Origin of the sequence: Larsenimonas rhizosphaerae (assembly GCF_026240105.1) — a bacterium.
Taxonomy (GTDB): domain Bacteria; phylum Pseudomonadota; class Gammaproteobacteria; order Pseudomonadales; family Halomonadaceae; genus Larsenimonas; species Larsenimonas rhizosphaerae.
Window position 1 is genome coordinate 860,863 of record NZ_JAPIVE010000001.1, and the last position, 57,671, is coordinate 918,533.

Below are 57,671 nucleotides of genomic sequence, written 5' to 3' on the forward strand. Positions count from 1 at the left end.
TTGTGGTACTGCATGACGCAAAGGCTGCGCCGGCATTAGCCAGCAGTCCGACACATACCGTCACTTTCAGAAAATGACGCATCGTGAAAATCCCCCTAAAAACGAATCAGGCCGACCTTACCATGGCCTGATTTCAAGCACACAAGACAGAGGGCCAGACCAACAAAGCTGTAACAAAAAGATCGGAAAGGCGCATTTCGGCACAAAATCACAAGAACGCACCAGACATATTCATGACATTATTTTGGTTCGCATAATATATATTATGTTAAATACGCAATGGATTGGTAATCGAGTCTGATAATCACTGCTTACGAATTACGAAAACCAAAGCAACTTGATCGACACACTGAATGTCACGATTACCATGACGATGCGAATCAACTTCTGCCCTTTGGTAATTGCCAGGCGCGCACCAATACTGCCACCGATAACCTGACCAGCCAGCATTGCAATGCCTACGCTCCAGTACAGATCGCCAAAAACAATGAAAAATATCAGTGATGCCAGATTACTGACGAAATTGAGTACCTTGGCGTGCGCAGTGGCCTTGACCAGGTTATAGCCCATCAGGCTAACGAAGGCGATGGCCAGGAATGCGCCCGTGCCCGGGCCGAAGAATCCGTCATAAAATCCAATCAATGGCGCCGCTGTCAGACCAAACACGAACGGCGTGATGCGCTGATGCTGATCCACTTCACCCAGCCGTGGTGCCATCAGGAAGTAGATACCAAAACCGATCAAGAGCACCGGAATTACCTGCTCCAGCACGTCGGAATGCATGGTGAGCAGTAAACCACTACCCAGCGCTGCGCCCACGAAAGCCGTCAGAATCTGAAACCTGATCAGTCGAAGATCGACTTGTTTCTTTTTGACAAAATGCACCGTTGCGGCCAGAGACCCCGCCGTGGAGCCCAGCTTGTTGGTAGCGATGGCCGTAGCCGGCGGCATGCCTGTAGCCATTAGAAATGGCAGTAGAATCAATCCGCCCCCCCCGGCTATGGCATCAATGCAGCCGGCAGCCATGGCCAGCATGAAGAAAAGGAGAAGCAGCTCCGGGCCAAATGTCATCAACATGATTCCTGCTGTGATGCTTGTGTGTGGTTGTGGCATCTCGTGCGCTGACGGCGCAAGGGATGTTATCTTATCACTCGTCGATTTCCTTTCCGATTTACCTATGGCTTTATTTGATGGCTCATACTCATTCATTGAAGAATATGCTGGCCGCTGCGGAGCATCGGTGTGCTGACCGTGGGGTTCGTTTCACCGCGATCAGGCAGCGCGTCTTCGAGTTGATTGCCGGCTCCGATTCAGGACTCAAGGCGTATGACGTTCTCGATCGCCTGACCAGCGAGCACGCATCGGCTCGACCACCGACCGTCTATCGCGCGCTTGATTTTCTGCTGGAACTGGGCTTGATTCATCGCATTGAATCACTCAATGCCTACGTCGCCTGTCCCTGCCCTGATCATCATCGCGGGTTTCAGCTCATGATCTGCAAGCAATGCGGCTTTGTACAGGAGCTTCATGATACGGCCATTGCCGCGGATCTGGACGCGGCAGGAAAGCGTGAAGGCTTCCATATCGAGCGACAGACCATTGAGTTGCTCGGGATATGTGAGACGTGTCGTAGTGAATGATATTGGCGTCGGGATAAAAATGTTATAACGTAACAAAATCCCGCTCATGTGCTGTCGTGCATGCGCTCGCTACCCCGTTATCCGTTGGAGAGTTTTTCACATGCGCTTCCCCGCACTGGTTGCTACTGCCCTTTTGACCCTATCACCATTGACTGCAATGGCCGCTCCGCTATCGGTGTCTGTCAGCATCATTCCCCAGCAATGGCTGATCAAGCAGCTGGGTCAGGACAGCGTCGACGTGCAGACCATGGTACTGCCCGGGCAGGAACCGGAAGATTTTTCACCCAGCCCAAGGCAATTATCCAGTCTCTCCCATTCCCGCCTTTATTTTTCAATCGGCGTCCCCTTTGAGGCTGCCTGGCTTGACCGGTTTGCCGAGCGCGCCCCTGACATGAACATTGTCAGCATGGACAAGAACGTCGCGCACCGAAGCATAGAATCTCATGATGAGCCCTCTCACCATGACGGCGAAGCACACAATGATCATCATGCGCACGATGACCATCATCATGGACATGAAGCAGCATCCGGCCATCATCATGAAGCCGGCGCACCGGATCCACATATCTGGCTTGACCCGAATAACATGATCATCATGGCGCATAATGCTGCCGATGCCCTCGTCAACGCCCTGCCCGACCAGGCTGGCGCCATTCGCCAGCGTGAGTCCGCACTGGTCGACGAGATCAAGCAGACAGATCAGCAGATTACCCGGCAGCTCATGCCTTACAAGGGGCGTAGTTTCATGGTGTACCACCCTGCATGGGGATACTTTGCCGATCATTATCACCTGAATCAGCACCCGATCGAGCTTAACGGTCGCGAGCCTACGCCGCGTGCCCTGCATGACCTGATGACCACTGCGAGGAAAAACGGGATTCACACGATTTTTGTGCAGAAACAGTTTTCTCAGGCCACAGCACGCCGCCTGGCGGAGTCACTTGATGGCAATGTAGTGTCCATTGATCCGCTGGCGGAAGACTATCCTGCCAATCTTCACCGTATTGCCGATGCGCTGGTCGCCGGCTTTGAAAAGGCAACAGACAGTTCGTCATGACCGATGCCATACAGCTTGACAATATATCCTTTTCCTATGGCAGTCAGCGGGTACTTGATGATGTCTCATTAAGTGTCCGCCACCGGGAATTCATGGGGCTGATAGGCCCCAACGGTGGTGGGAAAAGCACGCTATTGCGCTTGATTCTGGGACTATTGCCCCCCCAGGAAGGCCGGATATCCGTGCTGGATACAACACCTCGCCGCGCAGCGCGCAGACTGGGCTATGTACCCCAGTTTGCCCGTTTTGCGCGGTCTTTCCCGATTTCGGTGGAAGATGTCGTGCTGATGGGCCGTTTGGGCCAGGGTAATATGTGGGGTTTCTGGAAGCGCAGCGATCGCCATGCCATTACCGACATTCTTGACCTGCTTGAAATTACCCATCTGCGTTCTCGTCATATCGAGGCGCTGTCCGGCGGCCAGATGCAACGCGTACTGATTGCGCGCGCACTGGTTGCCAATCCTGAAATCCTGCTGCTGGACGAGCCCACTGCCAGTGTGGACCGACACGGCGAAACCTCATTGTTTGAATTATTCAGCACGCTGAAAAAAAACATGACCGTCATGGTGATTTCCCATGATCTTGGATTTATCAGTGACTACGTGGACAGAGTAGCCTGCCTGAACCAGTCACTGGTCATGCATCCCACCGCGGCTGTCACCGCTGATACCATTAACCAGCTTTACGGCGAACAGGTGCAAATGGTGCACCATCACCATGCTCACTGACGCAGGATATACCCTTGGCCTTTCAAGATTTCTTCCACGCAGCCCTTACTGAACCCTTCTTGCGTCAGGCGTTGCTGGTCGGGCTGCTGGCGGCTCTGGCTGGCGGATTGATCGGTCCATACGTGGTGGTGAAGCGCATCGGCTATCTGGGAGGCGGTATTGCCCATACGGTGCTGGCCGGCATGGGCATCGCCTATTTTCTGGGCGGGTCACCCATTGTCGGCGCCTTCATCTGTGCGCTGGTTGCCGCAGTGATTATCGGGGTGATCAGTCTTTACAGCCCCAGGGAAGAAGATACGGTCATCAATGCCCTGTGGGCTGTCGGAATGTCCGTCGGTGTGCTGTTCATCAGCCAGACGCCCGGTTACAGCACCAACCTGACCAGCTATCTGTTCGGCAATCTACTGCTGACACCTCCTGGCCTGGCCTCCGTGCTTTCCGCGATTGTGGCAGGACTGGTACTGGTATTGCTTCTGGTGCATCGCTCCCTGACGGCCGTGATTTTCGATGAAGAGTTTGCCAGCCTGCGTGGTGTGCCCGCTCGCACACTGTATATTCTTCTACTGTGTCTGGTCGCTGTATCGGTCGTTGTATTGCTTCAGGCCATCGGCTTGATCATGGTCATCGCCCTGCTTACGCTGCCTGCTGCTCTGGCGGGGCACCATGTGCGCTCGATCAGCGCCATGATGCTGATCGCTTCACTGGCCGGCATGCTGTTTATTGTGGTGGGAATGGCCATATCATGGGTGGCCGATTTACCTTCAGGTGCCACTATTGTACTGGTCGCCGGGCTTGGTTATTTTGTCTCGATCAGTGTGCAGCATCTTTTGAAGCCCTACCGCCAAGGATAAGTCATGCCCTCTTCGTTAACGCTGTTCAAGCGTCTTGAAAAAGCAGCCCCTCGAACACGTACGGCGCTGGAGGATCTGCTGGACGCCATTCCATGGAATGAAGATGGTCTGATCCCCGCCATTGCCCAGCAGCATGATACGAAGGACGTGCTCATGATGGCCTGGATGAACCGGACCGCCCTGCAGGAAACCCTGGAAAAAATGCGCGTATGCTACTGGTCCCGCTCACGGCAGCGTTTCTGGCGCAAGGGAGAATCATCAGGTCAGGTGCAGTGGTTGAAGGAAGCCTATCTTGATTGCGACGGTGACACCCTGTTGCTGATCGTCGACCAGCAGGGCCCAGCCTGTCACACAGGGCGAAAAAGCTGTTTCTATCATCAACTGGACAGCGAAGGGGCAACAATTGCCTCGGCACCCGATATGGACCCGGAGATGTTGTATGGCGCCCCTTCCTCCTGAAGGCAGCGTAATTACCCGGTGGGCGGCTTCCTTTCTCAAGGCAGGGATACGGGCCTATCAATATGTCATCAGTCCGCTTCTGGGCCCGCGGTGTCGCTTCTGGCCAACCTGCTCAAGCTATGCACTGGAAGCCATCAGCCGTCATGGGCCCTGGCGAGGCGGCTGGCTCGCAATCAAACGCCTCGGTAAATGCCACCCCTTTCATCAGGGTGGCGTTGATCCCGTGCCGCCCTGCCGCCACTGCCCACCTGACGAGCACAACACGTCACATTGATTTCGTTCAGCCGGCGTTTTTTGCCGTGTGATAAATGTGATTCAACATGGCATGCAGGCCGTTGCTGCGAGTTGGCGATAAATGCTTGTCGAGCCCCAGCTCCTCCATGAATGCCGGTGATGTTGCAGAAATCTCCTGAGGGGTGCGCCCATTGTAGATGCGCATCAATACTGCGATCAGTCCCGAAACAATGGCGGCGTCCGAAGCCGCATCAAAATACAGCACGCCGTCTTCAAGCCGATCATGAATCCACACGTTGGACTGGCAGCCCTCGATGCGTGTCTCACTGGTTTTGAGGTGCTCTGGAAATTCCGGGAGAAGCTTTCCCATATCAATCAGATACTGGTAACGGTCCATCCAGTTATCAAACATGCTGAATTCATCAACGAGTTCCTGCTGGGCATGCTCGGTGTTCATGATTTCTCCTTGGTTGCTGGACATTGGTATCGTGGCCTTGTGCGATCAAAGGATCGTTCTTGTTATTCAATACGGCTTAATCGATGGCGAGCCTGCTGGCGCTGCCATTCATCATTTTCGGCATGCAGGTAGCGTGCCGTGGTTTCAAGTCGGGCATGACGGGCATTCATGGCCAGATAGCGTAGCTCAATCCCGGACTGCGCCTGATGCGTCAGCGACGTATGGCGAAGCCAGTGCGGCGTAGCCCGGCGCAACTGTTCAATCAAGGGATGATCCTGTGACCAGTTTCGGGCTATCAGCGCATCAGAGAGCATTGAAAACCCATCCTTGAACACCCGGTACAGCTGATTGTCGGTGACACCTCGTCGCCTGTCGAGGGCGCGAAGTACCGGTGAGTCGTCATGGGGTGGCGGCATGTCGGAAAGCCCCAGCTCGGCACGCCACTCCCTCAGCAGGGTCATCATGTCGTCCGGTACCGGCAAGCGAGCTACCTTGTTGCCCTTGCCAACGACATGCCACCACCACTGCCCTTCCTCGAGGCGAAAATCATTCATCCTGGCTCGACTGATTTCGGCTATTCGCGGCGCCATCAGATAGGCAAACCCGAACAGGAAACGGCGGCGAGCGATGAGAAAGCGTGAGCGCTGCGGTGCATCCTCTACAGGGGGATCGAGCAGCTTCCACATGGCGCACCACCATTCACGCTCAAAATACCGTTCAATCACGGGTGGTGCGGCATTATCCAGCCGGCGGCGCCGGTCGCGCATCAAGGCAAAGGGGTTGTGAGTCACCCACCCTGCTTCCTTCAACCATCCGCACAACCCCTGCAGAATCACCAGACTCTGGCGGCGGCTGGCCGGTGCCAGCCCACTTCTGAACGGACGCCACCGAGGGTGATGGCGTGGTCGTGTAGGCCCTGTCCAGTGAGAAGACGGCAATGGGTTCGTCAGAAACTGTTCGAACTCATCCAGATGGTGTCGGCGCAGGGCGTCAAGAGACAGACCGCGAAACTCAAGCCATAGCACAAAGCGTTCAGCCTCCTTGCGGTAATGCCTGAACGTGGCCGGACTGTGTCGATACTCAATCAGCCAGCGAGTAATGGCCTCTCGATCACTACGAGCTTCTATAAGCGCACCTCCCTGCCCGACCGCCGTTGACGGGGCGCACGTTATATCTGTCGCGAGGGGGGCAAGCACAATATCCATCGGATGCCTCTGACACCTGTAATGAAAGGACAGTATAACAATTCAAGATAAGACGCGTAATCTTGAATTTACGATCATGTGTGTAGTGTATTTTACGTAATACGTAATACGTAAAAAGCTTTTTACTCACTCGTTTCCAGGCTATGCTGGGGATAGAAACGCGCCGGAAAGGCGCGGCAGGGAACAGGAGCAGCATCATGGCACGCACAGGCATACGCTATGAGGATGTACAGCGGGCAATAGAGAGCCTTCTTCAGCGCGGGGAATCCCCAGGGGTACAGCGCATTCGCGAAGAGCTTGGTACAGGCAGTTTTACGACCATCAGCGATCATTTGAGGGAATGGCGGGCACGCCGCGAGGAAAATCGCGACCAGCCTCTGCCACAGTCCATCCCGGAACGATTGCAGGAATCGCTGGCCGGACTGTGGCAACAGGCACAGGAAGAAGCCAACGACACATTATCGCTTTATCGCCAGCAGGCCGATGAGAGAGTCGAGGAAGCCAACAATGTGTCGCAGCAGGCGCGCCGCGCCACGGAAGACGCCGAACAGCGTTTGGCAGCTCTAGGGGAACGATTCGACCACATGCAGGCCCGGCTGGAAGAAAAGACAGCCTCTCTGGCGCATCGTGACAGCGAATTCACGATGCTTAAAAAACACAGTGATGAGCTTGAGACCCGCTTATCGATGCGAGATGAGCAGATTGAAGCGCTCAGCGACGAGCGTCAGCGCCTCGAAAGCGAGCATCAAACCGTCATCGAAACACTTGAAGACCAGCGTCGAAAGCAGCTGGCGCAGGAGGAGAGCCGACATGAGGCTGCCGAGCACCGGCTGATGCAACTGCTGGACAGTGCACGTCAGGAAAAGAGCGACAGTGACAAGCAGGCACGCCGCAAGATCGAGCAGCTCGAAGAGCGGATCGATCGCCTGAACCAGCAGTTTGAAGGCCAGCGTCAGATGGTGCAGGACAGCGAGCGCAAGCTGCGTGAAGCCGAATGGAAAATGCAGCAGGCCCAACAGAATCTGCGCGAATCGACCGAGCGGGAGCAGCGCGCCAATCGGCAACTGGAAGAGCGTGAACGCGACAATGCCCGGCTGAAGACCGAGCTGCGTGTACTGCAGGAACGCCTGTCACGCACCACACTGCCCCCTTATATCTGATGCTCGCAAAAAAGGCGCCAACAGGCGCCTTTTTCACGTAATGCACCGAGGTGCAACCATGGCTCAATAATAGGCATTGGTCGTGTCAGAGTGGTCAGTCACATCACGCACTGCCTGAATTTCAGGAATACGCTCAATGATGGTGCGCTCAACGCCCTGTTTCAGCGTGACGTCGACGGCGGCGCAACCCTGACACCCACCGCCGAACTGCAGAATGGCAACATTATCCTCGGTCAGCTGGATCAGCTTGACCTCTCCGCCATGCGCAGCCAGGCCTGGATTGATTTCGCTGTAAAGAATGTAATTGATACGGTCTTCCATTGGGCTGTCTTCATTGACCTTGGGCATCTTGGCATTGGGCGCCTTGATGGTCAGCTGACCGCCCATTCGGTCCTTGTTGAAATCAACAACTGCTTCAGCAAGGAATGCCTCGCTGTGCTTTTCAATGAAGGCCGTGATCTTATCGAGCTCGAGGCGAATATCCGTAGGCTCTTCTTCTCCCGGGCGGCAATAGGCCAGACAGGTTTCAGCGTAGGGCGTCCCCGGCTGGGTAATGAAAACGCGCACGCCCATGCCACCTACATCCTGCTTGGACAGCAGCTCGGCAAGGTATTCCTGTGCGCTATCGGTAATTTCGATGCTGTCACTCATGATAATCCTCTGGATTCTGTACAGAAATTGGCCTTATGGTACGTCAATATCGATGAACGACACAATTCCCGAGTAATTTGATCAAGTAATCGCTCGCGCCGCATTCGGCGTTTTCTGCTATTTTGAGCAGCCGCTGGCTGGCCCCTGAACCAGCAACAATATAACCATTTCCGGAGCTCGACCGTTGAAGACCAGCACGCCTCATTGCGAAGAACTGACTCACGCGCTCAAGAACCGCATCCTTATACTGGATGGCGGCATGGGTACCATGATTCAAGGTTATGGCTTCGAAGAATCGGACTTTCGCGGCGAGCGCCTTGCTGACTGGTCAACGGATCTTCAGGGTAATAATGACCTTCTGACCCTGACTCGTCGCGACGATATCAAATACCTCCATCGTCTGTACCTTGAAGCCGGCGCCGATATCATTGAAACCAACACCTTTAACAGTACGCGCCTGTCACAATCCGATTACGCACTTGAATCCCTGACCCGTGAATTGAACCTTGAGGCCGCCCGGCTGGCGCGAGAAGTCTGCGATGAAGTCGCCGCAGAAACCGGACGCCCTCGCTACGTGGCCGGCGTTCTTGGGCCAACCAGCCGAACCGCGTCACTGTCTCCGGACGTCAATGATCCCGCCAAACGCAATATTACCTTTGACGAACTGGTCGAGAACTATCTTGAAGCGGCGGAAGCCCTGATTGAAGGTGGCTCGGATCTTCTGCTGATCGAAACCATTTTCGATACCTTGAACGCCAAGGCAGCAATCTACGCACTGGAAGTGTTGTTCGAGCAGCTCGGCCGACGCTTGCCGATCATGATTTCCGGCACCATTACCGATGCCTCCGGACGCACCCTCTCCGGTCAGACCACGGAAGCGTTCTGGAACTCGGTACGCCACGCCAATCCGATTTCTGTCGGGTTGAACTGTGCGCTGGGGGCCGAGGATCTGCGACCGTACCTGGAAGAGCTGTCGAACCGCGCCGATACCTTTGTCAGCGCTCACCCGAATGCGGGGCTGCCAAACGAGTTTGGCGAGTACGATCAGACACCGGAAGAGATGGCTGAAATCGTCAAGTCATTCGGTGAGCGCGGCCTGATCAATATCATTGGCGGCTGCTGTGGCACGACACCTGAGCATATTCGGCGGCTTGCCGAGGCCATGGAGGGCCTGACTCCCCGTGTCGTACCCAGCATTTCGCCGGCCTGCCGGCTTGCCGGTCTGGAGCCATTTACCATTTCCCGGGACAGCCTGTTTGTCAACGTCGGGGAACGCACCAACGTTACCGGTTCAGCCCGCTTCAAGCGGCTGATCAAGGAAGAAGAGTACACTACGGCACTTGAAGTAGCGCTCGAGCAGGTCGAAAACGGCGCCCAGATCATCGATATCAACATGGATGAAGGCATGCTGGAATCGGAAGAAGCGATGGTTCGCTTTTTGAACCTGATCGCTTCCGAGCCCGACATCTGCCGCGTTCCGATCATGATCGACTCGTCCAAGTGGGACATTATCGAAGCCGGCCTTAAATGTGTTCAGGGCAAGGCCGTTGTCAATTCGATTTCTCTCAAGGAAGGCGAAGCCCAGTTCCGGGAGCAGGCCACCAAATGTCGCCGCTACGGAGCGGCCATTATCGTAATGGCCTTTGATGAACAGGGTCAGGCAGACACCTTTGCCCGCAAGACCGAAATCTGCCAGCGGGCCTACCGGTTGCTGGTGGACGATATCGGCTTTCCGGCCGAAGACATTATCTTTGACCCCAACATCTTTGCCATCGCCACGGGCATCGAAGAACACAATAACTATGCCGTGGATTTCATCGAATCCTGCCAGTGGATTACCGACCACCTTCCCCACGCCATGATTTCGGGCGGAGTGTCGAACGTCTCCTTCTCGTTTCGTGGCAACAATCCGGTGCGCGAGGCCATCCATTCGGTCTTTCTGTATCACGCCATCAAGGCAGGATTGACCATGGGGATCGTCAACGCCGGTCAGCTGGCCGTCTATGATGACCTGCCCTCGGAACTGCGTGACGCGGTCGAGGATGTTGTCCTCAACCGCCGCGAAGATGGCACCGAACGCCTGCTGGATATCGCTGAAAAATACCGGGGTGATGGCTCCAGCGGCCCCAAAAAGGAAGATCTCGAATGGCGTGGCTGGGATGTAGAGAAGCGCATCGAGCACGCGTTGGTCAAGGGCGTAACGGCATTCATCGAGGAAGATACCGAGCTGGCACGCCAGCGCGCGACACGGCCGATCGAAGTAATCGAAGGCCCCCTGATGAACGGGATGAACGTGGTAGGCGACCTGTTCGGTGACGGCAAGATGTTCCTGCCTCAGGTCGTGAAGTCAGCGCGAGTCATGAAACAGGCCGTCGCTTACCTGATTCCGTTTATCGAAGCCGAAAAGAGCGGCGCCAACGAGACCAAGGGCCGAATCATCATGGCCACGGTCAAGGGCGATGTACATGACATTGGCAAGAATATCGTGGGTGTGGTGCTCCAGTGCAACAACTACGAGGTGATTGACCTGGGGGTCATGGTGCCCTGCGAAAGGATTCTCGCTGCCGCCCGCGAACACAATGCGGATATTATCGGGCTGTCAGGACTGATCACTCCCTCACTGGATGAAATGGTGCACGTTGCAAAGGAAATGGAGCGTCAGGGATTGAAGTTGCCGCTTCTGATCGGGGGGGCCACCACCTCGAAGGCCCACACTGCCGTCAAGATCGAACCCAACTTCAGTGAGCCCGTCATCTATGTCAGCGATGCCTCCCGCGCAGTAGGCGTAGCCAGTCGCCTGCTTTCGCCCCAGCTCAAGGGGCCTTATGTGCAGGAGATTCGTGATGAGTACGTCAAGGTTCGTGAGCGAAACAGCAAGCGCCGGCCCAAGGGCTCCGACATCAGCTATGAGCAGGCCCGCGAGCGCCGTGCTGCGCTTGACTGGCACCGGTACACCCCACCCAGACCGACGTTTCAGGGGCTGATGACCTTCGAGGATTACGACCTTGATGAGCTGGTTGAAAAGATAGACTGGACGCCATTTTTCATGAGCTGGCAGCTGGTGGGCAAGTACCCGAAGATCCTCGACGATGAAATTGTCGGAGAGGCGGCCAGAAGCCTCTTTGCCGATGCACAGGTCATGCTGGCAAAACTCATCGATGAAAAACACCTTGAGGCGCGCGGAGTGATCGGATTCTGGCCTGCCAACTCCGTCGATGATGACGTCATCGAGCTTTATACCGATGAAAGTCGCACTACCATTCACGAACGCCTGCACCACATTCGTCAACAAAGCAGCAAAAGCCGCGACGGCCTCTGCTATAGCCTGGCCGACTTTGTGGCCCCGAAAGCCACCGGCCGTGAAGACTGGCTTGGCGGATTTGCAGTCACGACCGGCCATGGGGCTGACGAACTGGCCAGACAGTACGAGGAAGCCGGCGATGATTACAGTGCCATTATGGTCAAGGCCCTGGCAGACCGACTGGCGGAAGCCTTCGCCGAGCGACTTCACGAGCGAGTGCGCAAGGAATTCTGGGGGTATGTTCCGGACGAGAACCTGGACAACCAGGCCCTGATTGGCGAGAAATACCAGGGCATCCGCCCGGCTCCGGGATACCCGGCCTGTCCGGATCATACCGAAAAGGCCGCGCTGTTCTCCCTGCTTGAAGCACCGGAACGTACCGGAATGATACTTACCGAGAACTTTGCCATGTGGCCGGCTGCAGCCGTCTCCGGCTGGTATTTCTCTCATCCGCAGTCGCGTTATTTTTCGACAGGCAAGATCGGCCGCGATCAGGTCGAGGCCCTGGCTGAACGAAAGAACATGGCAATGCCCGAGATTGAGCGCTGGCTTTCGCCGGTACTGTCCTACGACCCGGAAAACTGACAGCGCGGCAGGTTTGGCCAGCGGTATCCGTTTTACCGATATGGCTTTTTATGCAGAGTGGTCGACCTGCCACTTCTCCCGGAAGTAAAGACGTGTATCCTGTCAGGATAACGACAGTCTGCCGGGGCCTGATCCCCGGCTATCGTGTCTTATTCATGCTGCCTGCACCTGTCAGGTGGCCCAACAGCAGGACATCATTTTACGATGTATCGCTACGACACTTATGATCAGACCCTCGTCGAAGAACGAGTGGCGCAGTTCCGTGACCAGATGACACGCTTTCTGGAAGGCCGGCTCGGCGAAGAGGAGTTTCGCCCCCTGCGCCTGCAAAACGGCCTGTACATCCAGCGTCATGCGCCCATGCTGCGCATTGCAGTCCCTTATGGCATGTTGTCTTCCCATCAGTTGCGCACCATCGCCGACATTACCCGCCGGTACGATCGGGCCTATGGCCACCTGTCCACGCGTCAGAACGTACAGATCAACTGGCCGAAGATCGAGGATGTGCCGGATATTCTGGCTGAGCTGGCTGCCGTACAGATGCACGCCATCCAGACCAGCGGCAACTGTGTGCGCAACACCACCACGGATCAGTTTGCTGGCATCGCTCAGGATGAAGTAGAGGATCCACGGGCGTGGTGTGAGCTGATTCGTCAGTGGTCTACCCTGCACCCGGAATTTGCCTACCTGCCCCGCAAGTTCAAGATTGCGGTAACCGGTGCTACCCATGATCGAGCTGCCGTCCAGGTCCACGATATCGGCATCCGCCTGTGGCATACCGAAGATGGTGATGTCAGGGCCTGCATGATGGTCGGCGGCGGCCTTGGCCGTACACCAACGGTAGGCACCGTTATTCGCGAAGACTTGCCGTGGCAGCACATCCTGACCTACATCGAAGCCATCGTACGGGTCTATAACCAGTTCGGGCGCCGCGACAACAAGTTCAAGGCGCGCATCAAGATTCTGGTCAAGGCACTGGGCATCGACGAGTTCCGTCGCCGTGTGGATGAAGAATGGGCTTACCTCGAGAACGGCAGTCAGACCATTACTCAGGAAGCCATCGATCATGCACGCAGCTTTTTCCCCGATCCCGAGCGCCATCCGGTCGATCAGGCCGGCATTGATGCCTTTGAGCAGCTGCGCAGGGACAACAAGGCCTTCGGCCGCTTCGTGACCAACAACGTAACCGGCCACAAGGTGCCTGGTTACTGTGCAGTCACTCTGTCGCTCAAGCACAAGACCCATGCTCCAGGCGATATTACGGCCGACAAGATGGATGTAGTGGCTGATCTTGCCGATCGATACGGGTTTGGCGAGCTGCGCATCACCCATGAGCAGAACATGGTGCTGTCCGATGTACCTGTCGATGAGCTCGAGTCACTCTGGAAGGCTCTGGATGCACATGACATGGCCAGCCCGACCATCGGCACCCTGACCGACATCATCTGCTGTCCCGGGGGCGATTTCTGTTCGCTGGCCAATGCCAAATCGATTCCCATCGCACAGGCCATCCAGGCCAAATTCGATGACCTCGATTTTGTCTACGATCTTGGCCCGCTGGATCTGAATATCTCCGGCTGCATGAATGCCTGCGGGCATCACCACGTAGGTAACATCGGGATTCTGGGCGTCGACAAGAAGGGCGAAGAGTATTACCAGGTCTCTCTGGGCGGCTCCAGTCTTGATGATGCTTCCATTGGCAAGATTCTCGGCCCTTCCTTTTTCCGCGAAGATGTACCCTCGGTGATCGAAAAGGTCCTGCAGGTATACGTGCGTGAACGCCATGAAGACGAGCGATTCGTTGAAACCTATCGCCGTCTGGGCATCAAGCCCTTCAAGGAGTATGTCTATGCGTAATGTTATTCGCCTTGATGGTGTGCACCATGATGAGTGGACACTCAGCCGCGATGAAGAGCAGCTGCCTGATGCGCGCCCTGCCATTGTACCGCTGGCCCTGTGGCAGGCCGCCGATGATCGATCAGAACTGGCTCCCTGGCTGCCCAGTGATACCGTCATGGACACCAGACTGCTTGACGCGTTGAAGACGACACATCTGATCGCCATTGACTTCCCGGCCTTCACTGACGGCCGGGGCTATACGCTGGCACGGCTTTTGCGCGAGCGAGCAGGCTACACCGACGAGATCTGCGCAATCGGTGATGTGCTGGTGGATCAGCTTTATTACATGCGCCGCTGTGGCTTCGACAGCTTTGACCTGCGTGAAGATCAGGACCCGCAGGATGCAATGCGGGCATTTGAAAGCTTTACGGTGCATTACCAGACTGGCACGGATCAGCATGAAGCCCTGTTTGAACGGCGTCTGCGCGAGCGTCAGCTTAACGCGTAGCATGGCCATTGAAGGTCTGTGTCACCACGAAAGAGCCATCCTCCATGGGTGGCTCTTTTTATTATCCTGACTCAAAGCCTGAACAGGCGTGTTGTATTATCAGCGGTATATCGGGAGAGCGTGTCCGCCGAAACATGACGCAGTTCAGCGGCTTTACGGCATGTCTGAACGATATGTGATGGCTCGTTGCGCCCGGTAATCCCTGCCGGCTGCATGTCAGGGGAGTCTGTTTCCAGCACAAAACCATCGTCAGGAAGAGCCGCTACTACTCGGTGTAATCGATGCGCACCGGGATGGGTCATTGCGCCCCCCACACCCAGCAGGTACCCCAGATCCAGCAACCGCCTTGCCTGCTGCCAGCTACCACTGAAGGCATGTATCAGCCCCCGTCGCGGGAGATCCATCTCGCGGAGTCGCTTGCTCAGCTCGTCGTTCATGCCAACACAGTGCAGCACCACCGGCAGATCATGGGTCTTGGCCAGCCTGAGCTGCGCATTGAGCAGCGACCACTGTTCATCCAGTCGCCCCATTCGTCGATCCAGACCACATTCACCTACTGCAACGGCCTGCCCGCTGCCCAGCATGCGCTCCAGACAGTCAAGGTCATTATGGCCGGCATCAGTGTCGATCCGGTGCACATCAAGAAACCAGGGGTGAAGCCCATGACAGATACTTATCGATGCATCCGCAGCCAGCGTGCATTGACGCTTGAACCGATCCGCTGTAGTGCCGGCATCAATCATATGCATGATACCGGCACACCGGGCACGCGCCTTGACCTCCTCAAGATCGACATCAAACGCCGACAGGGAAAGATGGCAATGCGCATCGATCATGATCAGGGCGTCTCAGCGTCCAGATGAGAAGTGCAGGCCGGGCAGCGAGACGCGGCCAGCGGCAGCTGTGTCAGGCAATAAGGACAGCTTTTGGTAGCAGGCACCTTCTCAGCCACGGGGGCTGGCGTGTCGTGCAGCGTCCGAAGGCGATTGACAGCCCGCACGATGATAAACGCCACAAAGGCAATAATAATGAAGGAAATGGTTGAATTGATGAAATTGCCGTAATTGAGCGTGACGGCACCTGCCTGCTGAGCCTGCTCAAGGGTGAGATACGGCGCAGGGGTGGCGCCGGATTTCAATACGACAAAGAGGTTGGAAAAATTCATTCCACCGGTAATCAACCCGATCAAGGGTGAAAAAAGATCCTTGACCACACTGCTGACAATCGCGGTGAAGGCACTTCCCACCACGATGCCAATGGCCATGTCGACCACGTTACCCTTGACGGCAAAGGTCCGGAACTCCTCAAGAAATCCTTTCACGTGACGCTCCCTGACGGGCTGCCCGAGGCAGCCCCATGTTGATATCGGAAATACTGCACCTGCCGGCAGGTGTCAGTGTTCGCGCGTTGCCAGAAAACGAACGTCAGGCCAGCGCTCCTGGGTGAGCTGAAGATTAACGCGCGTAGGCGCAAGATATGTCAGACACCCCCCGCCATCCAGCGCCAGATTTTCACCCGCCTTGTTCCGGAATTCCTCGAGCTTGCGATCATCGCCATAGACCCAGCGCGCTGTCTGCACGTTGATGCCTTCATAAATGCATTCGACCTTGTACTCATCCTTGAGTCGATGTGCGACCACATCAAACTGCAGCGTTCCCACGGCTCCGACAATGAGGTCATTGTTATTAAGCGGCATGAATACCTGTGTCGCCCCTTCTTCGGAAAGCTGTTGAAGGCCCTTTTGAAGCTGCTTCATCTTGAGCGGATCCTTCAGGCGCACACGCTTGAACAGCTCGGGAGCAAAATGAGGAATGCCGGTAAAACGCATGTCCTCACTGAAAGTGAAGGTATCGCCGATCTGAATGGTGCCGTGGTTATGCAGCCCAATGATATCTCCCGGCCATGCTTCTTCTACATGTGAACGGTCCGACGCCATGAAGGTCAACGCATCGGCAATCTTGACGTCCTTTTTGATGCGCACATGACGCATTTTCATGTTTTTTTCGTATTTGCCCGAACACACACGCAGGAAGGCTACCCGGTCACGGTGCTTGGGGTCCATGTTGGCCTGGATCTTGAAGACAAAGCCGGTAAAGCGCTCGTCATCCGACTCGACTTCACGAACATTTGTTTCCCGCGACTGGGGTGGCGGTGCATATTCAACAAATCCGTCAAGCATTTCACGTACGCCGAAATTCCCCATGGCTGTACCGAAATAGACAGGTGTCAGTTCACCACGCAAATAAGCGGCATGATCAAACTCATGGGATGCTCCCTTGACCAGCTCGATCTGCTCCCGCAGCTCTTCAGCGACATAATCGCCCAGCTCTCGATCAACCTCGGGGTTATCAAGGCCCTGAATGAACCGATCATCAGGAATACGCTTCCCCTGCCCCTGCGTGTACAGATGCACCGTATCGTTTAGAAGGTGATAGACCCCACGGAACTGCTTGCCCATGCCTATCGGCCAGGTAATGGGAGCGCAGGCGATATTCAGCGTGGTCTCGATGTCATCCATCACCTCAATGGGATCTCGGATGTCACGGTCCATTTTATTGACGAAGGTCAGAATCGGCGTGGTTCGCAGACGACAGACCTCCATCAGCTTGATGGTACGGTCCTCTACCCCCTTGGCACCATCGACCACCATCAGCGCCGAGTCCACGGCCGTCAGTGTGCGATAGGTATCCTCGGAAAAATCCTCGTGCCCTGGCGTATCCAGCAGGTTGACCATACGTCCCTGATAAGGGAACTGCATGACGGAGGTTGTGACGGAAATGCCGCGCTCCTGCTCCATCTTCATCCAGTCGGAAGTGGTGTGACGTGCGTCACGCTTGCTCTTGACTGCTCCGGCGACCTGAATGGCATTTCCGAACAGCAGCAGCTTTTCGGTAATCGTGGTTTTACCCGCGTCGGGGTGGGAAATTATCGCAAAGGTGCGACGCTTGGCGGCTTCCTGCGCAACAGCAGTAGTTGACATCGACTTGATTCAATCCTGATAAGCATGTCACCGGTACAGCAAGCTGCACCGGTGGGAAGTGGTCAGTACTAGGTTGACGGGTATTTTCGCTGATCACGCCGCGACAAACAATCAGGGCAGGGAAAGGAGGTGGTCAGATGGTGTTGAGGTTGACCTTGAGCTGGAGCTGGACTTCGATATCAGTGTCCTGTGGCGTATGGATAATCCGCTGCACTTCCAGCTCCTGATTATCCAGCAGCATCCACTCACCCACCTTCGGGATCAGCTTCATTTGAATGACCTTCGGCTTGGCATAGGTCGACGGCTGAAATGCACAACGAACACGGTACATGCGGATACTCCCGGTGCAGAGTAAAAAGGACTCAATATCAGGTTAACGGCGGACCACCGCATGTACTTTAATCAATTCTCACTCATTCAAAGGCACGCCAGCACCTGATCCAGCGGCTCAACGGTGAGACGGCGCGTATGATAGGCACCGGTATCGATATAACGCACATTGCCAAGCATCATCGGCGACCCCACCACCGTATGACCCACGATGACTGCATCGATGCCCTCAACCGGCGTGGTATCGCCGGTCTTGTGGCGTCGGCGCGACCATAACAGGCGGGTTTCCACCTCTTCGGTCATGTCATCAAGTTCTGACCAGCGAGCTGGCGGATTGGCATGAACGATACCAACCCGACGTCCTCCGGATACCTCGATCTCATAGGCCAGTGGCATGGCCTGCCACGCCTGATTCAGCACACGACTGACATCCGGCGGATTTTCCTTCAACACCCAGCGACCGCCATTTTCCTGCCAGTTGTTCCACATGCGGCCCTTCAGTGCATTTACGGCCATGGCCTCATGATTGCCACGTACCGAGAAAAACCAGGGATTATCCATCAAGGCCAGGCACTGCATCGAGGACGGACCACGGTCAATAAGGTCACCCACGGCAAACAGGCGATCCACGGCCGTATTGAATTCCAGCGTCTCGAGCGCCGACATCAATCGATCATATTCACCATGCAAATCCCCCACGACATAATCCTTTCCTTCCGTATTCAAGGCCATACGCTCGATCATGGCACCAGGTTCCTGTGCAGTGTATATGGGGTAACAATCTTAAAGCAGTCCAGTACATCAGGCACCCCGCCTCAAGTATTTGCTCTTCCAGCCGTAGTCGATTTACATGCTGAAGCCATTTTTTGAGAAAATCTTGTAGTTTTATTTCAAAATCAAATACCTTGGTATACAATAAAGTCAGAATCAACGGGAAAGGAGAGATGCACATGACGGGTGGACACAACATCATGCTGAAGGAAGAGCAGAAAATGCAGGCTCGTCGCCGCCAGGAAGCGCATGAAACCTCATCCTTCGCACCAGAAGCTCATCGCACTGCGCCCCGAACCGAACAGCAGCACCATCTGATGTCACACTGATCACGAAGAGCCGGCACCCGCCGGCTTTTTTTGGATACAACCCTTCCATACACAAGCATTCCTTCCATTTTGCATGCGTCTTGCGCTCCATTATGTAGTCAAACTACAAAAATGGTATCTGACGCAAAATGCCGCAGCATCAAGTTGTCGCAGCACAATGCGCTACCATAAGACTCCACGAATTATCTCGTCCGGGCGATGGAGCTCATGATGTCCAACCAACCGCTGGCCCTTTCAACGCCCAGCCGTAATCTGATCCTTCTTACCGTGGCCCGAGGTATTACATGGACGGGCTTTCTGGTCGCCATTATCTTCGGCATCGAGATACTGAATTTTCAGCTTTATCTGGTGCCTATTTTTGTCACGATTGCCGTGATGGGACTATTCAACGTGGCGACCTGGTGGCGGCTTGGCTGGCCTCGCTCAGTCACCGCCGGCGAATGTCTGGCTCATCTGTTGATCGACATTCTCGGTCTAACCGTGATTTTCTACTTTACGGGTGGATCAAATAACCCGGTCATCACCTATTATCTTGTTCCTGTCACCATCGCGGCTGCGACCCTTCCCTGGCGCTATGCCCTGCTCACCACGGGATGCTGCTTTTCTGCCTATAGCGGACTCATGTGGTTTTACCAGCCGATCCCCGAGCTATCACGCTATATTGCCGGTTCAAGTATCAGTCTTCATGTTCTGGGGATGTGGCTGAATTTCATTCTGTGTGCCAGCCTGATCACCTATTTTGTATTCAAGATGGCGCGCGCTTTGAGGTATCGGGACATGACACTGTCACATACCCGTGAAGCCGCTCTTCGCAATGAACAGATTCTGGCGGTGGCCAGCCAAGCCGCTGGCACGGCACATGAACTGGGCACACCGCTGGCGACCATGGCCATTTTGCTGGGTGAAATGAAGGAAGATGCAGATGATGACCTGCTGCGCAATGACATTGCCCTGTTACAGGGTCAGGTAGAACAATGCAAAAGCCATCTCCGCTCACTGGTGGCCACCGCTGAACGGCGACGCTCAGGCCCTCCTGACAACATGGATGCACGTCAGTATCTGGAAAATGTCATCCAGAAGTGGCTGGTAATCCGTCCCGATGTTACCCACCAGTTTGAATGTAGTGGTAAGCGCCACGCCATCATTCCGACGGACGATACTCTTCAGCAGGCGCTACTGAACCTGTTGAACAATGCCGCTGATGCCAATCCGGCCAGCATTGATATCCAGCTGGACTGGGACAATACACAAGTTACCATTGATATACGTGATCACGGCGAGGGCGTACCGATGGAGATTGCCGATCAGCTCGGACAAACCTTTGTATCTACCAAAAGCAAGGGAATGGGCATAGGGCTGTTTCTAACGCACGCCACCATCAACCGATTCGGCGGCAGCGTCACTCTTTACAACCATGAAGATGGCGGTACGTTGACCGAAGTGGTGCTGCCACGCGTCAACAGCAGTCTATAAGCACTTATCGAACTACAGGAGACGTTTCGGCAATGGCTGACAATATTCCCTTTTTGATCGTCGATGATGATGACCTGTTCAGACAGGTCATGGCACGTGCAATGACCCGGCGGGGCTATCGCGTCATGACCGCTGCCGATCACGATGAGGCCATCGCACTGGCAACGGCGACGCCGCCGGTATATGCCACCCTTGACCTGAAGCTTGAACACAGCTCGGGCCTGCAGCTTCTTCCCGAAATCCTGACCATCAATCCATCCTGCAAGGTCATTATCCTTACCGGCTACTCAAGCATTGCGACCGCGGTAGAGGCTACCAAACTCGGTGCTCACAATTATCTGTGCAAACCAGTCGATGCCGATGACGTTCTAACCGCACTTGGGCGGGCTGACATGGGAGACCCGGACACGGAAATTGCCGACAATCCGCCCTCGATCAATCGACTGACCTGGGAACACATCCAGAAGGTGCTGCAGGAAAACGACGGCAATATTTCCGCGACGGCCCGCAGCCTCGGCATGCACCGGCGCACACTGCAGCGTAAACTGCAAAAACGTCCGGTTCGCCGGTAAACTGCCCCGACACTTCTGGCTTAAGGCGAGCACTCATGTTGCTGAAAGATCGATTGAACAAGGCTGTGGAAATTGCCGAGGAAGCGGGCCGCCGCATTATCGAGGCGCGACAGAACAGTAATTTTGGGCAGCGCTACAAGGATGGGTCGGAACTGGTAACTGATGTCGATGTTGCCGTTGATACCTATATCAGTGGCGCTCTGGATCAATACTTTGGTGATGAAGCACGCCTGTCCGAGGAATTGATGCCCGACAAGGATGCAATTACCGACAGCCGCGCCCTCTGGATCATTGACCCCATCGACGGCACCGTCAATTTTGCCCATGGCCAACGCCACGTCGCCGTTTCGATTGCGTGGGCCGAAAAGGGCAAGGTTCAGATCGGTGTCGTACACGCGCCGTTTCTGGGCGAGACCTTTACCGCAATACGGGACGAAGGCGCCTGGTGCAATAACGAGGCCATCGCCCCCAGGGAATGCAAGCACATTGCCGAGGCACTGGTCGGCACGGGCTTTCCCTATGACAGGGATGCCCGGCTTCCGTTACTGCGGCGATTGCGTGCGGTGCTGGAAAATTGCCGTGATGTGCGCCGTAACGGATCGGCGGCACTGGATCTGTGTGACGTCGCCTGTGGACGGCTGGACGCCTATTATGAAAGCACTTCCCCCTGGGATTTCGCGGCCGGATTATTGATTGCACGAGAGGCCGGTGCACGTACCGGTCATCTTTATCCGTGTCCGGAAGGTATACCGAAAGAGCTGTATGGCGAAAACCTGGTGACCTCAGCGCCTGCCATTTACAGCGAGCTGGCCTCCCTGCTGGAAAAGGCAGACCGCAATATCTTTGATTACGAGCTCTGATATACTTGGTCAATAATCGATGTTGACTGAATTCATTAGTGCTTCGCTACGGATTCAGTCATCCTCGTTTTCAAAATCAATGACACCCCATTGCGGGTCGATGTCCTGCAGGAGTTGGAATGTTTACTGTTATCTTTGGCCGCCCCGGCTGCCCTTTCTGCGTTCGTGCCAAGGACCTGGCTGATGAACTTGCCAGCACGCGCAGTGACTTTACTTACCGTTATATCGATATTCATGCAGAAGGCATCACCAAGGCCGACATGGAAAAAACGATTGGTAAACCGGTAAATACCGTGCCACAGATCTTTGTTGATGAAGCGCATATCGGTGGTTTCACCGAATTCAACGCCTATGTGCAGGAAAACGCCCTTCTCGCAACATCCTGATCCATCAATGAACTGGCGACGAACCGTCGTCACGTTCTAGCATAAGGGCATCGTACACGAGGAACCGTCGATGCCTTTTCTTCTTGAAGCTGCCCTGCTGCTTGGCGCTGCCATTATTGCTGTCCCTGTATTTCAGCGACTGGGACTTGGTTCTATTCTGGGCTACCTGTTTGTAGGTATTCTATTCGGCCCTTCCCTTCTCAAGGTATTTTCCGAACCTGAGGCAGTGCTGCACTTTGCCGAATTCGGCGTAGTGATGCTGCTCTTTGTCATCGGTCTTGAACTGGAGCCCAAGCGCCTGTGGCGAATGCGCCTTCGACTCATGGGACTGGGCAGCGCCCAGATGGTCATCAGTGGGCTGCTGCTGGCCAGCATTGGCTGGCTGCTGCAACTGGAACTGGGGTCATCATTACTGCTCGGATTTATACTGGCGCTCTCCTCTACCGCGTTTGCCTTGCAGGTACTCAACGAGAACAAGCACCTGACCACCGCGCACGGTCAGTCTGCCTTTTCCATGCTGCTCTTCCAGGATCTGGCCGTCATCCCGTTGCTGGCGGTGCTGCCACTCTTTGCGGGCGGTGCCCTGGCCAGTTCCAGCGAACTCGCCATTGGCGTGTTACGCAGTGCCGGTACCGTCATTGCCGCCATTCTGGTCGGACGCTTTATTTTTCCGCGAGTGCTACGCCTGGTCGCACGAAGTGAACTGCATGAAGTGTTCACGGCCGCGGCCCTGTTCATGGTGCTTGCCATGGCTCTGCTGATGGAATGGGCCGGCCTGTCGATGGCGCTCGGGGCCTTTCTGGCAGGTGTATTGCTGGCTGATACCGTCTACCGTCATGAGCTGGAAGCGAATATCGAACCCTTCAAGGGTATTTTGCTGGGGCTATTCTTCATTGGCGTAGGAATGTCCATCAACCTGGTACTGGTCGGCGAAAATATCCTGTTGGTGCTTGCCATTACCGTACTACTGCTGCTTATCAAAACCGCCATTCTGGCCGCCATCGGCTGGTTGACTCGCCTTCCCCGAGCCGAAATACCACCGCTGGCAGCGATACTTTCCCAGGGAGGAGAGTTTGACTTTGTGCTATTGACTGCCGGAGTCAGTGCCGGCGTATTCAGCCAGCGCGTAGCCAGCCTGTGCATTGCCGCTGTAACCATCTCCATGGCATTGACTCCCTTTCTTTATCGGCTTGCCCTGCGCTGGGGGCATTCACTTGCCCCCAAACGTTCCTTTGATACAGCAGACAATGATGAAACACCTCCTGTACTGATTGCAGGTCTGGGGCGTGTGGGGCAAATGATTGCCCGTATTCTCAAACTTCAGGGGATCAATTTCACGGCGCTGGACCCGAACATCAAGCAGGTCGAATTCATCCGCAAGTTCGGCTCGCGCATCTATTACGCAGATGCTTCGCGGCATGATCTGCTCCGCTCCGCTGGTGCCGAGCAGGCGAAGGTACTGGTTATCGCTGTTGATGACCCTCAGGCAACGCTCGACATCGCGCGCATGGCCAAACAACATTTTCCTCATCTCGAGATTTATGCACGAGCACGCAATCGTCATCACGCCTGGCAATTGATGGAGCTTGGGGTGACCCATCTGGTACGCGAAACATTCGGTGCCAGCATGGAAATGAGCGGCGATATTCTGCGTGGTCTCGGGTTTCCCAGCGCCAACGCTGCTGAAGCGGTGCGCACCTTCAGGGATTTCGATAACGAGCTTTTCAGATCCTCCTATCGCCACAGGAATGATAACGACGCCCTGCTTGAGAGCGACCGCGTTGCGATGGACGAACTTTATGCCCTGTTTCAAAAGGGTCAGAAAGCTGATGAAGAGCGCAAGGAGCGCCGTGAAAGGAAACGCCCTCAGGAAGAAAGGACGACCACGGATATACCTCAGGAAACCACTCAAGAGATGTCTCATGATGAGAAGTGACCATCCGGTCTTTGAGGCCCATGATATTCAGCTCATGTCCACATTGACTCCTCTACAGGGCGGAGATATCAGCGAGGTTTATCAGGCAGAAACGCGGCAGGGGCGGATTGTCGTCAAGTTTGGCTTACCCTCTGTTCTTCGGGCGGAAGCGATCGGCCTTGAAGCGCTTCGTCAGGCAGATACTCGCCTGACCGTTCCCTGCTGTCTTGCGCACATGGATGATGCTCTGGTGATGAATTTCATCACACAGAAGCCATCAGGGCCTTTCGGAGCAGCGTTTCTTGGAGAGGAACTTCGTCACCTTCATGCTGGTACACGCCAGCAGCAGCATGGATTCCATGGCACAACCTATGCTGGACCAACACCTCAGGACAACACACTGACACTGGATGGCCGGGACTTTTTGATCGAACGCCGGCTAAAGCCTCTTGCATCACGATGTCATCATCAGGGCTACCTCTCCGAGCTGGACATGCTTGACCTTGCCCAGCTTTATGACGACTTGCCAACATGGCTTGAACATCGCCCTGCCTGCCTTGTCCATGGGGATCTTTGGCATGGCAATGTGCTTTACACGCCTGATGGCGCGGCATTGATTGATCCGGCAGTATACTGGCATTACCCGGATATGGATCTTGCCTTGTTTGAGCTTTTCGCGAGTCCTGCTGAAGCCTTCAGTGAAGCGTACTGGGATGGAAACAAGCCATCGGACTGGCCTGAACGATGTGCTCTCTTTCAGCTATATCCACTGCTCAACCATCTCCACTTGTTTGGTGAAGGTTACCTGGCAAGTGTGCGTAGAGCGCTTTCAAAAGTCATGAATTAATCTCGCTCCGTTATAAACTTTTTCTTTATTTATTTTTTACAAAAAAGATAACGGTATAAATTGAACCATGGAAACTCCTCACGTCTACCAATCTGTTGCTACGCTGATTTCAATGTCTCTGGACGGCAGCGCAGTCGTCGGCTGAACACCATCTACAGCCATGGCTTGCGGGTTGCTTTTAACAGCTGCCACTATGCACAATGCGCTGATAAGTTTCGGCTTTTTCTGGCAAATTTCCGAGGGCGATGGATGTATTTCATGAAAGGCTGTGCCAGCCTGTGCTATCTCGCGATCAATACATTACTGTGTGCGCTGCCCTTTTATTTTCTGGCATTAATCAAGCTTTTAGTGCCCTCAGAGCGCCTGCAGATTCGCTGTCTGGCGGGGCTGAATCGCATCGCGGGCTACTGGATTGATCTCAATAATCTCTGGATTCGACATGTACTGCGTCCTTCCATAGCGTTGACACGCCCGAATGACCTGTCTCCTCACCAGTGGTGGCTGGTTATTTCCAATCATCAGAGCTGGACGGATATTCTGCTGCTTCAACTGGCCCTGCGCCGCCAGGTCCCCGTGCCTCGCTTTTTCATCAAACGCGAATTGATATGGATTCCGGTCATTGGACTGGCCTGGTGGGCACTAGAGTTCCCCTTGATGTATCGCAAGGGTTCTGTCAGTGCCTCACGCAGAGACATGGCAGCAACGCGCAGACTGTGCCAGCGTGCTCGCCATACTCCGGTTGCCATTTACAATTTCGTTGAAGGCACACGCTTCACGCCAGCAAAGAAAGCGGCACAGCACAGCCCCTTCACCCACCTGCTGAAACCAAAGGCTGGAGGTATTGGTGTTGTACTGTCAATGCTGGGGGATCGCTTGTCGGGTATTCTGGATGTCACCCTGGACTATAGTCAGGGATCAAGCCGGTTCTGGGATTTTCTGTGTGGTCGCAGTGGTCTGATCAAGCTGACCATTCACCAACTTCCCGTCGAGCCCTGGATGCATTCTGCCGGGCTGACGGATGTCGAACGCAAACAACGGTTTCATACATGGGTCAATACTCTGTGGCACGACAAGGATCAACGCTTGTCCTCTTCTTCTTCCTGATGGCCACTCTGTTGAGCGGGTGTGCATCAATATCCTCCTCGTCGGGAAGCGGCGGCTGGGTAACCATACAACGTGGTGATACCATGCACCGTCTGGCCAACCGCTATGGCATACCGGTATTGCGGCTCCAACGCTTCAACCCCGGGATCAATGCTCGTGACATGAAGGTCGGACAGCGGCTGATGATGCCGTCACGGCAGGAGCGTGCACCAGGAAGCGGCACTTACCGCTATCAGATAAGGCCGGGCGATACCTTTGGCCGTATTGCAGCACACTTCAACACATCAGCCGCGGCAATAAGTCAGTCGAACCGTCAGGTGAACCCCAGAACCCTGCAGGTAGGCCGCCTGATCAGTGTCCCCGTCTCTGCCTCTACACGTGTGGCCGCAGCTCCCAGATCACGGCCCAGCAACATTACCCTTCCGGCCAGTGCGCACAACTGGCCATGGCCATTGAGAGACGGCCGAGTGACGCGCGAGTTCGGTGAAGATGCCAGAGGCACGCTGCAACCCATGATGTTACTGGCTGGAAATGATCGAACGGCCCGCGCCGTCAGCGCAGGTGTGGTAAAGTTTGCCGGCAATATGCGCCAGTTGGGCAATGTCGTCATTATTCATCACGCCAGTAACATGCAGACAGTGTTTGCCTATTGCGGCACGCCCGACGTTCGGGAAGGACAACAGGTAATGCCCGGCACACCTGTTTGCCGTGTTGCTCCGCGCGAGCAGGCCTCACAACACGCCCTGTTATTCGATATCAGAAAGGCGGGGCATCCGGTCGACCCAAGGCGCGTGCTAAAGTGAGACGTCATTCAATTATCATTTCTTTTACGCGATGCTGTCATGACGACTGAACATACTCTTCAGCAAACGCCATCCGGTCAGGAACCCCCCATGACCAGCATTGCCTTTGTCAGTGAAACCTGGGCACCCGAAATCAATGGCGTGGCCCATACGCTTCATCAGCTCGCCGGTAAGCTGGTCTCGCGTGGCTTCGAGCTGCAGCTGATTCGCCCGGTTCCTCTTGATGGCTCAACCGACCCGGATGTCACTCACGAGCTTCAGGTCCGCTCCATTCCGATCCCTGACTATGAAGGGGTTCGCATGGGAAGACCCTGTTCGCATCGGCTGTCTCGGTTCTGGAAGGCTCATCGCCCTGATGTTGTCTATATCGCCACTGAGGGGCCGCTGGGCCTAAGTGCCCTCAATACAGCGAGGCGCCTTGGCCTTCCCGTTGTCAGCGGGTTTCATACCAATTTTGATCAATACAGTCAGCATTACATCATGCTGAAGGTACTGCGCCCCTTCGTTCGGCCCTTTTTACGCCGCTTTCATAATCGGTCCGCGGTGACGCTGGTACCCACCCGCTTCCAGGCGGATGCCCTGACAAACTACGGCTACAACAATGTTGAAGTCATGGGACGCGGACTGGACAATGAGCGGTTTTCACCCTCACATCGTCGTGCCTCACTCAGGCAGGACTGGAAGGCGAAGGATAATACTCTGGTATTTTTGTACGTCGGCAGGCTCGCTGCCGAAAAGAACATGCCCCTGATGATCCAGGCACTGGAGCAGGTGCATGAGCGGTATCCTGATGTCCGGGCGGTGTTTGTCGGCGATGGGCCCATGAAAAGGGAACTGGAAACCCGTTTGCCCTGGGCCATTTTTGCCGGGTTCAGGGAGGGTGATGAGCTGGCGGCCTATTATGCCAGCGCCGACATTTTCATCTTCCCTTCGCGTTCGGAAACCTTTGGCAATGTGGTTACAGAAGCAATGGCCAGCGGTCTGGCCTGCATTGCCTTCAATTACGCGGCGGCCGGTGAGTTGATTGAGCACGGGCAGGAAGGACAACTGGTCGACTACACTGACGATCAGGGATTTATTGACGCTACGCTTTCATTGGTTGAGGACACGGAGCATGTTCGCCAAATGGGAGAAGCAGCGCGCGAGCGCGTGTTATCACTGACGTGGTCATCCATTTGTGACCAATTTATCAAGTATTTGCATCAGGCACAGGAGGTGAGTGATGCAAGAGCGCAGCTCTCTAATGTTTAAGCGTCTGGATATGCTGGAATGGCGTGCATGCCACAGGCTGTCTCGACTGGGGGCCTACCGCCCTGTCCTCTGGATTTTAAGAATTGCCAGCCGATTGGGAGACTGGCCTGCCTGGGTGTTGCTGTGCTTTTCAATCCCCCTGTTCAAGGGCATGCATGGTTGGCTTCTGGCAGTGGAATTTGGACTGACAGCAGCCGTGGGCGGACTTTTGTACCGGTTATTGAAAAACCGGCTCTGTCGAGAAAGGCCTTATATTTCCTTTGAAATTCCCTGCACGATGCCCCCGCTGGATCGCTACAGCTTTCCAAGTGGCCATACGCTTCACGCCGTCATGTTCACGACACTGACAGCAACGTTTGTTCCTGAACTGTTGTGGGCGGTACTCCCCTTTGCTGCTCTGGTCATTCTTTCTCGCGTCATTCTCGGGCTGCATTACCTGACGGATGTCGCCGCCGGTGCCCTCATCGGGTTCCTGCTGGCCGAGCTCAGTATCATTCTTATTTCCCTGTCGTGACATCACATCGGGTGCTGGAAGACTGGCCCCTCTGGTACCTGCCTGATGCACTGGATGGCACCCGCGCCTGGCAGGTATTCGAGGAGCTTCTGGCACTGCCCCTGTGGGAGCAGCCCGATATCACCCTGTTTGGCAAACGGCACCCCATCCCACGACAACAGATCTGGATGGGTGATCCAGATGCGGCCTACCGCTACTCCAATCAGCAGTTCATACCGGTTGCCTGGCACCCCACGGTGGCGTCCCTGCGAGACGGGATGATCCAGCTTGCTCGTCAGCTATTGCCCGATGCTCCAGCGTTCAATAGCGTATTGTTGAATCACTACGAAAATGGCCAGCACCGAATGGGCTGGCACAGTGACAATGAACCTGAACTGGGTAGCAAGCCTGTCATTGCCTCCCTGAGCCTGGGAGCCACGCGGGATTTTCGGCTCAGACGTGCTGATCCTGCCTGCAGGACACTGACACCCTCGTTCAATATCCCACTGGAGCACGGCAGCGTCCTGTTGATGGGCCCCGGCGTGCAGACAGACTGGCAACATTCACTGCCTCCACGCCAGCGTCATCAATCTCCCCGTATCAACCTTACGTTTCGCCACGTCTTTCGATAAATTTTTCAACGAGCAAGATAACGGTATAAATCAGCGCGCATAACCCGGTGTCACAAATGGAGTGGTCGTTACGGTCATGGCATGCCGCTTGCCTCTCACCTCCGCCCATACCCGAGTTCCCGGCTGGCAAAAATCAACCGGCAGATAGGCCATGGCGATGGGCTTTCCAATGGTCGGTCCAAAACCACCGGAACATACTTCTCCCAGACGAGAATCCTGTTCGCTGTAGAGCTCTGCGCCCTCTCGTACCGGGGCACGGCCTTCTGCAATTAGTCCTACACGCTGCTGGAGATGATCCCTGTTGGCCAGTTGCGTCAATATCACATCGCCACCCGGGAACCCGCCCTCACGTGCGCCGCCCTGCCGCCGTGCCTTGCCAATGGCCCAGGGCAGAGCCGCTTCGATGGGTGTAGTGTGCTCTGTCAGGTCATGCCCATACAGACATAGCCCTGCTTCAAGCCTCAGTGAGTCCCGCGCCCCAAGGCCTGCTGGCGCAACCTGTTCATATGCCAGCAGCCGTTGAGCAAGCTCAACGGCCTGCTCACTCGATACGGAGATCTCGAACCCATCCTCGCCGGTATAACCAGCCCGACTGACCCAGACCGGAATATCCGAAAACGTCATTCGCTGGTGATCCATGAATGTCATGTCTCTGACAGCCGGATTGAAATCCGCCAGCACATCTACCGCTTGCGGGCCCTGAAGCGCCAGTAACGCCCGCTCCTGCATGTCAATGCGCACATCCCCCGATAATCCGGTACGCAATAGCGCCATGTCATTGTCCTTTCGGGACGCATTGACGACCAGATAAAGACAATCACCCTGATTGGCGACCATGAGGTCATCATAAACACCCCCGGTGCTGGTGGTGAACAGGGCATAGCGCTGCCTGCCCTGCGCCAGATCAACAAGGTCGGCACACACCAGTGTTTCCAGTGCCTGTGCGGCTTCATCACCGTAAAGCAGTATCTGCCCCATATGCGATACATCAAACAGACTACAGGCACGGCGCGTATGTTCATGCTCCTGCTTGACGCCCGCAGGATAGTGAACAGGCATATCATATCCAGCAAATGGAACGAACCTGGCCCCCAGCGCCTCGTGTAGAGGATACAGGGGTGTGCGATGTGGTGTTGTCATGAAAGCTCCTGCCATGAAGAAGAGCAGGCCCGTGATTCACGGGCCTGCAGGGTAACGTTATGAGGGTGTATGTGCGGCTTCGCGCGCGAACCATTCTCTGGTCAGTGAAAAGACAACGGGAGACAGCATCAACAACGCGATCAGATTGGGGATTGCCATCAATGCATTGAAGGTATCCGCCAGCAGCCAGATAAAGTCCAGATGCGCCATGGCACCAACAGGAATCGCCAGCACGAACAACACGCGATACACCATGCAGAACCTGGCACCAAACAGGAACTGAAAGCATCGCTCACCGTAATAGGACCAGCCAAGAATGGTCGTGAAGGCAAAGATGGCCAGGGCAATGGCCACAATATAGTCCCCAGGGCCAGGCAGGGTATGGCGAAATGCCATGGAGGTCAGGGCCGCCCCGCTTTCGCCACTCAGCCATTGTCCGGAAGTAATGATGGCCAGCGCCGTAATCGTGCAGATCACCAGCGTATCAATAAAGGTACCGAGCATGGCCACCAGCCCCTGGCGTACCGGATCACTGGTTTGCGCAGCGGCGTGGGCGATCGGAGCACTCCCCAGACCCGCCTCGTTCGAGAAAACCCCCCGTGCGACACCAAATCGAATGGCAGATGCCACGGCCGCCCCGGCAAAGCCACCAGTGGCAGAAGCCGGTGTGAAGGCATGCTCGATGATCAGCCCCAGCGCCGGAATGATTTCATCGGCATTGATGACCAGTATCACGATGCCCGCCAGAAAGTACGCCACCGCCATCAGTGGCACCAGCTTGCCGGCAACAGCAGAAATACGCTTGATACCACCCAGAATGACACTGCCCGCCAGCACCATGATGACAATGCCCGTAAGCCAGGCCGGGATGTTGAATGACGTGAAAAGCGCATCCGCTACGGAGTTGGCCTGCACGGTATTGCCAATACCAAAGGAGGCCACCGTACCAAACAGGGCAAACAATACTCCCAGCCAGGCCCAGTTCCTGCCAAGCCCATTCCTGATGTAATACATCGGGCCACCCACGTGGTTACCCGCTTCATCGGTTTCACGAAAACGTACGGCACATACCGCTTCACTGTATTTGGTGGCCATCCCCACCAGCGCAGTCACCCACATCCAGAATACGGCACCGGGCCCACCCAGGGTAATCGCCGTAGCCACCCCGGCAATATTGCCGGTACCAATCGTGGCGGAAAGTGACGTCATCAAGGCATTGAACGGCGAAATTTCCCCCTTGTCGCCACTGCCGGCCTGACGCCCCTGCCAGAGCATCGAAAATCCGGTTCCCAGACGAAGCACCGGCATCAGGCGCAATCCGGCCTGCAGGAACAGCCCCACCCCCAGCAGCAGAATCAACATGACCGGGCCCCAGACCACACCGTTGATTGACTGTACCATCGCTGTCACTTGTTCCACATTTTATCTCCCTTGTTATTACGTGCCTTATCTGCAACATGACAGTCGTAGCGTTTGCTTCTTCTGGTGCATCACCCCCTGCACCGTCCTTGTCAGCAATACAGCATGGCTGAGAGTGTACTCCAGGGTCATGGTTCTTCAAGAGGGTCTCATTCACAGCCCCACAGGGGCTGGACGTGCGACCCTTTTGACGCCACTCTAGGGTTTCGTCGAGTACACCGGTGCAACACGTCACCACGTGGCACAGCACCTCCCTCGACGAACGCCATTAACGCCCCATGTTTTCAACAGGAAAATAACGATGAGCCAGATTCCCGAGAACCTTCTTTACAGTGACAGTCACGAATGGGTGCTCGACAACGGCGATGGCACGATTACGCTTGGCATCACCGATCACGCCCAGTCCGCGCTGGGTGATGTTGTGTTCGTCGAATTGCCGGAAGTTGGTCAGGCAATTGAAGCAGGCGAGGAGTTCGGTGTCATCGAGTCGGTCAAGGCAGCGTCAGACCTTTACGCCCCCCTGACCGGTGATGTCATTGCCGTCAACGAGAGCCTTGAAGATGCGCCTGAAAGCGTGAATGAAAGCCCTTATGAAGATGCCTGGCTCATCAAGGTCAAACTGAGCGATCAGGAAGAACTGTCAGACCTGCTGTCAGCGACAGCCTACGCCCAGTTGCTGGAACAGGAAGGCTGATACGTCGCCTTCAGGCCCCCGGCCTCGCCGGGGCGCCAGCACAGCATGTTAGACCTGCCTCACCTCCCAACTACACTTCTGATGATGCAAGGGGCTTGTGCATGACCTTTGATTCTCGCCCGCTTCACGCTCTTGATCATTCTGATGCCTTCCCGGCTCGCCACAATGGTCCTGACGATGAAACGTTGCCCACCATGCTGGAGGCCATGGGGCTCGAAAGCGTTGAGCAACTGCTGGCCAATACCCTGCCTGACCCCATTCGCATAAGCGAGCCGCTACAGCTTGCTCCCCCCTGCAGTGAAGCTCAGGCACTGAGCGAACTGCAGACGATTGCGGAGCGCAACCAGGTATTTCGCTGCCATCTGGGTCAGGGATACTACCCCACCCATACGCCATCAGTGATCACAAGGAACCTGCTCGAAAATCCCGGCTGGTATACGGCATATACGCCCTATCAACCGGAAATTTCCCAGGGCCGGCTGGAAGCCCTTCTGAACTTCCAGCAGATGGTCATGGACATGACCGCCATGCCCATTGCCAATGCATCACTGCTGGATGAGGCCACGGCCGCGGCCGAAGCAATGACCCTGTGCCGCCGTGCCAACCGCAAGCACACCAGCAATGCCTTTTTCGTTGCCGATGACGTGCTTGCCCAGACACAAGACGTTATTGCGACACGTGCCCATTATCTGGGCATAGAGATTATTACCGGCCCGGCAGCATCACTCTGCGAACATGACGTATTCGGCGCGCTGATCCAGTACAGCGGTGAAAGTGGTTATATTCATGATCTGCCGTCGCTGATCAGTGCTGCACACGACCAAAAGGCCATGATTGCCGTCGCCTGCGACCTCATGAGTCTGGCGGTACTGGAAGCACCCGGCACCTGGCAGGCCGATATTGCACTGGGCAACAGTCAGCGTTTTGGTGTTCCCATGGGCTTTGGTGGTCCCCATGCCGCCTTCTTTGCCGTCAGTGATGCCCTGAAACGCATGATGCCCGGACGGGTTATCGGTGTCTCACGCGATACCCGGGGTCAACTGGCCCTGCGCATGGCCATGCAGACTCGGGAGCAGCACATACGCCGTGAGAAGGCGACGTCCAATATCTGTACCGCCCAGGCCCTGCTGGCCAATATGGCCGGATTTTATGCAGTGCATCATGGCGCCAAAGGCATTCACACCATCGCCAGCCGGATTCATCGACTGACCACCCTGCTATTCAAGGGACTTCAGGACGCCGGAATCACGGTGCGGCATTCACGCTACTTTGACACGCTGACCCTTGATGGTCTCGCGGTCAGTGAGCTTCGCTCACGTGCGCTAAAACAGGGTATTAACCTCTACTACCGCGACGATGGTGGCGTAAGCATCAGTCTGAATGAGACCACCACCCGCGAACACGTCACCGACCTGCTTGGAATCATTACTGCAGACTCGGCACCCGACCTGAGCGCACTGGACCAAGAGGTGATTAATCAGGCGCTGACCGGACTTCCCGGCGATCTCATGCGCAAGTCGGACTACCTCACTCATCCGGTATTTACTCGCTACCACAGCGAAACCGAGCTGATGCGTTACATGAAGCGCCTGGAAAACCGGGACCTGTCTCTGGTACATGCCATGATCCCACTGGGGTCATGCACCATGAAGCTCAATGCCGCAGCGGAAATGGCGCCGATCAGCTGGCCCGGATTTGCCGATATCCACCCCTTTGCTCCTCGTGATCAGACCGCAGGCTATCAACAGCTGATCGAGGAACTATCCGGATTTCTGACGGCCATTACCGGCTATGAAAGAATCTCCATGCAGCCCAACTCGGGCGCTCAAGGGGAATATGCAGGGCTGATTGCCATACGCCGCTACCAGGCCGCACAGGGGGAAGGCCATCGCCGTATCTGCTTGATCCCTTCCTCGGCACATGGCACCAATCCTGCCTCGGCGACCATGGTCGACATGGATGTTGTGGTAGTGAACTGCGATCGCGAAGGAAACATCGATATCGCGGATCTGGAAAGCAAGGCAGACAAGCATCAGGCCAATCTGTCCGCCATCATGCTGACCTACCCCTCCACGCACGGTGTCTTTGAACAAAACGTGCAGCAGGCCTGCGACATTGTTCATCGCTACGGCGGACAGGTATATATCGACGGGGCCAACATGAACGCACAGGTAGGGCTGGCCCGACCAGGCGATTATGGCGGTGATGTCTCTCACCTGAACCTGCACAAGACATTTTGCATACCACATGGCGGTGGAGGCCCGGGCATGGGCCCTATCGGCGTCAAGGCACATCTGGCACCGTATCTGCCCGATCATGTACATGACAGCGGCAAGCCAGGCAGCATGGCCGTTTCAGCCGCCGCGTTTGGCAGCGCATCCATTCTGCCGATTTCCTGGGCTTACATCCGGATGATGGGCGCCAGTGGCCTGACTCAGGCCAGCAGGCTGGCCATTGTCAACGCCAACTATATCGCGCACCAACTGGCCCCCCATTACTCGGTTCTTTATCGGGGACACAAGGGACAGGTGGCACACGAATGCATTCTGGATGTGCGCCCCCTCAAACAGGCCACCGGCATTACCGAAGAGGATATTGCCAAGCGGCTGATGGACTACGGCTTCCATGCCCCGACCATGTCATTCCCTGTCGGCGGAACATTGATGATTGAGCCGACCGAATCGGAGTCCCTGCGGGAACTGGACAGGTTCTGCAATGCCATGATTTCGATTCGCCACGAAATACAACGCATCGAGGATGGCGACTGGCCGGCCGACAATAACCCACTGGTCAACGCCCCGCACACTCACCGCGACATGCTGGCGCAGACAGACAGGCCTTACGGTCTGGACCTGGCACTGTTTCCTGCCGGGGATACGGCCAACAAGTTCTGGCCTTCGGTCAACCGGGTCGACAATGTTTTCGGCGATCGCAATCTGATTTGCTCGTGCCCCTCCATCGATCATTACCGCAACGATTGATACCGAAATCCAAAAGCAGAAAGCCCACCAGCAGGTGGGCTTTTCATCAGTACCTCAAACTCATGCTTATCTGGCCGCAGGAGGCTGTTCGCTATAGCCATATAACGTGGCATGGCGCTGCTCGCGAAAGTCCGTCAGCAATTGATCATAACGGCGAGCCAGCTCGGTGCCGGTACGAGTAACCAGATAAAAGGCTTCATACGCTGGCGTGGCCAGAGGTACCTCCAGCACCTGTCGCTGCCACGGAGATGTTTCAAGTACCGAGCGGGCAACGACAGTAAACCCCAGCCCGCGTGCTACAGCATCCAGCACCACACCCACATCGTTGGTATACCCCTTGAGCGGTACATGGCTCATGGAGCGAAACTCATCCGCGAAATTCTCACGCAGCAGTTGCGTGGCATTATTGATGCCATCGAAGTAATTGATAAAACCCAGTGCCATCAGCTCGGTCAGTCCATTACCACGAAAATCGGCCGGTACGACCAGACACAGGGGCTCATGATGCCAGAGGGTAAAGGTCAGCTCGGAATGCTTGACCTGATCAGAGACCAGTCCAAGATCATAGCGGCCCGCCAGGACGTCCTGGACAATCTCCTGATTAAAGGCAAAATTATAATTGATGGTCAATCCGGAGTAGACCTGCTGGTATCCCAGTACAAAGGGATAAAAAATCAGGCCTATGCTGGAAGGACTGGCAATACGGCACTCACCTGCATGAGACGACTCATCGTCCAGTGAATGCTTGAAATGCTCATGTTCAGCAAAGAGCTTGACTGCATAGTCATAGGCTCTCCGGCCGGCATCGGTCAGGGTAAATCGGCGCCCGTGTCGGCGCAGGAGTGTCCTGTCCAGATAGGTTTCAAGCTTTCTGATGTGCTGACTGACACCAGGTTGCGTCATGCCGAGCTTACCCGCAGTCTGTGTAAAACTGCCGGTTTCGACAAGCGTGATAAAGGTACGAAAATACTGGGCATTGAACATCAGGGATCTGCCGGCTCGATCATCCAGGGGGGGCATCTATCATCAACGGTCTACTGTCTGACCTGCGGTCATACTCCGGCATATTACCAGAGACGCAACCTGCGCGCAGCGCTGAGAAGTCACGTTCGGCATGGTAGCATCCCACGTAGTGGCTACTGACACCATTCAACCAGACAGAGGCAGATATGCAGGATCTTTTTCTCGCACGCGGCGACGCCATCAAGCAACAACTACTGCATATGGAAAGCCAGGCAGCCGAGGACGACCTTTTTGCACTGGGCTACTTGATCCCGCAAACAGAACTAGTACAGGAAATGGCCGATTACAACGCCGACGATGTCACGGCCGACGATTTTGATGAAACCTTCGAACACTGGCTACTGACTGCCTTTGATCAGGATCACATGGGCGATACCGATCGCCAGCGCATTACCGAACTCTGGCAGAACGCCTGCCACAATGCGGAACAGCAAGGAAACACAGCACCATGACAGATACGGTTTCGACCATTATTTCACCGGAAGGCAGTCTGGAAGTCCTGTCACAGCAGGAAGTCAATCGACTGAGGGACACCTCCGCCAGTGGCATTCACGACATTTTAAGACGCTGTGCTCTGGCCATCCTCAACTATGGTGCGCTGACCGATGACAGCCGCAGCGTTCTTGAGACCTATCACGATTTTGATATAGAAGTACTGCAGCAGGACCGAGGCGTGCGGCTTCGGATCACCAATGCCCCGGCCCATGCATTTGTTGACGGCAAGATGATTCGTGGGATTCGTGAGCTACTGTCATCCGTGCTGCGCGATATTGTCTATGTCAGCAATGAGATTCAGAACCAGTCCCGGTTTGACCTGACTTCTTCCGAAGGAATCACCAATGCGGTGTTTCATATTCTACGCAATGCCGGCGTACTGGCCTCATCGAATGACCCAAGCCTGGTAGTCTGCTGGGGAGGCCATTCGATAAACCGGGTAGAATATGACTACACCAAATCCGTGGGGTATCACCTTGGCCTGAGAGACCTGGATATCTGCACCGGCTGTGGCCCAGGTGCCATGAAAGGCCCCATGAAGGGAGCCAATGTAGCGCATGCCAAACAGCGTCGACACCATGGCCGTTACCTTGGCATATCCGAGCCAGGCATCATTGCCGCCGAGTCACCCAACCCGATCGTGAATCAGCTGATCATCATGCCGGACATCGAGAAACGGCTGGAAGCCTTTGTTCGCATGGGCCATGGCATTATCGTGTTCCCGGGAGGCGTCGGTACCGCAGAAGAAATCCTGTACCTGCTGGGTATCCTGCTGAACCCTGAAAATGAAGGCATGCCCTTCCCGGTCGTATTTACCGGCCCGAAGGAAAGCGCCGAATACTTCAGAAAGATCGATGCCTTCATCCAGTACACCCTGGGTGAGAAGGCACGCAATCTCTACCGCATTATCGTTGATGATGCCGTGGAAGTAGCTCGCTTCATGCGCCAGGGAGTGGACGATGTGGCGAGCTTTCGTCGCGAGCATCAGGACGCCTTCTACTTCAACTGGCGCCTGAAGATTGCCGATGATTTTCAGCAGCCGTTCGAGCCCACCCATGATGCCATGGCATCACTGCCCCTGCACAAGGATCAGGAAGTTCACGCGTTGGCCGCCAATCTCCGTCGCGCCTTTTCCGGGATTGTCGCCGGCAATGTGAAGGAAAACGGCATTCGTGCCATTGAAGAAAAGGGCCCCTTCAAGCTCAATGCAGAGCCCGAGATGATGAAACGCCTTGACGAGTTGCTCACCTCGTTTGTCGCTCAGGGGCGCATGAAACTACCTGGAGCAGCCGAATATGTGCCCTGCTACACGCTTGAATGACCATGCATCAGTGCGGCAAAGGGTGCTGAAGGCACCGGATTGAAAAAAAGAAAAGCGCGGCCAGGCCGCGCTTTTCGGTCAGGGCTACTGCTGAAAGGTCAGGCAGCTTACCGCTGTCGCCACTGCCTGAGTACGTGAATCAGTAACGCTACCACTGCAGCCCTTGAGAGCGTGGACCAGAACAATGCTCCTCCACTCACCTGCGCGGTATTACCCACGTTAAACCAGGCTAGAATACCCAGCATAAGTGCTGCCAAAAGCCACCACATCAGCCACTGAATCACCCCTCTTGCTACCTGCCGCCCCTCACCGTCAAAACGTACGCGCTGCTGGAAAACAGCCAGCGCTGCCACGGCGAAGATACCAAGGCCCAATAAAAGACAGCGCGTCATATCATGCTGCCACCAGAACCATGGCAGCGAGGCCAGCATGGTACCCACCAGGGCCCACAATGAAGAGAGCCGACCGGCACTCATGGGCTCACTGATCACAGGCTATCTATCCACTGTTCGACCCATGGCATGGCAGCGTCGTCAGCCATGAAGGTTTCCATGGCATCGATTTCAAGCCGGTCCCCGATACGACGCGCCCCACATTCACTGAGCAGAGCATCCAGTGATCGGCCGGCACCACAGAACGTTTCTGCGTAGGAACTGTCCCCCAATGCCACAAGTCCATAGCGAAGGCCCGACAGATCGGGATGCTGATCACGAATGGACTCAACAAAGGGAAGCAGGTTGCCCGGAACATCGCCACTGCCGGTCGTGGAAATGCAGAACAGGGAAAGATCGGCACGCGCGGTAGTAATTGACTCCATGGGCGGATCTTCATGAATCGTCACGGTATAGCCGGCCTGTTCAAACAGCGGCTGTACCTGCTCAGCCACATCCAACGCACCACCATATACAGTGGCCACAAATATATTCAGGGTAGACACGATAAACTCCGAATAAGGTAGGTCAGCATTTACATACTACTGGTATCAAAAGGGCGCCCTTGCAGGCGCCCTTTCATTACAGTCTTCGAACAGACAAACATTCGCCCGCTCAGGCCTCACGAGCCTTGGCATTACTGTAGGTTTCCACACGGCTTTTGAGCTTCTGACCAGGGCGAAAGGTAACTACCCGACGTGCGGAAATGGGAATTTCCTCACCGGTCTTGGGGTTGCGTCCAGGACGCTCACGCTTGTCGCGAAGATCAAAGTTACCAAAGCCTGACAGCTTGACCTGTTCATTCTCACGCAAACATCCGCGAATCTCATCGAAAAAGGTTTCGACCATATCCTTGGCATCACGCTTGGACAACCCAAGCTCGGTATGCAGATGCTCAGCCAGTTCCGCTTTGGTCAGTGCACTCATGCCCTGTTTCTCCGTTGTAATTACCCTCTAAGAGTAGCGCCGAATCGCTGTCCAAGCTCATCAACAATTCGAGCCACCCATTCACTGACTTCTTCATCATTGAGGGTGCGCGATGGATGCTGCCAGGTCAAGCCTGCCGCCAGGCTCTTGTAGCCTTCATCAACCCCCTTGCCCTGATAAACGTCGAATAGACGCCAGTCAACCAGCCACTCTCCCGCCTGACTGCGGATAACGTTTTCAACATCACCAAGAGGCAGAGTCTCCGGAACGACCACAGCAAGATCACGACGTACTTCCGGATAACGGGACAAGGGCTTGAAACGTGGAACGGTGCGCTGCTCCACGGCATCAAGAGCCAGCTCGAAGACAAGCACATCTCCCTTGATGCCATGATCAGAGAGGATGGAGGGATGAAGTGCTCCTACCCAGCCAATTGCCGTCTCATCATCATAAATACAGGCAGATTGCCCGGGATGAAGCGCCGAGTGAGACTGAGGAGCAAACCGCCATTGGCGAGCACTGCCGCCCAGGGCCATCAACCCCTCCACATGCGCCTTGATATCAAAGAAATCGAGGCGCCCCTGACGACCGTGCCAGTCTTCCGGATAACGATTACCGTAAACAAGCCCACCAATCCGGCTGGTCTGGGACAGGTTATCAAGCCCCCCGTTGAAGACCTGACCGATCTCGAAGATCTGAACACGATCCTGCTGCCGGTTGAGGTTGTGCTTCAGTGTCTTTAAAAGACCGGGCCAGAGGCCGGCCCGCATGACAGCCATATCCGTTGAAATCGGATTCAGCAGCGCAGGTGATTCGGCATCCGGCAACAGCTGCTGCTGCAGCTCAGGTGCCACGAAGCTGTAGGTGATCGCTTCCTGATACCCCTGGTCGACAAGACACCGCGAAATCAGCGATGGGCCAATACGATGCTCATGCTGCACTTCAGGTGCCAGCGCCATGTCAGGATAGCGAACCGGCATGCGGTTATAGCCATGGATACGGGCAAGCTCTTCGACCAGATCAGCTTCAATACTGATATCAAAGCGCCAGCTGGGTACAGATACAGACCACTCTCCTTCACCGACCGCCCTGGCTTCCATTCCCAGTCGCGTCAGAATGTCCTGGATATCTTCATCAGGCAGCGCCAGACCCAATGCCCGCTCAACACGCTGTGAAGACAGGGCTATGGGCGAGGTTCTGCCGTAATGGCGACCGCCGGAGGCATCCGTGACCGGCCCGGGTCTGGCCCCGGCATAATCAACCAGAAGCTGTGTTGCTCGCTCCATGGCCTGTACGGTCAGCTCAGGGTCAACCCCCCGCTCATATCGATGAGAAGCATCCGTATGAAGGCCGTAGGAACGCGCCCTGCCGGCAATGGCCAGCGGCGTGAAGAATGCAGCTTCCAGAAAAAGAGAAGTTGTCTGACGGGTAACGCTCGATGCCTCTCCACCCATGACCCCTGCCAAGGCCAGCGGCCCGGATTCATCGGCGATGATCAGCGTGTCATCACGAAGCGCAACATCCTGCTGATTAAGCAGTGTCAGACGCTCACCGGAGCGTGCAGTGCGAATGGATACAACCCCATTTACCCTGGCAAGATCAAATGCATGCATCGGGTGACCGAGCTCGAGCAGTACATAGTTGGTTATGTCCACTACGATATCAATCGAACGTACACCACTGCGGCGCAGACGCTCCTTCATCCAGACAGGCGTCGGCGCAGAAACTGTTACGTCGCGCACTACTCGTCCCAGATAATGCGGGCACAGATCAGGCGATTGAATAACCGCATCACGCGCATCATCAATAACCGGAGCTACCGATTGAAAATCGGGTGTCCGGACATCAAGCCGGTTCAATACACCGACCTCTCTGGCCACACCCTGAATACTCAGACAGTCGCCCCGGTTGGGCGTGAGATCGACCTCGATAACCTGGTCATCCAGTGACAGAGCCTCTCGAAGGTCGTCTCCCACGGTCAGCTCTTTCGGCAGCTCAAGAATTCCGGCCGAGGTACCTTCCTCAAGGCCAATCTCGGAAGCCGAACAAATCATGCCGAAGGATTCAACACCGCGCAGCCTTGCCTTCTTGATCTTGAAGTTTTCAGGCAGTACAGCGCCCACCTGAGCAAACGCAACGTACAGCCCTTCTGCTACATTGGAAGCTCCGCACACTACCTGAACGCTATCGCTGCCGGTATCGACCTGGCAGACGTTCAACTTGTCGGCATCGGGATGCGGCGCAATGGAAGCAATACGCGCAACAATAACACCTGAAAAATCAGCACTGGCCGGCTCAATACCATCGACCTCCAGACCGGCCATGGTGATTTGATCTGCAATTGCCTGAGTGTCCAATGCTGGTGAAACCCACTCGCGCAACCATGTCTCTGAAACTTTCATAGGGCCTCGCTAGCCTTTCACTTACTGGAACTGGCGCAAAAAACGCAGATCGTTTTCAAAAAACAGACGCAGGTCGTTAACGCCATACCTGAGCATGGCAAGCCGCTCTACCCCCATCCCGAAGGCAAATCCGGAATACCGGTCAGCATCGATTCCTGCATGATGGAACACCTCCGGATGCACCATGCCGCAGCCCATGATTTCAAGCCAACCGGTATGTGAACAAACTCGACAACCATCGCCCAGGCACATTACACACTGTACATCCACTTCGGCAGAGGGCTCGGTGAAGGGAAAGTACGAGGGGCGAAAACGAACATCAAGATCATCACGCTCAAAGAAGGCTCGCAGAAAAGCTTCAACGGTACCCTTGAGATCGGCAAAGCTTACATGTTCATCAACAAACAGACCCTCTACCTGATGAAACATCGGACTATGCGTCAGATCCGAATCGCATCGATAAACGCGGCCGGGGCAAATAAGCCGAACGGGAGGTGTCTGCGCCTTCATGGTTCTGACCTGCACCGGCGAGGTATGCGTACGCAGTAGACGCGTGGCATCAAAATAGAAGGTGTCGTGCATGGCCCGCGCCGGGTGGTGCGAGGGAATATTCAGTGCTTCGAAATTATGGAAGTCATCCTCGATCTCGGGACCTTCCGCCACATGATATCCAATGTGGGTAAACAGCTGCTCGATTCGCTCAAGGGTGCGTGTCACCGGATGCAATCCGCCTGCAGGCACACTTCGGCCAGGCAGGGTGACATCAACGGTTTCAGAGGCAAGCCGCGCAGACATGGCCGCCTGGTTCAGCTGATCTTTTTTCAGTTCAATTGCTTGTTCAAGCGACTGCTTGGCTCGGTTGATAGCCTCGCCTGCCTTTGGGCGCTCTTCCGGCGACAGCTTGCCAAGGCCCTTCAACTGAGCGGTGAGCTCACCCTTCTTGCCCAGATAGCGAACGCGCAATTCATCAAGCACTTGCGCTGTTTCGGCGTCATCGATTGCTCGCTCTGCTTCGATGACCAACGCAGAAAGATGATCCATCCGTTAGCTCCACTGACAAATGACTCTGATCCATTCCAACACCCGAGGGCATCAGTGGATAGACAAAAAATAAGGGAAGAGCGGCATGCTCTTCCCTTACGATGCGATTACAGATCCCGTTCAGGGACATGTAGTCTTACGACTGAGCAGCCTTGGCTTTCTCGACGATAGCACCAAATGCAGCTTTTTCATGAACAGCCAGATCAGCCAGCACCTTACGGTCAATTTCGATGCCGCTTTTCTTCAGGCCGGCAACGAATTTGCTGTAGGACAGACCGTGAATGCGTGCTGCTGCATTGATACGGGTAATCCACAGGGCACGGAACTGACGCTTCCGCTGGCGGCGGTCACGGTATGCATACTGACCGGCCTTGATGACTGCCTGTTTGGCTACACGGAAGGTACGCGAGCGCGCTCCGTAGTAACCCTTGGCCTGCTTAAGAATCTTGCTGTGACGACGGCGTGCGACGACACCACGTTTAACGCGGGGCATAGCTTTCTCCTGATAAAATCAATAGTCGACGATTAAAGGTTGGGTAGCATACGTGCAATCAGCTGACGATCAGCATCATGGACCTGCTTCATCCCGCGCAGCTGACGCTTACGCTTGGTCGATTTCTTAGTCAGGATGTGGCTACGAAAGGACTGCTTGTGCTTGAAGCCATTGGCAGTCTTCTTGAATCGCTTGGCAGCGCCGCGATTTGTCTTTACTTTAGGCATAATAAATGCTCCATCATTTTATTAAGAAAATCCAGGGCCGGTGCGCCATTTAGACGCACCAGTTAGGGAGCCGTTGGATCACTTCTTCTTGGGGGCCAGCATCATGATCATCTGCCGACCTTCCATTTTCGGACGCGATTCAACTACTGCAAGCTCCTCAAGGTCACCCTCGATTCGCTCCATCAGCTTGCGCCCGATCTCCTGGTGCGCCATCTCGCGTCCGCGGAAACGAAGGGTAACCTTACCCTTGTCACCGTCTTCAAGAAAGCGGATCAGGTTGCGAAGCTTGACCTGATAATCGCCTTCATCCGTACCAGGACGGAATTTAACTTCCTTGATCTGGATCTGTTTCTGTTTCTTCTTCTGGGCAGATTTCTGCTTTTTCTGCTCGAAAAGAAATTTCCCATAATCCATTATCTTGCAAACGATAGGGTCAGCATTGGAAATCTGAACAAGATCCATGCCTGCCTCTTCAGCCATCGCCAGAGCCTCGGGAAAGGGTACAACCCCTTTCTGCTCGCCTTCAGCGTCGATAAGGCGTACTTCGTCTGCACGAATACGGTCGTTAATGGGTGGGCGCTTCTCTTGAGCGCGGCCACGTTGATTATTCCGCTTGATCGCTACGTCTCCGTATGATGTTTAAAAGAAAAGACTACTTGTCACTGTCAGACAGTGTAGCAAGAAGTTTCGAAACCGGCATGCTTCCAAGGTCTTCACCGGTACGAGTCCGTACCGCTACGTGACCGGCCTCGACTTCCTTATCACCAATAACCAGCAGATAAGGAACTTTCATCAGCGTATGTTCCCGGATTTTAAAACCAATCTTCTCGTTTCTCAAGTCCGACTTGACGCGAACGTCTGCAGACTGTAACTGATCGACTACCGAGCGAGCATATTCCGAGTGGGCATCCGTGATACTCATCACAACGGCCTGAACTGGCGCAAGCCAGCTGGGCAGATTGCCAGCGTAGTGTTCAATGAGGATACCGATAAAGCGCTCCATCGATCCTACAATGGCCCTGTGCAGCATGACAGGAGGATAACGGTTACCATCCTCGGCCACGTACTGGGCGCCAAGCCTTGTCGGCATCATGAAATCAACCTGCATGGTACCGACCTGCCATTCACGACCCAGGCAATCCTTCATGTGATACTCGATCTTGGGCCCGTAAAATGCGCCCTCCCCAGGAAGCTCGGTCCAGGTTACATCACACTGCGAGAGAGCATTGCGAAGTGCCCCTTCGGCACGATCCCAGACCTCATCATCACCCAACCGCTTTTCAGGGCGCAGGGCAATCTTCACCTCGATATCATCAAAGCCGAAGTCACCATACACCTTGAGCGCCTGCCGATGGAAGTCGGTAACCTCGGATTCGATCTGTTGCTCAGTACAGAATACGTGGCCATCATCCTGGGTAAAGGCACGAACACGCATGATGCCATGCAGTGCACCGGATGGCTCGTTACGGTGACAACCACCAAATTCACCAAAGCGAACAGGCAGGTCACGGTAGCTCTTGAGCCCCTGATTGAACAACTGAACATGCCCCGGGCAGTTCATGGGCTTCAGAGCGTATTCACGTTTCTCTGACTCGGTGAAAAACATGTTCTCTGCATAGTTGTCCCAATGTCCAGATTTCTTCCAGAGTGAGACATCCATGACCTGCGGACAGCGCACTTCCTGATAACCGCCCTGCTTGTATACACCCCGCAGATATTGCTCAACCACCTGCCAGATGGACCAGCCACCCGGATGCCAGAATACCATACCCGGTGACTCTTCCTGCATATGGAAGAGATCCATGCGCTTGGCCAGTTTGCGGTGATCGCGCTTTTCCGCTTCTTCCAGCCGTGTCAGATATGCCTTGAGCTGTTTTTTATCACCCCACGCCGTGCCATAAATACGAGTCAGCATCGGCTTGGTCGAATCTCCACGCCAGTAGGCGCCGGCAAGCTTCAAAAGCTTGAATGACTTGAGGTGACGGGTATTGGGCACGTGCGGACCTCGGCACATGTCCACATATTCCTGGTGATGATAAAGACGAATGGTGTCACCTTCACCGATGCCCGAAACGATCTCCTGCTTGTATGGTTCGTTCCGAGCTGCAAACGTGGCTTCAGCCTTGTCCTTGCCTACGTATTCACGCTCAACATCATAACTGGTATCGATCAGCGCTTTCATGCGCTTTTCGATGGCTTCCAGATCATCTGCCGAAATGGACTGACCAAAATCGATGTCGTAGTAAAAGCCATCATCAATGACCGGACCGATTGCCATTTTGGCGTCCGGATACAGCTGTTTTACTGCGTGGCCCAGCAGGTGTGCACAGGTATGGCGTATGATTTCGAGACCTTCATGGTCACGCGCAGTAATGATGGCTACGTCAGCATCCTGCTCAATCACATCAGCTGCATCGACAAGCTGGCCATTGATTTTTCCGGCGACAGCAGCCTTGGCAAGCCCGGGACCTATCGACTCGGCTACGCCCATGATGGAAACAGGCGCATCGAAGCGTCGTTGAGAACCGTCGGGAAGGGTTATAACAGGCATTGAAAATCCTCTGGTTCAGTGGTGACCCCTACCAAGGATCACGTGAACAATCATATAGATGGTGACCAATGCCGTTTTCTGAACCTGCCCGCCTTACACGGCGGTATGCGATTCAGCCCAGGCATTGGCCAGTGAAGCCGGCCTACCTTATCAGGGGCACTGCAAGCCCGTCCAGACAACACAAAAAAGCCCCGGCATTGGCCGGGGCTTTCTGCTTGCGCTCGGCTGATGCCGGGCGAAGGAACTGCTTAGTTCAGCTCACCTGCGCTACCCAGCGGACGAAGCTCTACGCGACGGTTCTGCGCACGACCTTCTGCAGTCTGGTTGGTAGCAACAAAGTTGGTTTCACCCAGACCCTGGGTTTCCATGCGGCTGGCGTCAACGCCCTGGCTTGCCAGGTAGCTCTTGACGGAATCAGCACGACGCTGAGACAGGTCCTTGTTGTAGGAGTCAGAACCAACAGAGTCGGTATAACCTTCAACGCGAACGCGAACGCTGTCGCTACCGTTCAGCTTCTGAGCAACGCCGTTCAGGATCTGTTCGGCACTGGAAGTCAGCTGCGCGGAGTCAAACTTGAAGTTGACATCATGCAGGACAACATTGGCCGGGCAGCCCAGCGCATTTACCTTGGTACCAGCCGGAGTATTCGGGCACTGGTCCTGGTAATCCGGCACGCCATCACCGTCGGAATCAAGCGGGCAGCCCTTGGCATCAACGCTTACGCCAGCCGGTGTACCCGGGCACTGATCCTGATAGTCAGCAACACCGTCATTGTCGGAATCAAGCGGGCAGCCCTGTGCGTCAACTGCAACGCCAGCCGGTGTACCCGGGCACTGATCACGGTCATCCGGCACGCCATCATTATCGGAATCCATGGACGTCGGAGAATTGTCAGCACAAAGCATGGCGCCTGCTGTTGCACCGGCGACACCGCCGATGGCACCACCAGTTTCCTCGTCGCTGTCGCCGCTGACGCTGTAACCGATACCACCACCGATCAGACCACCAGCCAGACCACAGACGAAGGGAGTGGAATACCAGGGTTGATCGGAAGAACCTGCAGTAGAGGAACTGCTGGAGCTTGCACAGCCGGAAAGGCCCATGACAAGTGCAGAACCGAGCAGTAAGCCAGTCGCTGATTTATTCATTTAAAACTCCTTCGGGATACATCCAGGTTAGCTTCATGCTAACCGGTCGTTAATGACAGCAAAGGGTCAGGGCGCGCTCCATTGAGCAATCCAAGCGTCGCACTCTCTGCTCTCATCACCTGAATAGAGGCCAGGCCCCTATCACGCTTATAAACTGCCCTGTTCACCGGAATGATGCAATAGTCGAACAGCGTTTTCAATGTGTTTATCAAACAATGGACTTAATCGAAAGCGCGGCCGAAAAAGGGCATCATGAAAGCCTTCAGGGCATATTCCACAAGACAATAGCATAAAATAGATCAAGTGCCAGATGTGGCGTCCTTGACCTCAACCCCCAGACCACTGCACATCCCCTGCAGCTCCATGGCTGCTGCATGAATACGATCACGATAATTGCCGGCAATATTCAATCGCTCGCGATCCTCCTTCATGCGCTCACGTGCGGGTAGTTCCGAGCGTGATTGATGGGTATGCAGATGCGCGGTTTTTTCGCGAATTTCAGGCAGCACTTTCAGAGGTTCACGTTCAAACAGGGTGCTATCCAGAATGTCTATGATCACACACGCCCTGAGCACACCTTCTACCAGATCGACCTGATCTGCCAGCATCGCCCTTGAAATCACATCCAGGTTAGCCAGGCACTGTACACGAGCACGCTCAACCTCACTGGCGGCCCTCGCCTGGCGCACACGCACCTCTTTCCAGAGCCTGTGCGCATACAGGGCAAGTCCGGCCACGGTCAAGATACACGCTGCCAGAATGACCCAAAGCCATATTGCCGACATTATTTACCCCTGAGGCATATCCACCAGCGACTCGAAAGAAGCCACCAGCTTGCGGGCCTGTTGTTCATGTGAGTAGTGAGTAGCCAATTCCGCCATGGCCTCACCTGTTGATCTGCAGCGAGCCTCATCATTCAGCAAGGCAAGGATCTGACTGACATGCGACTCGACCTGATCAGGGTCGATCACAAGGTCCGGCCAGCGATCGGCAATCAGTTCGGAAGCACCCACGTAGCGTGACAACATCACAGGTGTTGCACAGGCCATGGCTTCCAGAGCCACCCGCCCAAACTCCTCGATGTGCGCCGGGAGAATGAACAGATCCAGAGCGCCATAAAGGGTTTCCACTTCATCAATGGTCGTGCGCCAACTGAAATGGGCTTCCAGGCCGAGTTGCCTTATGCGTGCCTGATAAGGCGCTGGATCGTCCTTGCCAACGATCAGAAAATGAAAGGCTTCCTGCTGCTTCAAAAGCACCGAAGCCAATGTAATCAAGCCATCAACGTTGCGTTTTTTGAAATTCCCTGACGTTACCAGCCCGACCAGAAAACAGTGATCGGCAACCCCCATCGCCTGACGCACGGCTTCACGGCCAGCTCTGGCGCTCACGGGGTTGAACCGATGGGCATCATAGCCAGGGTAGCTGATCTCAATCTGGTGGTCAGGTATACCGTATCGGGAAACCAACTCATCGCCCATCAGACGTGAATTGACCGCGACGCGCCGAAAACGCCCCCGACTCAGGACATGATCATGTATTGCTGCTACTTCATGATTCCTGGGAAGTGGTGCCTTGTTGATTCGCTGGCTGGCCAGATGTACACAGTTGTGCATGTAGACCACATCCGGCGTTTCAACATCGCCGTGACTGACGAGAAGCGTTGGCGCATGTCGCCGAGCCCAGCACTGCACCTGCCTGTTGAACCAGAACCGTCGTATAGCGCCCTTGAACGGAAAACGCCAGCAGTGCACATAACGTACACCGCTGGCGCGGATCAGGTCTGGCCGAGCACGCTCGGCCAGAATGGTAACGCGGTATCCCAGGGACTGAAGTGCTGCAGCCTGCTCGAAAGCATTACGGCTGGCGCCGGTATTCTTTTCTACCTGGCGAATTGCAATGGCAGCCGTCTTGTCGGGACATACCTTCATTGATGACCCTCTCAGGCGTTATTCAGCTTGAGAGACTCTCCACGACCGATCGCATAATACATGAGACCAGCCTCATGAACGGCATCAGGCTCATACAGGTTACGACCATCGATCAGAACCGGCAGTGACAGCTGATCCTTGAGCCAGTTGAAGTCAAGCGTACGGAATTCCTTCCACTCGGTAACGATCACCAGCGCATCAGCGCCGCGTACTGCCTGGCTTTGATCCGCCACGAGTACCAGATCATCGCGATCGCCATAAATGCGGCGACATTCCTTCATGGCTTCAGGGTCATATGCCTGAACTCGACCACCGGCTTCCCAGATGGCTTCCATCAGGGTACGGCTGGGCGCTTCGCGCATGTCATCGGTATTGGGTTTGAAGGCAAGGCCCCAGACAGCAATTGTCTTGCCCTTCAACTCACCGTTGAAGGCAGCAGACAGCTTGCGGAACAACGTTGTTTTCTGGCGGTAGTTAACGGCTTCCACCGAGTTGAGCAATTCGGCTTCGTACCCGACCTGTGAGGCGGTGCGAGCCAGCGCCTGAACATCCTTCGGGAAACAGGAGCCACCGTAGCCACACCCCGGATAAATGAACTGATAGCCGATACGCGGATCACTGCCGATACCGCGACGCACGGCTTCAACATCCGCACCCAGACGCTCTGCCAGGTTGGAGATCTCGTTCATGAAGCTGATCTTGGTGGCCAGCATGGCATTTGCCGCATACTTGGTCAGCTCAGCCGCACGAACATCCATGAACATCAGCTTGTCATGGTTACGGTTGTATGGGCCGTAACATTCACGCATCAGCTCAACGACCTTGTCGGAATCAGTACCAACCACGATACGCGCACCACGCGTAAAGTCTTCGATCGCAGCACCTTCCTTCAAGAACTCGGGATTGGAGCACACGTCAAAGGAAAGCGAGGCGCCACGCTCATCAAGCTTGGCCTGCAGGGCAGCAGTCACGCGATCCGCAGTACCGACGGGCACCGTGGACTTGTCAATGACAACCTTGTAGTCCTGCATGTACTCGCCAATGGTCGATGCCACGGCCAGCACATACTTGAGATCAGCACTGCCATCTTCATCCGGAGGCGTACCAACGGCAATGAACTGAAGCACGCCATGAGCCACTGCGGCCTCGGCATCGGTAGTAAAGCGCAGGCGACCGGAGGACACATTGCGTTCGACCATGGTGGAGAGACCAGGCTCGAAAATGGGAATTTCACCCTGCTCCAGACGAGAGATCTTGTCGGCATCGACGTCCATGCACACAACGTCGTGACCCACATCAGCAAGACATGTACCTGTCACCAGACCAACATAACCGGTACCAAAGACTGTAATTTTCAATGTAGCTTCCTTTGTACATCTGTTTTTTCATGCGGACGACAGACTGATAAACGCGTTTGTCAGGCCCGCTTTACATTAAGACTTCAAATACGCTGCCAACTGCTTATTCGGCATACCCTTGCGGGTTATTATATTGCCACCGCCATGTATCTACCATCATGTCTTCTATGCCTTTCCGGGCTTTCCAGCCAAGCTCCTGCTCGGCATACCCGGGTTCAGCGTAGCATTCAGCAATATCGCCAGGACGACGCGGCTTGAGCGCATAGGGTACATTGCGCTCACTGGCCTTTTCGAAGGCCTTGACCATTTCAAGCACGCTATACCCCTGGCCGGTTCCCAGATTGAAGGTAAAGACCCCTTCATTGCGCTCAAGGTATTCAATCGCCTTGAGGTGGCCATCCGCCAGGTCGGTAACGTGGATATAGTCCCGCACCCCGGTGCCATCGCTGGTGTTGTAATCACTGCCGAAGACGGAAAGCTCATCACGGCGCCCGATAGCGACCTGGCTGATAAACGGCACCAGATTATTCGGGATGCCCTGAGGATCTTCACCAATCCGGCCACTTTCATGCGCCCCTACCGGATTGAAGTAACGCAGCAGGCAGATACGCCAGCTGTCATCAGCCACGGCGAGATCCCGCAGAATTTCTTCAACCATCAGCTTGGAGCGACCGTAAGGATTGGTCGCAGCCGTCGGGAAGTCTTCGGTTATCGGCACGGTGGCCGGATCACCGTATACCGTCGCAGAAGAACTGAACACAATATTGCGAACGTTGGCTCGATCCATTGCACGACAGAGTATCAGCGTACCGCTGACATTGTTGTCATAGTATTTGATCGGCTTGGCGACACTCTCACCGACGGCCTTCAGACCGGCGAAATGAACAACAGAGGTAATGTCATGCGTTTCGAACAGTCGATCAAGCAATGCTTCATTACGAATATCACCTTCCATGAAAGGCACTTCGCGGCCTACCAGTGTTGCAACGCGCTCAAGCGCCTGCTGGCTTGAATTGCAAAGGTTGTCGAGTACCAGCACATCGTGGCCCGCCTCCATGAGCGCTACCACGGTGTGTGATCCGATATAGCCAGCGCCACCGGTTACCAGAATCATTGCTTCACCTCCATTCAACACACTTTCAAAAGGAGTGGGCCAAAGCCGCCCACCATGACCGACAATGAAAACACATTATACCAAAGGCTTATATGCCAAAGTGTCCCATGCCGGAAAGATGCACCACGCTTTCCGAACCTACATGTCAATAAAGGACGACCATACATGGACAGGAAAGCAGATGTACTTACTGCGCCTAGAATAGGGCTCATTATAGGGTTTGTCTTTGCCGTACTGGTACTTTTGATTCCCCCACCCGCCTCGATGCCCCCGCCCGCGTGGCACTGCATAGGTCTGGCACTGCTGATGGCCACCTGGTGGTCAACCGAAGCCATCCCCATCCCGGTCACATCCCTGTTGCCGATCATTCTGATACCCGCCATGGGCATCGGCGATGTAAAGACTGCCACGGCACCCTATGCCAACCCCATCATCTTTCTGTTTCTGGGGGGCTTCCTGCTGGGGCTGGCCATGCAGTACTGGAACCTGCACCGCCGACTTGCGCTCAATATCCTGCTGAAGGTGGGACACTCTCCCAGGCGACAGATTGCCGGGTTCATGCTGGCCACCGGCTTCATGAGCATGTGGGTTTCCAATACGGCAACGGCCATCATGATGCTGCCCATTGGCATGTCCGTCATTACGCTGTTGAATGATCAAAAACAGGAAGGCATGGATCGGTATGGCACGTCACTGTTACTGGCCATCGCCTACTCGGCCAGCATCGGTGGCGTTGCCACTTTGATCGGCACGCCCCCCAATGCGCTTCTTGCCGGCTACCTGTCCACGGATCAGAACATGGATATCGGCTTTGCGCAGTGGATGATCGTCGGCCTGCCCATTGCCCTCGCCATGATGGCGCTGACCTGGTGGTGGCTGACGCGTGGCATTGCAGATCATGGCAATGGTGAACAGAGCAGAACCCTGTTCGAGGACAAGCTCAAGGAACTCGGGCCAATGAGTCATGCCGAAAAGCGTGTCGCCGTCACATTTGTCGTAGCGGCGGTACTCTGGATTCTACGCCCCCTTATCAATGACCTGGGCATGGAATGGCTATCGGATACCGGCATTGCCATGATTATCGGTGTGGGGCTGTTCCTCATGCCCTCCGGCCAGCCGGATCAGTCTCGGTTGATGAGCTGGGATAATGCCAGCGAATTGCCCTGGGGCGTACTGTTGCTGTTTGGTGGTGGCCTGTCCCTGGCCGGTGCGGTGAAAAGCTCGGGGCTGGCAGAATGGATAGCGGCGCATCTGTCAATCTTCGGCATATTGCCATTGGTACTACTTATACTTGCCATTGTTCTGGTAATTATCTTTCTGACGGAAGTGACCTCCAATACAGCGACCGCAGCAGCCTTCCTGCCGCTACTGGGCGCGCTTGCCCTGTCATTGAACGTGCCTGTACTCCTGATAACCGTGCCGGCTGCCATTGCAGCCAGCTGCGCCTTCATGATGCCGGTCGCCACGCCGCCCAATGCCATTGTTTTCGCTACAGGAAAAATGCGGATAGGGTCGATGATTTCAGCCGGTCTGGCATTGAATCTGGCCGGTACGCTGATCGTTACCTTCATGGCTTATGGTCTGATCACCCTGTTCTGGCTGTAATCGGCAGACCTTTTCATGACGAAAGCGCCGGATCAATTTCCGGCGCTTTCGCTTGCTTTGTTACCGACGTTACGTAGTATGCTCCCATTGTTAAAAAACAGTGTTTCAATTAGCTCTGCGGTAAACGATACTCATGAATATCTCTCATTTCGCAAGTTTCAATGTAGCCGGTGGCATTGGCCTGTTGAGTGCTAGCCTGGTGCACGCATTGGAAGCCCGGGGCCATCACAATCTGCTGGTCAACAAGGGGACGCATATTGCGCCCGCAATCCAGCAGAAAATGCAGAAAAGCGTGCCCGTCATGAGCTATAAAAAGCCCGGAAGAGTGCGTATCCCCGGCGCGCTGACACATGTACGTACGCATAGCCTGACACGCGCACTGAAACAACACGACAGGCCGGACGTACTGCTGAGCTGGTCACAGCTCAATGCAGTGCCATTGATCAAGGCCCATCGCAAACTGGGTGCCACCACCATTCATTACGACCACGGCTCTGCCTGGCGCTCAAACCCCAGCGCAGCCCGGCTTGATCACCTGAGGGCCTGCGAGGCAGTGATCTGTGTATCCAACGCCACCCGCCGCATGCTGGAGCTGCGCTGGGGTGTGGATCATGTTCCATTGATCGTCCAACATAACCCCCTGATGCCCGGGCAGAAGGTTACTTGTGAAGCGACGACTGATCGCCCAGCCAGACAAAAGCATCGATATCGGCTGGGGATGGTAGGTCGGCTGGTCCCCGTCAAGGGATTTCCCATTGCTCTCAAGGCATTGAAAATAATCAGGGATCGTGGGCTTGACGTTGAACTTCACATCATCGGTACCGGTATGATGGAAGCAGCTCTGAGACAGGAGTGCGCATCACTTGGTCTGGAGGGTGCCGTACGGTTTCACGGCTACTGCAGCGACATCAACGCCCGAATGGCTGAATTTGACATACTGCTGTGCCCATCCTTTCGAGAAACCTTTGGCCTGGTCAGTGTGGAAGCTGCAGCAGCAGGATGCCCTGTGATTGGAAGCCGGGTAGACGGACTGCCGGAAACCCTGAGCGAAGGAATTACCGGCATGACATTACCCTGCACGGAAGCCCCAGCCTCCGTCACCCTGCATGCGAATCATGAAAGTATTCCGGAACAGGTGTATGACCCTGATACCGATACCCTCAGGGCACCGCTCGGGGTATCGCCAAAGCAGCTTGCAGATGCAACCGCTGAACTGCTTCTGGATGAGACACGACGAAAGAACATGGGTATCGCAGGGCAGGCACTTGTTCGCGAACGATTCGGGTTTGATCGTTATGTCGATAACATGGTGTCCCATCTACACCATTATGGAACAACAAGATGACCCTTCTGGAAACCCGCGCCACAGGAAAGGACAGCGCCTCTTTCAGCCTCGTCCACGGTGGAACACTGGATATCACCTTCAATATTGGTGTATCACGGCGACCATGGCAGCAACCCCTGCCGACTGCGACGCTCCATCAGCCAGGACAACCCGAGGTCGTATTCACGCTGGACCGAGACCACATTGAACAGCGCCTGACCTGGCCACTCCATGAAGAAACGATACACGCGGAAATGAGGTTGACGCTGAAAGGCGCCACACTCAGCAGCACGCCGGTGACAAGACTCTGGCCACGCCCGCAGCTCAAGGGGCCATGGCTTGTCATTGCGCCTCATCCGGACGATGCGGAACTGGCAGCAGGAGGGCTTTATACCACCCACGCAGATGACACCTATATTGTCACCCTGTCTGCTGGAGAAAAACTGAAAAGTCTGGAGCGTCAATACCTTTCGGGGCTGGACGATACACTTGAAGCCGCCCGGCAACGCAAGGCGCAGTGGCGGACCTGGAATGTCATCGCCACACCGCTGCTATCAGGCATCACGCCTGAACGTTCCACACTGATCGGCATGCCGGACGGCATGGGATGGGCACTTGTTCACGACCAGCAGACCATTACACCCGATATACCGGTCGAGTCACTGCGCCAGCATAATCATCGAAGGCTTCCGTCGCCCTCCTCGTCAGGCCTTGTGCGCCAGGACATCATCGCCCCCCTGACCGAGCTGATCCATGAGATAAAGCCTGCCACGATTCTGGTGACAGACCCCGAATTCGATCCCCACCCGGATCACCAGGCAGCTTCGCTGGCACTTGCATTGGCACTGGCCGATAGCGACCATCAGCCAGAGGCCATCCTGATGTACGCCAATCACTATCAAGGGGGCTATCCACCAGGGCCCGCCTGTCAGCCAGCCTGGACGCCACCCGACAGTATCGCAGTCAAGCAACTGTTCCATGACGCACCAGCCCCATACCATCACGTGCTAAGCCCGGAGCTTCAAAAACACAAGGCATTACTGCTGGACAGCATGAGTGATTTATCATATCGGTTTTCACCCCGCCAACAGCGCAGGAAAGCCAGACGTTCCGGCTTTACATCACGGTTTGCAGTAGAAAGGGATCCTTACTTTCAGGCGGCCATTCGGTCTACGGAATTCTTTAGATGCATTGAAACAAAGGCGTTCCTTGACGGGTGGGCCCGGGAAATTTGAGCGCGTATTAACGAGTGCGCTACCATGTTGACCTCTCCCATGGTTGGCAATGTGTCATGTCTCAGCGTGTTCTTCTGGTAGTTCGCAAACTCAGTATTGGCGGCATTGAACGCAATACAATCAATCTGGCCAATGTGCTTCACCGCGAGGGACATGAGGTTCACATTCTGGTTCTCAAGGGCGGACATGAACTGACACCGGACCCGGGTGTTCACGTCCACCGAAAGGACTTCGACAAGGCCTTTCGTAAAACCGGTATAGGTCTGCTGTACGATCTTGCTACCCGTGCACTGCTGTCCCCCCTCATGAAGGGGTCAGGCTTTGTGTGGCGCGGCTGGTACGGCGGGCGCTATCTGAAACGCTTTGTAGCTGCGCTGGAACATGATCATGGTCCGCTGGATCGAATTATCATGCGCGGCCAGGGCGCCTTTGAAACCGTGTGGTCCTGGCGTGATCCTCGGCTCTGGCAGGTTACGGTATCCTGGCCTGGTGAATACGGCGGTCGCCTCCGAGGGTTCTATCTGCGAAGGCTTTATGAAGGCAAACAGGTAGTCTGCAATACGCCAAACGTTCGCCGCCAACTGGAAGAACAGCTGGCCTTCTACGGGATCTCACCAGCACGCTGGACGACCATCGGCAATGTGTGTGATATCGACGGCATCAGGGAGCGGGCCAATGAGGCGGTAGAACTTCCTTCTCGTCCCTTTGTAGTGCAAGTGTGCCGCCTGTCAAACGTCAAGCGACAGGACGTTCTGGTTAAAGCCTATCTCGCTGCCGGCATTGATGAAGATCTGGTCATTGTCGGTGATGGCCCCATGCGCCCCCATGTCGAAGCCGTGATTCGTGAGCACAATGCGGAGGACCGCATCCACCTGATCGGAAGCCGCGTTAACCCCTACCCCTGGATGAAGCACGCACGCCTGTTCATCCTTAGTTCGCGCAGTGAGGCATTCGGTATCGTGCTGGCAGAAAGCATGATTTGCGGCACCCCCTGTGTAGCACCGGATGTGCCCGGCGGTATTCGCAATGTACTGATCAATGATCAGGCGCGCCTGATCGCAGATGACACCATTGCGTCACTGGCCGCCAGGATACGTGAAGGTCTTGACAACCCTCCTGACATTTCTGCCGATCCGGAACTTTACGAACGCTATAGGGATACCCGTATCATGGAGAAGTTTCTGGCACTGCCTGTCACGCCCTGAATGGCGACAATAAAAAGGCCGCGCAGGAACCTTGGCATTCCATGCGCGGCAAGCGGGGACTACACCATCATGAAGATGTTTACATCAGTCGTTGAAACAGGGGTAAAGCGTTAAAAGGTTTCCCAGTCATCATCATTGCCCACTGCAGAGACAGCCTCGCGTCGATGTGCCTTCGCAGCCGGAAG

58 protein-coding genes (2 of these 58 only partly in view) are annotated in these 57,671 nt (G+C 55.2%); 30 read left to right on the forward strand and 28 right to left on the reverse strand.

Going from position 1 to position 57,671, the window contains the following annotated elements:
- Nucleotides 1–82: the 5' portion of a DUF1161 domain-containing protein gene (locus tag OQ287_RS04020; RefSeq protein WP_265895666.1), read on the reverse strand. The gene continues 458 nt to the left of window position 1, outside the view; 82 of the gene's 540 nt are visible here — the first part of the coding sequence; it begins with the start codon at nt 80–82; its stop codon lies off the left edge, out of view.
- Between the two features lie 236 nt (nt 83–318).
- Entirely contained in the window at nt 319–1,071 is a 753-nt protein-coding gene (locus OQ287_RS04025) for a TSUP family transporter (protein WP_265895667.1), read from the reverse strand.
- 119 nt (nt 1,072–1,190) lie between these two features.
- Between OQ287_RS04025 and OQ287_RS04030 the strand changes: the two genes are divergently transcribed.
- From OQ287_RS04030 to yidD, 6 genes are all read left to right on the forward strand, one after another.
- Nucleotides 1,191–1,640, forward strand: a complete 450-nt coding sequence (locus OQ287_RS04030) for a Fur family transcriptional regulator (protein ID WP_250936827.1) — start codon at nt 1,191–1,193, stop codon at nt 1,638–1,640.
- 100 nt (nt 1,641–1,740) lie between these two features.
- Nucleotides 1,741–2,697, forward strand: a complete 957-nt coding sequence (locus tag OQ287_RS04035; protein WP_250936829.1) for a metal ABC transporter solute-binding protein, Zn/Mn family — start codon at nt 1,741–1,743, stop codon at nt 2,695–2,697.
- A complete protein-coding gene (locus tag OQ287_RS04040; RefSeq protein ID WP_250936831.1) occupies nt 2,694–3,425 on the forward strand; it encodes a metal ABC transporter ATP-binding protein in 732 nt (243 codons plus the stop codon). The genes OQ287_RS04035 and OQ287_RS04040 overlap by 4 nt, the downstream gene beginning before the upstream one ends.
- A 14-nt stretch (nt 3,426–3,439) precedes the next feature.
- Complete coding sequence (locus tag OQ287_RS04045) at nt 3,440–4,276, forward strand: metal ABC transporter permease (protein ID WP_250936834.1); 837 nt, start codon at nt 3,440–3,442, stop codon at nt 4,274–4,276.
- 3 nt (nt 4,277–4,279) lie between these two features.
- A complete protein-coding gene (hisI, locus tag OQ287_RS04050) occupies nt 4,280–4,735 on the forward strand; it encodes a phosphoribosyl-AMP cyclohydrolase (RefSeq protein ID WP_250936836.1) in 456 nt (151 codons plus the stop codon).
- Nucleotides 4,716–5,009: a membrane protein insertion efficiency factor YidD gene (gene yidD, locus OQ287_RS04055; RefSeq protein WP_250936838.1), complete on the forward strand. Its 294-nt coding sequence runs from the start codon at nt 4,716–4,718 to the stop codon at nt 5,007–5,009. Before hisI ends, yidD begins: the two co-directional genes overlap by 20 nt.
- Nucleotides 5,010–5,015: 6 nt before the next feature.
- Here the strand turns inward: yidD and OQ287_RS04060 are convergent, their stop codons facing one another.
- Nucleotides 5,016–5,426: a SufE family protein gene (locus tag OQ287_RS04060; RefSeq protein ID WP_250936842.1), complete on the reverse strand. Its 411-nt coding sequence runs from the start codon at nt 5,424–5,426 to the stop codon at nt 5,016–5,018.
- A gap of 62 nt (nt 5,427–5,488) precedes the next feature.
- Nucleotides 5,489–6,631 carry a tyrosine-type recombinase/integrase gene (locus tag OQ287_RS04065; RefSeq protein WP_265895669.1) on the reverse strand — a complete coding sequence of 381 codons (1,143 nt, stop codon included), beginning with the start codon at nt 6,629–6,631 and terminating at the stop codon, nt 5,489–5,491.
- A 197-nt stretch (nt 6,632–6,828) separates the two neighbouring features.
- Here OQ287_RS04065 and OQ287_RS04070 point away from each other — a divergent pair, with 197 nt between their 5' ends.
- Nucleotides 6,829–7,791, forward strand: coding sequence for a DNA-binding protein (locus tag OQ287_RS04070; protein ID WP_250936854.1), 963 nt, complete (start codon nt 6,829–6,831; stop codon nt 7,789–7,791).
- Nucleotides 7,792–7,854: 63 nt separating this feature from the next.
- Here the strand turns inward: OQ287_RS04070 and nfuA are convergent, their stop codons facing one another.
- A complete protein-coding gene (nfuA, locus tag OQ287_RS04075; RefSeq protein ID WP_250936856.1) occupies nt 7,855–8,442 on the reverse strand; it encodes a Fe-S biogenesis protein NfuA in 588 nt (195 codons plus the stop codon).
- A 184-nt stretch (nt 8,443–8,626) separates the two neighbouring features.
- Here nfuA and metH point away from each other — a divergent pair, with 184 nt between their 5' ends.
- The 3 genes from metH (at nt 8,627) to OQ287_RS04090 (ending at nt 14,675) form a co-directional block, all read left to right on the forward strand.
- Nucleotides 8,627–12,328: a methionine synthase gene (gene metH, locus OQ287_RS04080; protein ID WP_265895670.1), complete on the forward strand. Its 3,702-nt coding sequence runs from the start codon at nt 8,627–8,629 to the stop codon at nt 12,326–12,328.
- Nucleotides 12,329–12,532: 204 nt separating this feature from the next.
- The gene (locus OQ287_RS04085; protein ID WP_265895671.1) at nt 12,533–14,185 is read left to right on the forward strand and encodes a nitrite/sulfite reductase; all 1,653 of its coding nucleotides are present in this window, start codon (nt 12,533–12,535) and stop codon (nt 14,183–14,185) included.
- Entirely contained in the window at nt 14,178–14,675 is a 498-nt protein-coding gene (locus OQ287_RS04090; RefSeq protein WP_265895672.1) for a DUF934 domain-containing protein, read from the forward strand. Before OQ287_RS04085 ends, OQ287_RS04090 begins: the two co-directional genes overlap by 8 nt.
- Nucleotides 14,676–14,746: 71 nt before the next feature.
- On the opposite strand, the gene OQ287_RS04095 is transcribed toward OQ287_RS04090, so the two are convergent.
- From OQ287_RS04095 to OQ287_RS04115, 5 genes are all read right to left on the reverse strand, one after another.
- Nucleotides 14,747–15,511, reverse strand: a complete 765-nt coding sequence (locus tag OQ287_RS04095; RefSeq protein ID WP_284732668.1) for a TatD family hydrolase — start codon at nt 15,509–15,511, stop codon at nt 14,747–14,749.
- 2 nt (nt 15,512–15,513) lie between these two features.
- Complete coding sequence (gene mscL, locus OQ287_RS04100; RefSeq protein ID WP_265895674.1) at nt 15,514–15,996, reverse strand: large conductance mechanosensitive channel protein MscL; 483 nt, start codon at nt 15,994–15,996, stop codon at nt 15,514–15,516.
- Between the two features lie 72 nt (nt 15,997–16,068).
- Nucleotides 16,069–17,655 carry a peptide chain release factor 3 gene (locus OQ287_RS04105; RefSeq protein WP_250936864.1) on the reverse strand — a complete coding sequence of 529 codons (1,587 nt, stop codon included), beginning with the start codon at nt 17,653–17,655 and terminating at the stop codon, nt 16,069–16,071.
- 133 nt (nt 17,656–17,788) lie between these two features.
- On the reverse strand, nt 17,789–17,986 hold the full coding sequence (locus OQ287_RS04110; RefSeq protein ID WP_250936865.1) for a hypothetical protein: 198 nt from the start codon (nt 17,984–17,986) through the stop codon (nt 17,789–17,791).
- Nucleotides 17,987–18,072: 86 nt separating this feature from the next.
- Complete coding sequence (locus OQ287_RS04115) at nt 18,073–18,729, reverse strand: metallophosphoesterase (RefSeq protein ID WP_265895675.1); 657 nt, start codon at nt 18,727–18,729, stop codon at nt 18,073–18,075.
- Between the two features lie 206 nt (nt 18,730–18,935).
- On the opposite strand from OQ287_RS04115, the gene OQ287_RS04120 reads away from it, so the two are divergent.
- The 12 genes from OQ287_RS04120 (at nt 18,936) to OQ287_RS04175 (ending at nt 29,421) form a co-directional block, all read left to right on the forward strand.
- The gene (locus OQ287_RS04120) at nt 18,936–19,085 is read left to right on the forward strand and encodes a hypothetical protein (protein ID WP_250936871.1); all 150 of its coding nucleotides are present in this window, start codon (nt 18,936–18,938) and stop codon (nt 19,083–19,085) included.
- Between the two features lie 207 nt (nt 19,086–19,292).
- Nucleotides 19,293–20,558 (forward strand): ATP-binding protein, encoded by a 1,266-nt coding sequence (locus OQ287_RS04125; RefSeq protein ID WP_265895676.1) that lies wholly within the window; start codon nt 19,293–19,295, stop codon nt 20,556–20,558.
- Between the two features lie 32 nt (nt 20,559–20,590).
- The gene (locus tag OQ287_RS04130; RefSeq protein ID WP_265895677.1) at nt 20,591–21,130 is read left to right on the forward strand and encodes a response regulator transcription factor; all 540 of its coding nucleotides are present in this window, start codon (nt 20,591–20,593) and stop codon (nt 21,128–21,130) included.
- 35 nt (nt 21,131–21,165) lie between these two features.
- Nucleotides 21,166–21,990, forward strand: coding sequence for an inositol monophosphatase family protein (locus OQ287_RS04135; protein WP_250936876.1), 825 nt, complete (start codon nt 21,166–21,168; stop codon nt 21,988–21,990).
- A gap of 119 nt (nt 21,991–22,109) precedes the next feature.
- Entirely contained in the window at nt 22,110–22,376 is a 267-nt protein-coding gene (locus OQ287_RS04140; RefSeq protein ID WP_250936877.1) for a GrxA family glutaredoxin, read from the forward strand.
- Nucleotides 22,377–22,446: 70 nt separating this feature from the next.
- On the forward strand, nt 22,447–24,312 hold the full coding sequence (locus OQ287_RS04145; protein WP_265895679.1) for a monovalent cation:proton antiporter-2 (CPA2) family protein: 1,866 nt from the start codon (nt 22,447–22,449) through the stop codon (nt 24,310–24,312).
- Nucleotides 24,299–25,138 (forward strand): fructosamine kinase family protein, encoded by an 840-nt coding sequence (locus OQ287_RS04150; RefSeq protein WP_265895681.1) that lies wholly within the window; start codon nt 24,299–24,301, stop codon nt 25,136–25,138. The genes OQ287_RS04145 and OQ287_RS04150 overlap by 14 nt, the downstream gene beginning before the upstream one ends.
- Nucleotides 25,139–25,396: 258 nt before the next feature.
- Nucleotides 25,397–26,242 carry an acetyltransferase gene (locus OQ287_RS04155; protein ID WP_322974095.1) on the forward strand — a complete coding sequence of 282 codons (846 nt, stop codon included), beginning with the start codon at nt 25,397–25,399 and terminating at the stop codon, nt 26,240–26,242.
- Nucleotides 26,185–27,045, forward strand: a complete 861-nt coding sequence (locus OQ287_RS04160) for a M23 family metallopeptidase (RefSeq protein WP_265895684.1) — start codon at nt 26,185–26,187, stop codon at nt 27,043–27,045. The genes OQ287_RS04155 and OQ287_RS04160 overlap by 58 nt, the downstream gene beginning before the upstream one ends.
- Before the next feature lie 39 nt (nt 27,046–27,084).
- On the forward strand, nt 27,085–28,296 hold the full coding sequence (locus OQ287_RS04165; protein WP_250936884.1) for a glycosyltransferase family 4 protein: 1,212 nt from the start codon (nt 27,085–27,087) through the stop codon (nt 28,294–28,296).
- The gene (locus tag OQ287_RS04170) at nt 28,289–28,810 is read left to right on the forward strand and encodes a phosphatase PAP2 family protein (RefSeq protein ID WP_250936886.1); all 522 of its coding nucleotides are present in this window, start codon (nt 28,289–28,291) and stop codon (nt 28,808–28,810) included. The genes OQ287_RS04165 and OQ287_RS04170 overlap by 8 nt, the downstream gene beginning before the upstream one ends.
- Nucleotides 28,807–29,421, forward strand: a complete 615-nt coding sequence (locus OQ287_RS04175; RefSeq protein WP_265895686.1) for an alpha-ketoglutarate-dependent dioxygenase AlkB family protein — start codon at nt 28,807–28,809, stop codon at nt 29,419–29,421. Before OQ287_RS04170 ends, OQ287_RS04175 begins: the two co-directional genes overlap by 4 nt.
- A gap of 30 nt (nt 29,422–29,451) precedes the next feature.
- Here OQ287_RS04175 and gcvT read toward each other — a convergent pair whose 3' ends face one another.
- Both gcvT and OQ287_RS04185 read right to left on the reverse strand, forming a co-directional pair.
- The gene (gcvT, locus tag OQ287_RS04180) at nt 29,452–30,561 is read right to left on the reverse strand and encodes a glycine cleavage system aminomethyltransferase GcvT (protein ID WP_265895687.1); all 1,110 of its coding nucleotides are present in this window, start codon (nt 30,559–30,561) and stop codon (nt 29,452–29,454) included.
- 57 nt (nt 30,562–30,618) lie between these two features.
- The gene (locus OQ287_RS04185; protein ID WP_456152071.1) at nt 30,619–31,962 is read right to left on the reverse strand and encodes an alanine/glycine:cation symporter family protein; all 1,344 of its coding nucleotides are present in this window, start codon (nt 31,960–31,962) and stop codon (nt 30,619–30,621) included.
- A 319-nt stretch (nt 31,963–32,281) separates the two neighbouring features.
- Between OQ287_RS04185 and gcvH the strand changes: the two genes are divergently transcribed.
- Both gcvH and gcvP read left to right on the forward strand, forming a co-directional pair.
- Entirely contained in the window at nt 32,282–32,674 is a 393-nt protein-coding gene (gene gcvH / locus OQ287_RS04190; RefSeq protein ID WP_250936892.1) for a glycine cleavage system protein GcvH, read from the forward strand.
- 101 nt (nt 32,675–32,775) lie between these two features.
- Complete coding sequence (gcvP, locus tag OQ287_RS04195) at nt 32,776–35,655, forward strand: aminomethyl-transferring glycine dehydrogenase (RefSeq protein ID WP_265895689.1); 2,880 nt, start codon at nt 32,776–32,778, stop codon at nt 35,653–35,655.
- 66 nt (nt 35,656–35,721) lie between these two features.
- On the opposite strand, the gene OQ287_RS04200 is transcribed toward gcvP, so the two are convergent.
- Nucleotides 35,722–36,639 (reverse strand): LysR family transcriptional regulator, encoded by a 918-nt coding sequence (locus OQ287_RS04200; RefSeq protein ID WP_250936894.1) that lies wholly within the window; start codon nt 36,637–36,639, stop codon nt 35,722–35,724.
- 185 nt (nt 36,640–36,824) lie between these two features.
- Between OQ287_RS04200 and OQ287_RS04205 the strand changes: the two genes are divergently transcribed.
- Together OQ287_RS04205 and ppnN are read left to right on the forward strand one after the other, a co-directional pair.
- A complete protein-coding gene (locus tag OQ287_RS04205; protein WP_265895690.1) occupies nt 36,825–37,130 on the forward strand; it encodes a hypothetical protein in 306 nt (101 codons plus the stop codon).
- Entirely contained in the window at nt 37,127–38,494 is a 1,368-nt protein-coding gene (ppnN, locus tag OQ287_RS04210; protein ID WP_250936898.1) for a nucleotide 5'-monophosphate nucleosidase PpnN, read from the forward strand. Before OQ287_RS04205 ends, ppnN begins: the two co-directional genes overlap by 4 nt.
- A gap of 107 nt (nt 38,495–38,601) precedes the next feature.
- Here the strand turns inward: ppnN and OQ287_RS04215 are convergent, their stop codons facing one another.
- The 14 genes from OQ287_RS04215 to galE all read right to left on the reverse strand — a co-directional run bounded on the left by OQ287_RS04215 (nt 38,602) and on the right by galE (nt 52,117).
- The gene (locus OQ287_RS04215; RefSeq protein ID WP_265895691.1) at nt 38,602–38,985 is read right to left on the reverse strand and encodes a hypothetical protein; all 384 of its coding nucleotides are present in this window, start codon (nt 38,983–38,985) and stop codon (nt 38,602–38,604) included.
- Nucleotides 38,982–39,431, reverse strand: a complete 450-nt coding sequence (locus OQ287_RS04220) for a flavodoxin (protein WP_250936903.1) — start codon at nt 39,429–39,431, stop codon at nt 38,982–38,984. The genes OQ287_RS04215 and OQ287_RS04220 overlap by 4 nt, the downstream gene beginning before the upstream one ends.
- 109 nt (nt 39,432–39,540) lie before the next feature.
- Nucleotides 39,541–39,852 carry an integration host factor subunit alpha gene (gene ihfA, locus OQ287_RS04225; RefSeq protein ID WP_250936905.1) on the reverse strand — a complete coding sequence of 104 codons (312 nt, stop codon included), beginning with the start codon at nt 39,850–39,852 and terminating at the stop codon, nt 39,541–39,543.
- A 20-nt stretch (nt 39,853–39,872) separates the two neighbouring features.
- A complete protein-coding gene (gene pheT / locus OQ287_RS04230) occupies nt 39,873–42,254 on the reverse strand; it encodes a phenylalanine--tRNA ligase subunit beta (RefSeq protein WP_265895692.1) in 2,382 nt (793 codons plus the stop codon).
- 21 nt (nt 42,255–42,275) lie between these two features.
- The gene (pheS, locus tag OQ287_RS04235) at nt 42,276–43,295 is read right to left on the reverse strand and encodes a phenylalanine--tRNA ligase subunit alpha (protein ID WP_265895693.1); all 1,020 of its coding nucleotides are present in this window, start codon (nt 43,293–43,295) and stop codon (nt 42,276–42,278) included.
- A gap of 136 nt (nt 43,296–43,431) precedes the next feature.
- Entirely contained in the window at nt 43,432–43,788 is a 357-nt protein-coding gene (gene rplT, locus OQ287_RS04240) for a 50S ribosomal protein L20 (protein WP_250936914.1), read from the reverse strand.
- A 32-nt stretch (nt 43,789–43,820) separates the two neighbouring features.
- Complete coding sequence (rpmI, locus tag OQ287_RS04245; RefSeq protein ID WP_265895694.1) at nt 43,821–44,015, reverse strand: 50S ribosomal protein L35; 195 nt, start codon at nt 44,013–44,015, stop codon at nt 43,821–43,823.
- A gap of 78 nt (nt 44,016–44,093) precedes the next feature.
- A complete protein-coding gene (gene infC, locus OQ287_RS04250) occupies nt 44,094–44,633 on the reverse strand; it encodes a translation initiation factor IF-3 (protein ID WP_265895905.1) in 540 nt (179 codons plus the stop codon).
- Nucleotides 44,634–44,667: 34 nt separating this feature from the next.
- The gene (thrS, locus tag OQ287_RS04255) at nt 44,668–46,566 is read right to left on the reverse strand and encodes a threonine--tRNA ligase (RefSeq protein ID WP_250936918.1); all 1,899 of its coding nucleotides are present in this window, start codon (nt 46,564–46,566) and stop codon (nt 44,668–44,670) included.
- Nucleotides 46,567–46,814: 248 nt separating this feature from the next.
- Nucleotides 46,815–47,714: an OmpA family protein gene (locus tag OQ287_RS04260; protein WP_250936919.1), complete on the reverse strand. Its 900-nt coding sequence runs from the start codon at nt 47,712–47,714 to the stop codon at nt 46,815–46,817.
- 299 nt (nt 47,715–48,013) lie between these two features.
- Nucleotides 48,014–48,499 (reverse strand): DUF2489 domain-containing protein, encoded by a 486-nt coding sequence (locus OQ287_RS04265; RefSeq protein ID WP_250936920.1) that lies wholly within the window; start codon nt 48,497–48,499, stop codon nt 48,014–48,016.
- 3 nt (nt 48,500–48,502) lie between these two features.
- The gene (locus OQ287_RS04270; protein ID WP_265895695.1) at nt 48,503–49,645 is read right to left on the reverse strand and encodes a glycosyltransferase family 4 protein; all 1,143 of its coding nucleotides are present in this window, start codon (nt 49,643–49,645) and stop codon (nt 48,503–48,505) included.
- Nucleotides 49,646–49,656: 11 nt separating this feature from the next.
- A complete protein-coding gene (locus tag OQ287_RS04275) occupies nt 49,657–51,003 on the reverse strand; it encodes a UDP-glucose dehydrogenase family protein (RefSeq protein ID WP_250936922.1) in 1,347 nt (448 codons plus the stop codon).
- 103 nt (nt 51,004–51,106) lie between these two features.
- Nucleotides 51,107–52,117, reverse strand: coding sequence for a UDP-glucose 4-epimerase GalE (gene galE, locus OQ287_RS04280; protein ID WP_265895696.1), 1,011 nt, complete (start codon nt 52,115–52,117; stop codon nt 51,107–51,109).
- A 165-nt stretch (nt 52,118–52,282) separates the two neighbouring features.
- Between galE and OQ287_RS04285 the strand changes: the two genes are divergently transcribed.
- From OQ287_RS04285 to OQ287_RS04300, 4 genes are all read left to right on the forward strand, one after another.
- A complete protein-coding gene (locus OQ287_RS04285) occupies nt 52,283–53,722 on the forward strand; it encodes an SLC13 family permease (RefSeq protein ID WP_265895697.1) in 1,440 nt (479 codons plus the stop codon).
- Nucleotides 53,723–53,855: 133 nt separating this feature from the next.
- Complete coding sequence (locus tag OQ287_RS04290) at nt 53,856–55,067, forward strand: glycosyltransferase family 4 protein (protein WP_265895698.1); 1,212 nt, start codon at nt 53,856–53,858, stop codon at nt 55,065–55,067.
- On the forward strand, nt 55,064–56,281 hold the full coding sequence (locus OQ287_RS04295) for a PIG-L deacetylase family protein (protein ID WP_265895699.1): 1,218 nt from the start codon (nt 55,064–55,066) through the stop codon (nt 56,279–56,281). Before OQ287_RS04290 ends, OQ287_RS04295 begins: the two co-directional genes overlap by 4 nt.
- 56 nt (nt 56,282–56,337) lie before the next feature.
- A complete protein-coding gene (locus OQ287_RS04300) occupies nt 56,338–57,486 on the forward strand; it encodes a glycosyltransferase (protein WP_250936935.1) in 1,149 nt (382 codons plus the stop codon).
- A 110-nt stretch (nt 57,487–57,596) separates the two neighbouring features.
- Here OQ287_RS04300 and OQ287_RS04305 read toward each other — a convergent pair whose 3' ends face one another.
- Nucleotides 57,597–57,671 carry the end of a methyl-accepting chemotaxis protein gene (locus OQ287_RS04305; RefSeq protein ID WP_265895700.1) on the reverse strand. It continues 1,662 nt past the right edge of the window, so the window shows 75 of its 1,737 coding nt (coding positions 1,663–1,737); its start codon lies off the right edge, out of view; the stop codon is at nt 57,597–57,599.

What these genes read in the sequence shown, in the direction of transcription:
- OQ287_RS04025 (WP_265895667.1), bottom strand. Translation starts at nt 1,071, where the DNA reads ATGACATTTGGCCCGGAGCTGCTTCTCCTTTTCTTCATGCTGGCCATG.
- OQ287_RS04030 (WP_250936827.1), top strand. Translation starts at nt 1,191, where the DNA reads ATGGCTCATACTCATTCATTGAAGAATATGCTGGCCGCTGCGGAGCAT.
- OQ287_RS04035 (WP_250936829.1), top strand. Translation starts at nt 1,741, where the DNA reads ATGCGCTTCCCCGCACTGGTTGCTACTGCCCTTTTGACCCTATCACCA.
- OQ287_RS04040 (WP_250936831.1), top strand. Translation starts at nt 2,694, where the DNA reads ATGACCGATGCCATACAGCTTGACAATATATCCTTTTCCTATGGCAGT.
- hisI (WP_250936836.1), top strand. Translation starts at nt 4,280, where the DNA reads ATGCCCTCTTCGTTAACGCTGTTCAAGCGTCTTGAAAAAGCAGCCCCT.
- yidD (WP_250936838.1), top strand. Translation starts at nt 4,716, where the DNA reads ATGGCGCCCCTTCCTCCTGAAGGCAGCGTAATTACCCGGTGGGCGGCT.
- OQ287_RS04060 (WP_250936842.1), bottom strand. Translation starts at nt 5,426, where the DNA reads ATGAACACCGAGCATGCCCAGCAGGAACTCGTTGATGAATTCAGCATG.
- OQ287_RS04065 (WP_265895669.1), bottom strand. Translation starts at nt 6,631, where the DNA reads ATGGATATTGTGCTTGCCCCCCTCGCGACAGATATAACGTGCGCCCCG.
- OQ287_RS04070 (WP_250936854.1), top strand. Translation starts at nt 6,829, where the DNA reads ATGGCACGCACAGGCATACGCTATGAGGATGTACAGCGGGCAATAGAG.
- nfuA (WP_250936856.1), bottom strand. Translation starts at nt 8,442, where the DNA reads ATGAGTGACAGCATCGAAATTACCGATAGCGCACAGGAATACCTTGCC.
- OQ287_RS04085 (WP_265895671.1), top strand. Translation starts at nt 12,533, where the DNA reads ATGTATCGCTACGACACTTATGATCAGACCCTCGTCGAAGAACGAGTG.
- OQ287_RS04090 (WP_265895672.1), top strand. Translation starts at nt 14,178, where the DNA reads ATGCGTAATGTTATTCGCCTTGATGGTGTGCACCATGATGAGTGGACA.
- OQ287_RS04095 (WP_284732668.1), bottom strand. Translation starts at nt 15,511, where the DNA reads ATGATCGATGCGCATTGCCATCTTTCCCTGTCGGCGTTTGATGTCGAT.
- OQ287_RS04105 (WP_250936864.1), bottom strand. Translation starts at nt 17,655, where the DNA reads ATGTCAACTACTGCTGTTGCGCAGGAAGCCGCCAAGCGTCGCACCTTT.
- OQ287_RS04110 (WP_250936865.1), bottom strand. Translation starts at nt 17,986, where the DNA reads ATGTACCGTGTTCGTTGTGCATTTCAGCCGTCGACCTATGCCAAGCCG.
- OQ287_RS04115 (WP_265895675.1), bottom strand. Translation starts at nt 18,729, where the DNA reads ATGATCGAGCGTATGGCCTTGAATACGGAAGGAAAGGATTATGTCGTG.
- OQ287_RS04120 (WP_250936871.1), top strand. Translation starts at nt 18,936, where the DNA reads ATGACGGGTGGACACAACATCATGCTGAAGGAAGAGCAGAAAATGCAG.
- OQ287_RS04125 (WP_265895676.1), top strand. Translation starts at nt 19,293, where the DNA reads ATGATGTCCAACCAACCGCTGGCCCTTTCAACGCCCAGCCGTAATCTG.
- OQ287_RS04130 (WP_265895677.1), top strand. Translation starts at nt 20,591, where the DNA reads ATGGCTGACAATATTCCCTTTTTGATCGTCGATGATGATGACCTGTTC.
- OQ287_RS04135 (WP_250936876.1), top strand. Translation starts at nt 21,166, where the DNA reads ATGTTGCTGAAAGATCGATTGAACAAGGCTGTGGAAATTGCCGAGGAA.
- OQ287_RS04140 (WP_250936877.1), top strand. Translation starts at nt 22,110, where the DNA reads ATGTTTACTGTTATCTTTGGCCGCCCCGGCTGCCCTTTCTGCGTTCGT.
- OQ287_RS04145 (WP_265895679.1), top strand. Translation starts at nt 22,447, where the DNA reads ATGCCTTTTCTTCTTGAAGCTGCCCTGCTGCTTGGCGCTGCCATTATT.
- OQ287_RS04150 (WP_265895681.1), top strand. Translation starts at nt 24,299, where the DNA reads ATGATGAGAAGTGACCATCCGGTCTTTGAGGCCCATGATATTCAGCTC.
- OQ287_RS04155 (WP_322974095.1), top strand. Translation starts at nt 25,397, where the DNA reads ATGAAAGGCTGTGCCAGCCTGTGCTATCTCGCGATCAATACATTACTG.
- OQ287_RS04160 (WP_265895684.1), top strand. Translation starts at nt 26,185, where the DNA reads ATGGGTCAATACTCTGTGGCACGACAAGGATCAACGCTTGTCCTCTTC.
- OQ287_RS04165 (WP_250936884.1), top strand. Translation starts at nt 27,085, where the DNA reads ATGACGACTGAACATACTCTTCAGCAAACGCCATCCGGTCAGGAACCC.
- OQ287_RS04170 (WP_250936886.1), top strand. Translation starts at nt 28,289, where the DNA reads ATGTTTAAGCGTCTGGATATGCTGGAATGGCGTGCATGCCACAGGCTG.
- gcvT (WP_265895687.1), bottom strand. Translation starts at nt 30,561, where the DNA reads ATGACAACACCACATCGCACACCCCTGTATCCTCTACACGAGGCGCTG.
- OQ287_RS04185 (WP_456152071.1), bottom strand. Translation starts at nt 31,962, where the DNA reads ATGGTACAGTCAATCAACGGTGTGGTCTGGGGCCCGGTCATGTTGATT.
- gcvH (WP_250936892.1), top strand. Translation starts at nt 32,282, where the DNA reads ATGAGCCAGATTCCCGAGAACCTTCTTTACAGTGACAGTCACGAATGG.
- gcvP (WP_265895689.1), top strand. Translation starts at nt 32,776, where the DNA reads ATGACCTTTGATTCTCGCCCGCTTCACGCTCTTGATCATTCTGATGCC.
- OQ287_RS04200 (WP_250936894.1), bottom strand. Translation starts at nt 36,639, where the DNA reads ATGTTCAATGCCCAGTATTTTCGTACCTTTATCACGCTTGTCGAAACC.
- OQ287_RS04205 (WP_265895690.1), top strand. Translation starts at nt 36,825, where the DNA reads ATGCAGGATCTTTTTCTCGCACGCGGCGACGCCATCAAGCAACAACTA.
- ppnN (WP_250936898.1), top strand. Translation starts at nt 37,127, where the DNA reads ATGACAGATACGGTTTCGACCATTATTTCACCGGAAGGCAGTCTGGAA.
- ihfA (WP_250936905.1), bottom strand. Translation starts at nt 39,852, where the DNA reads ATGAGTGCACTGACCAAAGCGGAACTGGCTGAGCATCTGCATACCGAG.
- pheT (WP_265895692.1), bottom strand. Translation starts at nt 42,254, where the DNA reads ATGAAAGTTTCAGAGACATGGTTGCGCGAGTGGGTTTCACCAGCATTG.
- pheS (WP_265895693.1), bottom strand. Translation starts at nt 43,295, where the DNA reads ATGGATCATCTTTCTGCGTTGGTCATCGAAGCAGAGCGAGCAATCGAT.
- rplT (WP_250936914.1), bottom strand. Translation starts at nt 43,788, where the DNA reads ATGCCCCGCGTTAAACGTGGTGTCGTCGCACGCCGTCGTCACAGCAAG.
- rpmI (WP_265895694.1), bottom strand. Translation starts at nt 44,015, where the DNA reads ATGCCTAAAGTAAAGACAAATCGCGGCGCTGCCAAGCGATTCAAGAAG.
- thrS (WP_250936918.1), bottom strand. Translation starts at nt 46,566, where the DNA reads ATGCCTGTTATAACCCTTCCCGACGGTTCTCAACGACGCTTCGATGCG.
- OQ287_RS04260 (WP_250936919.1), bottom strand. Translation starts at nt 47,714, where the DNA reads ATGAATAAATCAGCGACTGGCTTACTGCTCGGTTCTGCACTTGTCATG.
- OQ287_RS04265 (WP_250936920.1), bottom strand. Translation starts at nt 48,499, where the DNA reads ATGTCGGCAATATGGCTTTGGGTCATTCTGGCAGCGTGTATCTTGACC.
- OQ287_RS04270 (WP_265895695.1), bottom strand. Translation starts at nt 49,645, where the DNA reads ATGAAGGTATGTCCCGACAAGACGGCTGCCATTGCAATTCGCCAGGTA.
- galE (WP_265895696.1), bottom strand. Translation starts at nt 52,117, where the DNA reads ATGATTCTGGTAACCGGTGGCGCTGGCTATATCGGATCACACACCGTG.
- OQ287_RS04285 (WP_265895697.1), top strand. Translation starts at nt 52,283, where the DNA reads ATGGACAGGAAAGCAGATGTACTTACTGCGCCTAGAATAGGGCTCATT.
- OQ287_RS04290 (WP_265895698.1), top strand. Translation starts at nt 53,856, where the DNA reads ATGAATATCTCTCATTTCGCAAGTTTCAATGTAGCCGGTGGCATTGGC.
- OQ287_RS04295 (WP_265895699.1), top strand. Translation starts at nt 55,064, where the DNA reads ATGACCCTTCTGGAAACCCGCGCCACAGGAAAGGACAGCGCCTCTTTC.
- OQ287_RS04300 (WP_250936935.1), top strand. Translation starts at nt 56,338, where the DNA reads ATGTCTCAGCGTGTTCTTCTGGTAGTTCGCAAACTCAGTATTGGCGGC.